At 28.1% G+C, this 57,671-nt stretch carries 47 protein-coding genes and 2 pseudogenes (2 of these 49 cut by a window edge); 5 read left to right on the top strand and 44 right to left on the bottom strand.

Going from position 1 to position 57,671, the window contains the following annotated elements; translation table 11 throughout:
* The 5 genes from CLPUN_RS17685 to CLPUN_RS17665 form a co-directional block, all read right to left on the bottom strand.
* On the bottom strand, positions 1-599 hold the 5' portion of the coding sequence (locus tag CLPUN_RS17685) for a Nif3-like dinuclear metal center hexameric protein (RefSeq protein ID WP_077848563.1). The gene continues 193 nt to the left of window position 1, outside the view; 599 of the gene's 792 nt are visible here — the first part of the coding sequence; it begins with the start codon at positions 597-599; its stop codon lies off the left edge, out of view.
* 12 nt (positions 600-611) lie between these two features.
* Positions 612-1,304 carry a tRNA (adenine(22)-N(1))-methyltransferase gene (locus tag CLPUN_RS17680; RefSeq protein WP_077848562.1) on the bottom strand — a complete coding sequence of 231 codons (693 nt, stop codon included), beginning with the start codon at positions 1,302-1,304 and terminating at the stop codon, positions 612-614.
* A gap of 333 nt (positions 1,305-1,637) precedes the next feature.
* The gene (gene rpoD, locus CLPUN_RS17675) at positions 1,638-2,771 is read right to left on the bottom strand and encodes an RNA polymerase sigma factor RpoD (protein WP_077848561.1); all 1,134 of its coding nucleotides are present in this window, start codon (positions 2,769-2,771) and stop codon (positions 1,638-1,640) included.
* 4 nt (positions 2,772-2,775) lie between these two features.
* A complete protein-coding gene (gene dnaG / locus CLPUN_RS17670) occupies positions 2,776-4,560 on the bottom strand; it encodes a DNA primase (RefSeq protein ID WP_077848560.1) in 1,785 nt (594 codons plus the stop codon).
* Between the two features lie 227 nt (positions 4,561-4,787).
* Entirely contained in the window at positions 4,788-5,813 is a 1,026-nt protein-coding gene (locus tag CLPUN_RS17665; protein WP_077848559.1) for a deoxyguanosinetriphosphate triphosphohydrolase, read from the bottom strand.
* Between the two features lie 265 nt (positions 5,814-6,078).
* Here CLPUN_RS17665 and CLPUN_RS17660 point away from each other — a divergent pair, with 265 nt between their 5' ends.
* On the top strand, positions 6,079-7,146 hold the full coding sequence (locus CLPUN_RS17660; protein WP_077848558.1) for a CotS family spore coat protein: 1,068 nt from the start codon (positions 6,079-6,081) through the stop codon (positions 7,144-7,146).
* Positions 7,147-7,377: 231 nt separating this feature from the next.
* Here the strand turns inward: CLPUN_RS17660 and CLPUN_RS17655 are convergent, their stop codons facing one another.
* From CLPUN_RS17655 to CLPUN_RS17640, 5 genes are all read right to left on the bottom strand, one after another.
* On the bottom strand, positions 7,378-8,616 hold the full coding sequence (locus CLPUN_RS17655) for a GNAT family N-acetyltransferase (protein WP_077848557.1): 1,239 nt from the start codon (positions 8,614-8,616) through the stop codon (positions 7,378-7,380).
* Between the two features lie 1,314 nt (positions 8,617-9,930).
* A complete protein-coding gene (locus CLPUN_RS17650) occupies positions 9,931-10,551 on the bottom strand; it encodes a class D sortase (protein WP_077848556.1) in 621 nt (206 codons plus the stop codon).
* Positions 10,552-10,626: 75 nt separating this feature from the next.
* The gene (locus CLPUN_RS27205) at positions 10,627-10,827 is read right to left on the bottom strand and encodes a hypothetical protein (protein ID WP_143329080.1); all 201 of its coding nucleotides are present in this window, start codon (positions 10,825-10,827) and stop codon (positions 10,627-10,629) included.
* A gap of 60 nt (positions 10,828-10,887) precedes the next feature.
* A complete protein-coding gene (locus CLPUN_RS27200; RefSeq protein WP_143329079.1) occupies positions 10,888-11,154 on the bottom strand; it encodes a hypothetical protein in 267 nt (88 codons plus the stop codon).
* 126 nt (positions 11,155-11,280) lie between these two features.
* Positions 11,281-16,821, bottom strand: a complete 5,541-nt coding sequence (locus CLPUN_RS17640) for a SpaA isopeptide-forming pilin-related protein (protein ID WP_077848555.1) — start codon at positions 16,819-16,821, stop codon at positions 11,281-11,283.
* 455 nt (positions 16,822-17,276) lie between these two features.
* On the opposite strand from CLPUN_RS17640, the gene CLPUN_RS17635 reads away from it, so the two are divergent.
* Both CLPUN_RS17635 and CLPUN_RS17630 read left to right on the top strand, forming a co-directional pair.
* Positions 17,277-18,815 carry a response regulator gene (locus CLPUN_RS17635; protein ID WP_077848554.1) on the top strand — a complete coding sequence of 513 codons (1,539 nt, stop codon included), beginning with the start codon at positions 17,277-17,279 and terminating at the stop codon, positions 18,813-18,815.
* Positions 18,816-18,914: 99 nt separating this feature from the next.
* On the top strand, positions 18,915-19,967 hold the full coding sequence (locus tag CLPUN_RS17630; protein WP_158078794.1) for a sensor domain-containing diguanylate cyclase: 1,053 nt from the start codon (positions 18,915-18,917) through the stop codon (positions 19,965-19,967).
* A gap of 174 nt (positions 19,968-20,141) precedes the next feature.
* On the opposite strand, the pseudogene CLPUN_RS29675 reads toward CLPUN_RS17630, so the two are convergent.
* Positions 20,142-20,395 (bottom strand): annotated as a pseudogene (locus CLPUN_RS29675) (transposase); the annotation flags it as partial.
* Here CLPUN_RS29675 and CLPUN_RS17625 point away from each other — a divergent pair.
* Positions 20,385-20,667, top strand: a pseudogene (locus tag CLPUN_RS17625) (IS3 family transposase); the annotation flags it as partial. The pseudogenes CLPUN_RS29675 and CLPUN_RS17625 sit on opposite strands and share 11 nt — an antisense overlap.
* 191 nt (positions 20,668-20,858) lie before the next feature.
* Here CLPUN_RS17625 and ppdK read toward each other — a convergent pair.
* The 24 genes from ppdK to trmB form a co-directional block, all read right to left on the bottom strand.
* On the bottom strand, positions 20,859-23,492 hold the full coding sequence (gene ppdK / locus CLPUN_RS17620) for a pyruvate, phosphate dikinase (protein ID WP_077848552.1): 2,634 nt from the start codon (positions 23,490-23,492) through the stop codon (positions 20,859-20,861).
* A gap of 81 nt (positions 23,493-23,573) precedes the next feature.
* Positions 23,574-24,212, bottom strand: a complete 639-nt coding sequence (ccpN, locus tag CLPUN_RS17615) for a transcriptional regulator CcpN (RefSeq protein WP_077848551.1) — start codon at positions 24,210-24,212, stop codon at positions 23,574-23,576.
* Positions 24,213-24,397: 185 nt separating this feature from the next.
* The gene (locus CLPUN_RS17610; protein WP_077848550.1) at positions 24,398-25,057 is read right to left on the bottom strand and encodes a DUF4342 domain-containing protein; all 660 of its coding nucleotides are present in this window, start codon (positions 25,055-25,057) and stop codon (positions 24,398-24,400) included.
* A gap of 6 nt (positions 25,058-25,063) precedes the next feature.
* On the bottom strand, positions 25,064-25,813 hold the full coding sequence (gene recO, locus CLPUN_RS17605; protein ID WP_077848549.1) for a DNA repair protein RecO: 750 nt from the start codon (positions 25,811-25,813) through the stop codon (positions 25,064-25,066).
* A 3-nt stretch (positions 25,814-25,816) separates the two neighbouring features.
* Positions 25,817-26,707 (bottom strand): GTPase Era, encoded by an 891-nt coding sequence (gene era / locus CLPUN_RS17600; RefSeq protein WP_077848548.1) that lies wholly within the window; start codon positions 26,705-26,707, stop codon positions 25,817-25,819.
* 160 nt (positions 26,708-26,867) lie between these two features.
* The gene (locus tag CLPUN_RS17595) at positions 26,868-27,569 is read right to left on the bottom strand and encodes a diacylglycerol kinase (RefSeq protein ID WP_077848547.1); all 702 of its coding nucleotides are present in this window, start codon (positions 27,567-27,569) and stop codon (positions 26,868-26,870) included.
* Positions 27,570-27,625: 56 nt separating this feature from the next.
* Positions 27,626-28,129, bottom strand: coding sequence for an rRNA maturation RNase YbeY (gene ybeY, locus CLPUN_RS17590; protein ID WP_077848546.1), 504 nt, complete (start codon positions 28,127-28,129; stop codon positions 27,626-27,628).
* Positions 28,130-28,138: 9 nt separating this feature from the next.
* Positions 28,139-30,247 carry an HD family phosphohydrolase gene (locus CLPUN_RS17585; RefSeq protein ID WP_077848545.1) on the bottom strand — a complete coding sequence of 703 codons (2,109 nt, stop codon included), beginning with the start codon at positions 30,245-30,247 and terminating at the stop codon, positions 28,139-28,141.
* A 63-nt stretch (positions 30,248-30,310) separates the two neighbouring features.
* Positions 30,311-31,438, bottom strand: a complete 1,128-nt coding sequence (gene yqfD, locus CLPUN_RS17580) for a sporulation protein YqfD (RefSeq protein ID WP_077848544.1) — start codon at positions 31,436-31,438, stop codon at positions 30,311-30,313.
* 5 nt (positions 31,439-31,443) lie between these two features.
* Entirely contained in the window at positions 31,444-31,722 is a 279-nt protein-coding gene (gene yqfC / locus CLPUN_RS17575) for a sporulation protein YqfC (protein WP_077848543.1), read from the bottom strand.
* A gap of 254 nt (positions 31,723-31,976) precedes the next feature.
* Entirely contained in the window at positions 31,977-32,429 is a 453-nt protein-coding gene (locus tag CLPUN_RS17570; protein WP_077848542.1) for a GatB/YqeY domain-containing protein, read from the bottom strand.
* A 30-nt stretch (positions 32,430-32,459) separates the two neighbouring features.
* Positions 32,460-32,636 carry a 30S ribosomal protein S21 gene (gene rpsU / locus CLPUN_RS17565; protein WP_003371500.1) on the bottom strand — a complete coding sequence of 59 codons (177 nt, stop codon included), beginning with the start codon at positions 32,634-32,636 and terminating at the stop codon, positions 32,460-32,462.
* Between the two features lie 131 nt (positions 32,637-32,767).
* The gene (locus tag CLPUN_RS17560; RefSeq protein ID WP_077848541.1) at positions 32,768-33,112 is read right to left on the bottom strand and encodes a histidine triad nucleotide-binding protein; all 345 of its coding nucleotides are present in this window, start codon (positions 33,110-33,112) and stop codon (positions 32,768-32,770) included.
* 189 nt (positions 33,113-33,301) lie between these two features.
* Positions 33,302-34,657 carry a tRNA (N(6)-L-threonylcarbamoyladenosine(37)-C(2))-methylthiotransferase MtaB gene (mtaB, locus tag CLPUN_RS17555; RefSeq protein ID WP_242954174.1) on the bottom strand — a complete coding sequence of 452 codons (1,356 nt, stop codon included), beginning with the start codon at positions 34,655-34,657 and terminating at the stop codon, positions 33,302-33,304.
* Between the two features lie 397 nt (positions 34,658-35,054).
* Positions 35,055-35,147, bottom strand: a complete 93-nt coding sequence (locus tag CLPUN_RS29670; RefSeq protein ID WP_423237307.1) for a hypothetical protein — start codon at positions 35,145-35,147, stop codon at positions 35,055-35,057.
* A gap of 453 nt (positions 35,148-35,600) precedes the next feature.
* On the bottom strand, positions 35,601-36,101 hold the full coding sequence (locus tag CLPUN_RS17545; protein WP_077848539.1) for a DUF5673 domain-containing protein: 501 nt from the start codon (positions 36,099-36,101) through the stop codon (positions 35,601-35,603).
* Between the two features lie 177 nt (positions 36,102-36,278).
* Positions 36,279-36,959, bottom strand: coding sequence for an HNH endonuclease (locus CLPUN_RS29410; protein WP_341425752.1), 681 nt, complete (start codon positions 36,957-36,959; stop codon positions 36,279-36,281).
* 86 nt (positions 36,960-37,045) lie between these two features.
* A complete protein-coding gene (gene ltrA, locus CLPUN_RS29405) occupies positions 37,046-38,098 on the bottom strand; it encodes a group II intron reverse transcriptase/maturase (protein ID WP_341425750.1) in 1,053 nt (350 codons plus the stop codon).
* A gap of 1,115 nt (positions 38,099-39,213) precedes the next feature.
* A complete protein-coding gene (locus tag CLPUN_RS17535) occupies positions 39,214-40,479 on the bottom strand; it encodes a DUF2334 domain-containing protein (protein ID WP_242954169.1) in 1,266 nt (421 codons plus the stop codon).
* A gap of 437 nt (positions 40,480-40,916) precedes the next feature.
* Entirely contained in the window at positions 40,917-41,756 is an 840-nt protein-coding gene (locus CLPUN_RS17530; protein WP_077848537.1) for an aminoglycoside 6-adenylyltransferase, read from the bottom strand.
* Positions 41,757-41,887: 131 nt separating this feature from the next.
* Positions 41,888-42,721, bottom strand: coding sequence for an AraC family transcriptional regulator (locus tag CLPUN_RS17525; protein WP_077848536.1), 834 nt, complete (start codon positions 42,719-42,721; stop codon positions 41,888-41,890).
* A gap of 265 nt (positions 42,722-42,986) precedes the next feature.
* Complete coding sequence (locus CLPUN_RS17520) at positions 42,987-43,754, bottom strand: RsmE family RNA methyltransferase (RefSeq protein ID WP_077848535.1); 768 nt, start codon at positions 43,752-43,754, stop codon at positions 42,987-42,989.
* A gap of 124 nt (positions 43,755-43,878) precedes the next feature.
* Complete coding sequence (prmA, locus tag CLPUN_RS17515) at positions 43,879-44,826, bottom strand: 50S ribosomal protein L11 methyltransferase (protein ID WP_077848534.1); 948 nt, start codon at positions 44,824-44,826, stop codon at positions 43,879-43,881.
* 140 nt (positions 44,827-44,966) lie between these two features.
* On the bottom strand, positions 44,967-45,626 hold the full coding sequence (gene trmB, locus CLPUN_RS17510; protein ID WP_077848533.1) for a tRNA (guanosine(46)-N7)-methyltransferase TrmB: 660 nt from the start codon (positions 45,624-45,626) through the stop codon (positions 44,967-44,969).
* Positions 45,627-45,776: 150 nt separating this feature from the next.
* Between trmB and CLPUN_RS27735 the strand changes: the two genes are divergently transcribed.
* Positions 45,777-45,932, top strand: a complete 156-nt coding sequence (locus tag CLPUN_RS27735) for a GntR family transcriptional regulator (RefSeq protein ID WP_158078793.1) — start codon at positions 45,777-45,779, stop codon at positions 45,930-45,932.
* A gap of 301 nt (positions 45,933-46,233) precedes the next feature.
* Here the strand turns inward: CLPUN_RS27735 and CLPUN_RS17505 are convergent, their stop codons facing one another.
* The 9 genes from CLPUN_RS17505 to lepA form a co-directional block, all read right to left on the bottom strand.
* Positions 46,234-47,187 carry an L-lactate dehydrogenase gene (locus CLPUN_RS17505; protein WP_077848532.1) on the bottom strand — a complete coding sequence of 318 codons (954 nt, stop codon included), beginning with the start codon at positions 47,185-47,187 and terminating at the stop codon, positions 46,234-46,236.
* Positions 47,188-47,331: 144 nt separating this feature from the next.
* Complete coding sequence (locus CLPUN_RS17500; protein WP_077848531.1) at positions 47,332-48,882, bottom strand: nitrite/sulfite reductase; 1,551 nt, start codon at positions 48,880-48,882, stop codon at positions 47,332-47,334.
* A 314-nt stretch (positions 48,883-49,196) separates the two neighbouring features.
* Positions 49,197-50,318 (bottom strand): molecular chaperone DnaJ, encoded by a 1,122-nt coding sequence (dnaJ, locus tag CLPUN_RS17495; RefSeq protein WP_077848530.1) that lies wholly within the window; start codon positions 50,316-50,318, stop codon positions 49,197-49,199.
* A 146-nt stretch (positions 50,319-50,464) separates the two neighbouring features.
* A complete protein-coding gene (gene dnaK, locus CLPUN_RS17490) occupies positions 50,465-52,312 on the bottom strand; it encodes a molecular chaperone DnaK (protein ID WP_077848529.1) in 1,848 nt (615 codons plus the stop codon).
* 105 nt (positions 52,313-52,417) lie between these two features.
* On the bottom strand, positions 52,418-53,026 hold the full coding sequence (grpE, locus tag CLPUN_RS17485) for a nucleotide exchange factor GrpE (RefSeq protein ID WP_077848528.1): 609 nt from the start codon (positions 53,024-53,026) through the stop codon (positions 52,418-52,420).
* A 38-nt stretch (positions 53,027-53,064) separates the two neighbouring features.
* Positions 53,065-54,096 carry a heat-inducible transcriptional repressor HrcA gene (gene hrcA / locus CLPUN_RS17480; protein WP_077848527.1) on the bottom strand — a complete coding sequence of 344 codons (1,032 nt, stop codon included), beginning with the start codon at positions 54,094-54,096 and terminating at the stop codon, positions 53,065-53,067.
* A 229-nt stretch (positions 54,097-54,325) separates the two neighbouring features.
* Positions 54,326-55,456: a radical SAM family heme chaperone HemW gene (gene hemW / locus CLPUN_RS17475; RefSeq protein WP_077848526.1), complete on the bottom strand. Its 1,131-nt coding sequence runs from the start codon at positions 55,454-55,456 to the stop codon at positions 54,326-54,328.
* 218 nt (positions 55,457-55,674) lie between these two features.
* Positions 55,675-56,115, bottom strand: coding sequence for a hypothetical protein (locus CLPUN_RS17470; protein ID WP_077848525.1), 441 nt, complete (start codon positions 56,113-56,115; stop codon positions 55,675-55,677).
* 191 nt (positions 56,116-56,306) lie between these two features.
* Positions 56,307-57,671, bottom strand: the 3' portion of a protein-coding gene (gene lepA, locus CLPUN_RS17465) for a translation elongation factor 4 (RefSeq protein WP_077848583.1). The gene runs 441 nt beyond the window's last position; only the last 1,365 of its 1,806 coding nucleotides appear in the window; its start codon lies beyond the right edge, outside the window — the gene reads right to left on this strand; the stop codon is at positions 56,307-56,309.

The following is a 57,671-nucleotide window of genomic DNA, read 5'->3' as shown; positions in this document are numbered from 1 at the left end:
CAATCTGCTCCAAGACTTTTTGCTTTATAAAAGAAATCTTGACCACTGCCATTTATTATTGCTAGCACTTTTATTTTTTCATTCCCTCTAACAATTCTCATATTTTTTATGTTTAATTTTTCTTTCACAAGGTTTACCATATCTAAAAATAACATTTCTTTTTCTAACTTTACTATTCTTCCGATTCCACCATCTTTATAGTTTCCAGATTCATTAGTTTCAATTATTTTACTTGAATTGAAACCAAGCATATTCACTATTGTCTCATTAATACCATTTTTAGCACTATCCAAATTAGTATGACATGAATAAAGAGCTATATCTTCTTTAATTAAAGTAATGATTTTATCTCCAATGAGATCTCCCTTAACTATACTGCTAGGTCTTTTAAATAATAATGGATGATGATTAATAATTAAATCACAATTAAGTTTAACAGCCTCTTTAATTACTTCATTTGTACAATCTAAAGATAATAAAACTTTCTTTACTTCTTTTTGTCCATCTCCAACCATTAACCCAACATTATCATAATCTTCTTTCAAAAATTTGGGAGCAAACTCTTCAATTTTCCTTGATATTTCCATTACTTTAGCCATTTTCTTCACCACCTAAAAATTTTTCAATAATTTATGTAATTTTTGATTTTTTTCTTTTAATTCATTTTTGCGTTCTATTGCATGTTTAGTATTATCTATAATAAATTCCATAACTTTTTCATTCTTTTCTATCTTATTTTCTATATACGCTTTAAATAAAAGAGATTTTTTATTTAAAATTGTTGGACTTATTTCATAAAATATATCTTCTAATGCTATATAATCTCCTGCCTTATATTTTACTTTAAATATCTCATAATATTTACCTTCGTCTAAGCAGATATCTTCATCTAAAATCTCATAATCATTAGTATATAGGTATTTTCTTAAAACTTCTGGATTTTGAGCTGGTTGAAGTATCAAGTAATTTAAATTTTTAACTTTGTATAAATCATTTTCTAATATATCTCTAATTAAATTACCACCCATTCCAGCAATTATTACTGCATTAGCTTCTTTATTTTTTAAAGGAGCTAATCCGCCTCCTAATCTTAAATCTATTTTATCTAAAAACCCATCTAATGATGCATTTATTTTTGCTTTCTTCAAAGGTTCTTTATTTATATCTGAAGCAATAACTTTTTCAGCAATATTATTTTTAACTAAATAAATTGGTATGTAACCATGATCTGTTCCAACATCCATTATAACTTCAGCTTTATCAAGTTTTTCTATTATCCAATTTAATCTTTTACTTAATTCCATTCTTGACCTCTTTTCTAAATTACTAACTTTACTCACAATTGCGTCTTAAGTAAGTTCAATTAACTAAATCATAAATTTCTATATGGGAAGTTCATACTTCTCAATAAATTCATTATGTAAAAGTTCTAAATCAAAGATTTCAACAGAGAAAGTTCTTGTTTTCAAATATAAAATGCTCGAAGGAAAGTTCAAATAACGAAATGCAAAATTCCTATTCTCCTTTTAGTCCTTTCCTTTTAAAATCTCACTTACTCACAGAGTAAGTTTGACTAACAAAATCGTAGATTTTGAGTCTTACTTAAAAGAAAGCACCTAAATATAGGTGCTTAACTCTTAATCTAAATAATCTTTTAATTTTTTACTTCTTGATGGGTGTCTTAACTTTCTTAAAGCTTTCGCTTCAATTTGTCTAATTCTTTCTCTTGTAACATTGAATTCTTTTCCTACTTCTTCAAGCGTTCTAGCTCTTCCATCATCAAGTCCAAATCTTAATCTTAATACTTTTTCTTCTCTAGGCGTTAATGTATCTAATACACTAATCAATTGTTCCTTAAGCATTGTAAATGCAGCTGCTTCTGCTGGAGCTGGTGCTTCATCATCTGGAATGAAGTCTCCTAAATGAGAGTCTTCTTCTTCACCTATTGGTGTTTCTAGTGAAACTGGTTCTTGTGCAATTTTTTGAATTTCACGAACCTTATCTACTGGTAATTCCATAACCTTTGAAATTTCTTCTGGGAATGGATCTCTACCTAATTCTTGTAATAATTGTCTTTGTACTCTTATAAGTTTATTTATGGTTTCTACCATATGAACTGGTATTCTAATTGTCCTAGCTTGATCTGCAATAGCTCTTGTTATTGCTTGCCTAATCCACCAAGTCGCATAAGTTGAAAATTTATATCCTTTTCTGTAATCAAATTTTTCAACAGCTTTAATAAGACCTAAATTTCCCTCTTGAATCAAATCTAAGAATAACATACCTCTTCCAACATATCTTTTAGCTATACTTACAACTAACCTTAAATTTGCTTCAGCTAATTTCTTCTTAGCTTTTTGATTTCCTTCTTCTATTTCTTTCGCATAAGTTATTTCTTGTTCAGAAGACAATAGTGGTACTTTCCCAATTTCTTTTAAATACATTCTAACAGGGTCATCAATAGCGATTCCTTCAGGTACTGATAAATCTATTTCTTCTTGTTCAGTTTCACTTTCACTGACTTCACCTATAATTTCAACACCCGTCATTTCAAAAACTTCATATATCTTTTCTATTTGCTCTGGGCTTAAATCAATATGATCTATTGCCTCCATAATTTCCTTATATGTTAACGAACCATTCTTTTTACCTTTATCTATTAACTCCTTAACCGCCATCATCTTACTGTTCTTATCTTTTTTATCGTCCTTTGGCTTTACTGATTTTCCATTCGCTTTTTGTTCCATATTATTATTGCCTCCTTCCGTCATAACCTTAAACCTCTCTCTCAACCTTTTTCAACATATCTGATAATTTAGTAAGCTCCATTGCAATTCTTATAGATTCTTCAATTTCCCCTTTTTGTTCAAATCTATTTTGCATTTTTCTTAAATCTTCAATTTCTAATTTAAGCTTAAAGCTTCTAATTTCCTTTATATAATCTTTAATCAATCTATCTTTGTCAGTAACAGCTAAAACTTCATGTTCTTTAATTTTAATTAATTCCTTAGAACTTTCTATATCATTGCATCTGTTTTCTACATAAGATATTATATTATTAGTATCTGCTTTTTTTCCTTGCAATATTAATGAATAAATTTTATTATGTGGCTCTATTATGAAATCACCTAAATTTATAACACTTTTAAGTTCCTCATGAAATTCATCCTTAAGCATCAATTTAAGTAAAGCTCTTTCAGCTTTTAAATATCCTGGTTCTACATATAATTTTGTTCCAGTATATTCCTTTTTATTCATAAAATTATCTTCTTTTTGTTTTTTTGCCATTTCTTGTGACAACAAATCGTATAATGCCTGTTCTTTAATAGATGTTTCTTCTGATATTTTTTTTATATAAACATCTTTTTCCACTGGATTCAAATCTACCAAAATATCTGCAAATTTTTCTCCATATTTGACCAAGTCATTTCCATCTTTAAGATTTATTCCATCTGCTACTTTTTTAATTTTGTATTCAATCAGTGGTAATGCTTCTTTTGTTAACCTTAAAAATGCTTCTTTTCCATTATTTCTTACAAATTCATCTGGATCTTTACCTTCTGGTACCGTTAATACTTTTACGTCAAATCCAGCATTTCTTAAAATTTCAAGTCCTCGAAGAGTAGCAGTTTGACCTGCCAAATCTGCATCATAAGAAATCATCACTTTACTTACATATCTTTTGAGAAGCCTTGCTTGATTTACAGTAAGTGCAGTTCCAAGAGATGCTACAGCATTAGTTATTCCATATTGATGAAGTGCTATTAAATCCATATAACCTTCAACTATAATAACATAGTCTTCTTCTAATCCATTCTTAACTGCAAAATTTAATCCGTAAAGATTAATTCCTTTTTGAAAAATCATTGTTTCAGGTGAATTTAAATATTTTGGTTTTGAATCATCTAAAACCCTGCCTCCAAAGCCAATAACTTTTCCTTTAACGTCAAATACCGGAAACATAACTCTATTTCTAAATCTGTCATATATATTTCCAGTTTTTTCATTTTTAGAAATTAATCCAGCTTCTAATAATAAATCGTCTTTATATCCCTTTGTTCTTAAGAAATTTATTATTCCTTTCCAGCTATCATGAGCGTATCCTAGACCAAATCTCTTTATAGTATCTTCTCGCATTCCACGTTTTAAAAAATATCCCTTTGCTGTTTTAAAACTTTGTAAATTAGCAAAATAATATCTGGCTGCATCTACATTTATCTTGTATAGAAGCTCTTTTTTCTTTGAAACTCTACTATTATCCTGACCTTCAATCTGTAATGGAATACTAGCTTTATCAGCTAAATACTTTGCAGCCTCTAAAAACGTAAATTTCTTATATTTCATAATAAATGTAAGTACATTACCTGCTTCTCCGCACGAAAAACATTTATATATTTGCTTTTCACTAGAAACGCTAAATGATGGAGATTTATCATTATGAAATGGACATAATCCCATATAATTTTTTCCTGATTTTTTTAACCTTACATTTTCTGAAATAATATCAACAATGTCATTTTGTTCTTTTATTTTCTCTATTACTTCTTCTGGTATCTGCAAGGAGACATCTCCTCCCTACTGCTTTTTTTCAACAATTATATAATATTCGACATATTAATGAATTTTCCTTCTAAATTTTTAATAAATTTAAAATAGTTTTTATTTTAATTTTCTCGAAATAATATTTAGTTGAATTGCACTATTATTAATAATTCTTTATTTTATTTTGAAATCCTCTTTTTTATTTTAATTTTCTCTTGCTAATTCTTAATGATTTTACCAACTAATTAATCTATTACTACTTTAGGCACAAATATCTTATTAAATAACAATAAGCAATAATCATCACTCATTCCAGCAATGAAATCAGCCACACCTCTTTTTAAGTTTTCCTCTTTGGCTATTCCTAAATAAAATTCTGGCATTTGCTCTGGATTTTCCTCAAAATACTTTATTAATTGTTCTAATATGAACTTTGCTTTATTTCTCTCAGCCTTTAATGTATCTCCCAAATATATATTTTTAAACATAAATTCTCTAAGTTCTCTCATTGCACAATCAATTTCTTTACTTAATCCAATTTCTCTTATGCCATTATTAATATTATTAGTTGAAGTCTTCACGAAATCTTTTATTAAAATATCTAATCTTTGGGTGGAATTATCTCCAAGCATCTTAACAATCTCTATTGGAATTTCTTCTTTACTTAGTAATCCTGCTCTTATAGAATCATCTATATCGTGATTTAAATAAGCCATTTTATCACTAAACTTAACTACAATTCCCTCTAAGGTAATTATATCCTCTGTAGTTCCAAGTCCACTATGATTTAATATTCCATTAATTACCTCTTCGGTTAAATTAAGACCTTCACCGTTATTTTCAAGTTTTGTAACTACTCTTACGCTTTGCTCATTATGACGAAATCCACCATTTAAATATTCATTTAATACTTCTTCTCCATTATGTGCAAAAGCAACATGCCCTAAGTCATGACCAAGTGCAATTGCCTCAATTAAATTTTCATTTAATCCAATTCCAATCCCAATATTTCTAGCAACTTGAGATACTTCTAAAGTATGAGTCAATCTAGTTCTATAATGATCGCCAAAAGTTTTTATATATACCTGTGTTTTATGTTTAAGGCGCCTAAATGATTTGCTTTGAATAATTCTATCTCTATCAAGCATATAGCAGGTTCTAATATCATCCTCTTCTTCTACAACTTTCCTTCCAATAGATTTTTTAGAAAAAGCTGCTTCTTTTATTAATGTCAAGCTTTCAAAATCTTGAATTTTTTCTCTCACATTCATATATTATCACCTCTTTCTATCTATTCTATATTTATCATCATATTCCTCTATTTATTAGCTATCTTTATTATTTGCAAATTATCAAAAAATAATATCCTTTATATATAAAATTTTATATTTTTTATGCAAGTCTTTAGTCTTTAAGTATATTACTAAAATTATTTTAATATTATTTAATAAATAAAGATTTTTTCTCTTCAGGTTTTGTATCTAAAATTAATTTTATCCTGTGATGAAATAATCGTTTAAATAAAGGAGTGTGTTTATGAGCATTGAAGTTTTACCTTTACGCGAATGTAATCTTTCCCCTGAAATTATAAAACTAAACGTTTTGCCATATTATAATCTGCAAAATGCTAAAGTTTCATTAATAAAATTTAAAGATACTAATAAACAAAGAGCTGTATACAAAATAGATTTTAAAGAAAAAAGTTATTGTTTAAAAAAAGTTTATTATTCTATAAACGATTTATTATTTGTATATTCAGCTATTGAATGGCTATATAGAAATAATATTAGGGCACCTAAACTTTTACCAACTATTGATAATAATAGATTTGTATCTTATGAAGATATGCTTTTTATACTAACACCTTGGATTAATGGAGAAAAGTGTAGTTTTGATAATATTAATCATGTTATGCTGTCTGTAAAAAAACTTTCTACTATACATTCAGTATCTCACAGCTTTAAACCTATTTTAGGAAGTTCTATAAAAGAAGGCTTTGATGATTATTACATATTAACTTTAAAACATTTTGAAAATTTGCTTCAATCATCAAATGAAGCTTTTAAATATAAAGATACCTTTTCAAGGCATTTTATTTCAACCTTTGATATCAATTTAAATCTTGCAAAAATATCTTTAGATATATCTAATAAAATTAACAACAATAATTTGAGCAAATCCTTATGCCATGGGGATTTCGTAAATAAAAATTTAATATTTCCAAATGATTTAGATCCTTGGCTAATAGATTTTGATAAATGTAAAATAGATTACTCAGCAAAAGATTTAGGATATTTTATGCGTAGATTGCTTAAGCGTGAAAATACTAAATGGAATATTGATTTAGCTTTATCTTTATTAAAAACTTATGATGAAATATCTCCTTTAACAGAATGTGATTTAAGATATTTAGTTTCATATATTTGTTTCCCACAAAAGTACTGGAAAATCTCAAAAGATTACTATAAGAATATTCACAAATGCAATAAATCTGCTTTTTTATCATTGCTTTTAAAAGCTACTTCTAAAGCAAACCTTCAATATGATTTTGCCTTAAGCATAATAAATGCAGTTGAAAAAAACTTTAAGATAACTTTGCTTTAATTATCACTAACCATTGCATAGCAAAAGATATTATACAAAAAAGACCTCACTGAACTTTAAATTTAATGAGGCCTTTTTCTATATTTTAATTTTACTAGATTTCTTCTGCTGCTATAAAAAATAACGATCTGCTTTTTCCGTTTACGAAGCATTTCTCTTAGCACCCATTTTTTTTACAATCAATCAATATTATTCACAAATCATTTTTTCATATATAGCCCTTCTGTTAAATTAAAAATAATCTGAAAAGTAAGGTTTTTCTACTGGAATTAGTTGTTCTAGAATTCGCAACATATAATATTCTGTTTGTATTCTTCCACATTCATATAAAAATGTTGGGCGCTTGTATCCCATAAGCATAGTAGTTAACGTCTGAATATCCATTTCCACTAAATTAGCAGCATGAGTTTCATCAGTTTTTTCACAAAAAGTTTCATCATCATTCCAGTAAACGTTGAAAACTCCATCGTTCCATTCAGCTATAGAATCATTTATTTTAAAATTAAGATTTAATTTTTGTGATTTTACCAAAAAAGAATACTTTAAAATAAATTCTTGTACATTTATAATTCTTGCCATAAAGTATGGCTCAATGTTCTCAATTATTTCACTATCCTCAAATAAAAAAGCCATCGGCTCTCCAGAGTAATTATTGCCTTTTACTACATTTACCATAGAATAATGCGCACTTATATAATTCCAAATTCCATAACGAGCCTCACTATTTAAATAAATCATTTCTTTAATATAAAATATATCATTCCTAATATTGTAGATTAGATATCCAAGAGGCTTATGATTTTTATTATAATAAATAGCAGCAGTAATATCCTCACTCTCCCAACGCCAATATTCATCCCAAGCCAGTTCATCACGAATCATTGATCCATGGCGTTGCATAGAAAAATAATCATGAACATTTAAAAGATCTTCACAATCCAAGCTTACACGTTCCATCATTCCTGCCACATTCCTCATTTTAGGAAGCTGAGAATCTTTTATTGTAAAAGTAATCTTATCAGAAATTATTTCCCATCCATGTTTTCTATAAAGAGGAATTGAGTAAGGATATAAAAAAGAAATAGATTGTCCTTCTTCGTGCATATGCATAATGACATGCTTGATTAATGAATTGATTAAGCCTTTTCCTGTATACTCTGGATAGGTAGCAACTCCAGTGATTCCACCCATATTACAAATGTTATCATGAATATTTACTTTCATAGAGTATAATACAATCATTGAAGCTAGTTTGCCTTTGTAAAACCATCCCAGTACATAAGCATTTTTAAGAATAGGCATTTTGGCATGCATAATTTGTTCTTCTGTCCAACCAGTATGTAGAAGGTCTTCCATTGTTATTTGAAAAGCATAACGTAAAAGTCCATTAAATTGTTCTAAATCATCTTCTGTTAATTTTCTCATTTTAAAATCACCATATATTTCAATGAACTTTTTTTTCTCTTCCATAAATCCTCCTGCTCATATATACCATGACATAAAAAACATATTAGAAATTATTACTTGCTTTTAAAAATATATCTTAAAATTCTTGATATAATTGGTTTAATAAGTCTCTACTCATATATTCTTTCTATATATCATTATAACTCTTTAGGCTCTTCCTAGTCAATTTTCACCATTTGACAAAAAGTAATAATATTGAATAATTTGCTAACTGTATACATTTACTAGCTACACCTAAAAAAACTATTCTTATCTAAAACTATGTTTTTATACTACACATATGATTAATTAAATTTTAATATATATAAGTTCTAATTAAGAAAGTTCATAATTTAGTTGGTTGTCTTATCCAATCACTCTAATATAGAAATTAAATCTTAATGAACAAAATTTTTTAGAACATATATACATTAGATTTCTATAATGATATAGATCAAATTTTTAAAAAATGCTTAAATTATTCTTAAGTTAAATTAGGCACAAAATATATTTAAACCTTTAAAAAAGTAATGATAAAAAGAATATTATAAGTTAGTTTGGTTCAGGCATATTTGATGAAAATAATAGATTCGTTGCAATTGAAGCTGAATATTCATTGGAAAATTCAGAAAACGCTTATATGACTTCAAGCAGAGATGGAAATAATACTTCTTAGAGTCACCTACAATCAGAAACCAATGTCAGAACAAGATTTGCTAAACATGTTGATAAACCAGAAATTTTGTAGAAAAATCCAGAAGATGCACCTGCAATGTATTATAGAAGTAATATTAATTGTTGAGGAAATTATCATGTTTGGATGTTAATCAAGCATCACAATAATCAATCCGATTCTTGTTACTTGTCCCTTGACGGCAATTTAAGATCTTTATCAGGGCAGTTTGGCAAAAGTAATCTTCATACTTACAATACTGCACAAGTATATTAGTGGTGTTTAATATCTGATTGGGAAACATCACATCAAGTGAACATGCATTTTCAATATTTGCAATAAAGTCATAGCTTAGAATTGACATAATTTATTTGACTATAGGTGATGAAACCATCTGTGGATGCTAAGTGGGAGGACTCTATGATAAATTATATAAACCATCTGCGCGTAGATCTAAATATGAGCTTACTTATGATATAAATTTAATACTAAATGAATTGAATTTATATAAAGATAAAATATGTTCGCTCGCAGATGGTAGCAAATACTTATTATAAGTTTGATTCTAAATGAGGAACCCTATATTGATATAATTATATATATTATTAGCATTAATATTAATTAATATGTCTAAATTAATTTAATATTTCAATGTTGTTTAGTGGTTATTCTAATGCTCCTTTAACTATTAATCTATGAGTTGCTATTCTTATTGGTGTGCATGTTATTAAAGTTATTTCTGAATCATCTGTTTGATTTAATACTGATACTTCTTCTGGCTCTACAACTTTAATATTAGTAACCTTGTATTTATATTCTTTATTATTAGCATTAACTATTATTTCGTCTCCACTACTTATTTGATCTAGTCTATTAAAAAACTGCCCATAATTATAGCTTCTATGACCTATTAAACAAAAATTTCCTTTTTCACCTGGAAGTGCAGTTTCTTGAAAGTGTCCTACTGAATATTTTAAAATTTCATTATCAACACCTTGACCAATTGCAACTTTTAAATCAATTTTAGGTATACTAAGTACTCCAATTGTATTTTCTAATTTACTATCTTTAGGTTCATCTTTAACAGCTTCATTTTGATAAACATTATTAGTTCCTTCACTTTTATTGAATTCTGAATCTTCTTTTTGCATATTCAATATATAATTATTATAATCATCTATTAGCTTTTTTTGTTTATAAACTGTAGTTAATTTTATTGTAATAGCTGACATTATAATAATACATCCAAAGAATATAAATATTTTATCCAAGTTTTTTTTTATCATGTTTATTCTCCTATAGAATATTTAAAGGATTATTAAAATTAATAAACTTAAATTAATAATTGTTAATTATGATTTCTATAACTTCATAATTCTCTCTTCCTCAAGATTTATAATTCCTTCTGGAGTATGAGCGGAAACATATACTGTTGGATTGTTTCTAATAAACTCTCTAACCTTTTCAAGAGACGATTTAGCAGCTTCTTTATCTTCAAATACAACAGATAATTTATTTTCTATAAGTGCAGCATATGTATAAGTACCATCTCCATGTATCATATAGAATAGATTATCTTTTTCTACAATTATAATACTATTTCCAGCAGTATGTCCTGGTGCTCAAATTAAGTATACTCCATCTATAATTTTTTCACTAAGTTCAAAATTATGATATTTACCACTATTAAATTCTACTCGTACTATATTATCTCTACTTAACTTTATGGCGTCAGCTTCTGCTGATGAAAGATAAATTTTTTGTTCCTTTTTAGGTAGTGTATCTGGAGTTTCTTTGGGAACTCCTGTATCAATTAATATTATTTCTGATCCTATATCTATAAGATAATTTTGAAGATTAGATGGATAAGTTTTAGATGAAATTTCCATACCTTATTTCTCCTCCCAATAACACTAATATAATTTTATATTTAAAAAGAGCAATACACTAATAATTGTTTTAGTGTATTTGCTCCAATTTTAGTAATATATACTTATATTACTATCAATTTGCTTTTAAATAAACTTCTTTTTGAATCTTAAAATAACCCCGAATACCATAAATACTAAACCTAAAACTATCAAAACAGAGAAATCTATAAAGCTTCCTGCTTGTGGTAATTTTTCAGCTTGCTTCTTATTATTTAAATTAGAATCTTTAGCTAGAGTTTCTTGGGGTTCTAAAGAACTATTTATATTATTATCTTCAGTTATATTAGAAGCTTCATTTAATACTCCAAAATTATTACCAAATTCATTAGAACTATTTGTATTATCTACATCACCTTTAGTTTGAACATTTGTATTTTGATTATCTACATCATTTTTAGTTCCATCATTAGTATTGTTATTATCTATAGCATTACTACTATCACTATTCTTTGTATTATCTTTACTACTACTTGTATGTCCAGAAGATGATGATTTTTTTATTTTATCCATTTGAATATCATGCTTTATAATTTCTTCTTCTACGGAAATTGTAGGACTTGTATACTTTTTATATCCATCTTTAGTTACTACTATATAGTAATCAGTGTAAGGATATACCATCATTGCATAATCTCCATCTTTATTACTATTTTGAGGATTTTTGTTATCGTTAGGTTCAAAACCTGGTATAATTGGAAGCTCTACAATTGTGTTTGGTTTTTTACCTAAATTCTTGTTTCTTTCTGTATCCGCATAATATACAGTTACTTTAGCTCCTTCAACAGGATCTTCTGTAGACGAATCTGTAATTTTACCATATGGGTCAATTAATTCAATAACTAAATTCACATTTCCATCTTTAGAAACATTTACTTCAACAGTTCCAATAACAACCTTTTCTCCATTTCCAAGATCAAAATATATTTTTGATTTTTCATTATCCCCATCTTTTAAATCTTTAATTATAATGTTTCCATTTTCATCTATCTTTACTTTATCAGAAGAAAATCCTATTTTTGATGTATCAGGTACTGGATTTTTATTTCCATTCTTATCAACAAAAACTATAGAATCTTTTCCCTTTACAGTTACTGTTTTACTTCCATCTTCTTCTACAGTAATAGTAGGTTTTAATTCATTAATTGTTTTTCCATTTTCATCCTTAACTATTCCAGTAGAGGTTGGTGGCTTTGGTGTTGTTTTTTCATCTATAACGACTCCAACATCTATTATAGTTATTTCATTTTCTACAAAATAACCCTTTGGGATGCTTAATGTTTTATCTGATAGTTCATATCCTTCTGGTGCTTTTGTCTCTTTTATTACATAGTTTCCTGGTTGTACTTTTTCAAATCTTACTAATCCATTTTCATTACTTGCTACAGTTTTTAATGGATTTGCAAAGTCTGTATCCTCAGCTTTGTATAAACTAAATTCTGCTCCTTTTAGGAATTTATCATCTGCTGATTTTTTAATCAGTTTTATGTCTTTTTCTACTAATGTTGGTGCTACTGGAGCTACTTCATTTTCAATTTCATAAGGATTAGCTTTTACAATATCAGAAACATTACCTGTATCATCAACAGTAGCTGTTATTTTAGTATTGCTAACAACATATCCTATTGGTGCAACTGTTTCTTTTATTGCATAGTTCCCATAAGGAACATCTGCAAAATTAACAAGACCTTGTATATCACTAATTTGGGTCTGTATTGGATTTTTAAACTCTGTATCACTTTCTTTATACAAACTAAAAGCGGCTCCACTTAATGGCTGATTTAACTTAGATTTTTTATATAATTGAATAGATTTTTTTATTAAATCATCTTTAATTATATCTGGATTTGTTTTTATCGTATCTCCTGATTCTCCTGTTCCATCTACAGTTACATCTATTACTTGGTTAGATAATAAATAACCTTCTGGCGCTGTTGTTTCTTTTATTTTGTAGTCTCCAAGTTCTACTACTTCGAATCTTACTAATCCATTTTCATTACTTACTGCAGTTTTTAATGGATTTGAAAAACTTGTATCTAATGTAGCATATAATTTAAATTCAGCACCTTTTAATGGTTTATTATCTTCACCATTCTTTTGGAATTCAATATTTTTTATATACCTTTCATCTGCAAAAGTATATTGTTTTGCATTTTCAGATACTACATTTGATTTAGTAATAGTAAATTTATATTCCTCATCACTTAATTTGTATCCATAAGGTGATTTTATTTCTTTTACTATATATTCTTTTCCAAATGCTATTTTCTTAAATTTAGCCTTACCATCATTACCTGTAGGTTCTGAAACTTGCATAACTTTTTCATCTTTTAGAAGTTCAAATTGAGCCCCACTTAATGGTTTATTATCATTTTTATCAACCTTTGTTATTACAATACTTCCAGAAGTTAAAGATGCACCTCCACCACTAACATCTTCTTGATAGTAAACCTGACTAGTTGCTTTAGTTGAACTATTAGCAGCCCCACTATTATCAGATTCAAGCTTTACACTATTTGAAAAAGATGTTCCAGATGTTTTAACTGAAGTATCAAAGGTAATTAAATATGATTTATTAGTTGGATTAGGATATTCTAATACAAAATCCCTACTGTCAAAATCATAATTTGCAGTATAACCAGCACTAACTTGTGTTCTTGACTGTTCATTTCCATCAGAATCAAATTGAACTTCATATAACTTTACGGAATCCATGTCAATTTGCAGACCATCTGGCAATGTGTCTGTAACCTTTATTTTATCTAAAAGTACATTGTTTTTATTAACACTTATTTTCCAAGTTATAAAATCATTTCCCCAAGTATAATCATAATCTTTACTAATTAAATAATTTTTAATAGTTACATCTTTTGATACCTTAATTTCATTACTTGTACTAGTTGTTTTTACGAAAGCTTCATTTGCAACAACTTTATCTTTATTTTGATCAAATTCTGAATCTGATGCTACTTTAGTTTTAAAAGTTATTTTATAACTATCACTTATTGTTCCACCAAAATCATAAGTAAGAACTCCACCTTGCCCTTTATCACTAGAAGATGTTTGATCATACGAAAATCCATTTGAAGTAAGTTCTGCATCCGAAGTTCCAGCAGTACGTTCTATCTTAAATGAATCATCTACATATTCTTGTCCTGGTTTTACATTATCTATTACTTTAACAGCATCTATTGGCATCTTAGCTGAATTTACATTAATAGTCCATGTAATTTCACGAGTGTTATAATTATATGAACCATCTTTAGTAATTAATGTAGTATCAAAACCTTGATTTGCTGATGCATCATAAGATTTTATATTATCTCCAACTAATTTACAAAAGTTATTAACAGAACTACGTCCATTATTGTAGATAATATTATTATTTGTCACCTTAGTTTTTAAAGTAATAGTTTGGCTACTATTTATATCTCCTAAACTAATTTCATATTCTTTATGATATTGAGTAATATTTTCTGATGCTACTTCAGCAATTGTTGCACTAGAATTATTACTTACAAATAAAGAGCCATCTACATACTCTTGGTTACTGTCTATAAATTCCTTCACTTTAGCATTATTAATATTTATGCCTATTCCATTTACATTAATATGCCAAGTTACTTCTTTAGTTACTGGATCATAATTTATTGCATTTTTAGTTAACATATCTCCAGTAACACCTACACCTACACCTGATGCATTAAAATTAAAATGTTGTCCATTATTTACATCTAACTGTGCTACATTATTGAATGTATAAGTCTTAGAAAATGTATCTTGTATTATTGAATTGTCTATAGGTGTTGAAAATTTAATTGTGTGCTGTAAGCTATCAGAAGGTAAATTATAAGTGAAGGTTCTTGTGACTTCATCATAAGAATAATCTGCTGTGGTTTTACTTGCACCGTCTAAAGTTACACTATCTTTCTTTAAACTTAATCCTTCTGGAAGTTCATCTTTAACAATTGGATTTTCAAAGTCAATTTTACTTTTATTAGTTTCTATAGTCCAATCTATGCTTTTAGTACTTGAATTATAGGAACCTGATTTGTATAAATAGTCATTCTTTACTTCAACAGTTTTTTGAGATGTAACATCGGATTTATCATCAATTTTCAAGTTTGCTTTATTATTTATATAATTACTTGAACCTTGACTATTTAATATATCATCACTAGGTTTTGTTTTAAATTCAATTACCTTCTTTTCACCTCTTGAAACTACTCCAAAATTGTAATTTAAGTTATTGTCTACAAAATTTGAATCATCTACAGAAGCTCCATCAACCTTTAAAGATCCACTTATATAGGTATGCTTTGTAACATCTAGTCCATCTACAATAGTGAAATTCTCCCTATCTAAATTTCCTGCTGTAGCTTCTATTTTCCAATTAATTGTCTGATCATTAGGAGAATACTCTCCAGTCTTATTAATTTTAGGTTCTTCTTCTTTAAAAGGTTCCTGCTTAAAGTTAAGATTGAAGGTTTTATCCTCAAAATAAGGAGTCTTAAAGGTTATATTAACTGGATTTTCATTTCCTATTTCAGCCTTATTTAAAGCCCTTCCAAACCAAAAGTTTCCTTCTATATCAGAATCATCTGTATTTACCTGACCAGAAAATGTAATTGTTACTTTATTATCTGTAGTAAAGTGAACAGTTCCTATTGTGCTTCCATCTGTTGCTATAATATGTTGAGACATGTCACTTTGTGTTTTAAATTCCTTTGGAAGATCAACAATAAATGTCTGACCTGCTTCTACCTTCTGTCCCTGAGGAATTTTGAAGGTATATCCAATAAACATTTGTGAATCTTTTTCTATTTCCTTCTTTTTTAAGTCTTCTAAATAAGAACCATAATTATCTTTAAAGTCATCTTCCCCAATGTCTATATTTCCTTCAAATCTGTCAGCACTTAAATAAACTCCTGTAATAAAAGGAAAATTAATTTCTTTTTCATCTGCAAAGTTAACATCAAAGGTCTCTATAGTTTTATTATTTTCAGCAAAAGCTATAGTTTTAGATGCTGCATCGCCTATTTTTTCTGAATTAAGCTCTGCATCAACATAAAACTCTCCAGTTACTTCTGAATCTATTTCTTTTGTATTTTCAAATTCAACTATTAATTCATTTAGATTATCACTTTTAGTTATGGTTATTTGGATTTGATTATCTTCTGAAGTTTTATCAGCAGATGCATCACTACTAACATCAAAACCTGAAATCACATTATCAGAATCTTTATTAGCTGCTGGACCTGTAGTTACTTCTCCATTTAGATTTGAAGATTTGTCCTTCGTCTTTATAGATGTGATATTTATTCCTTTTACATTAAACTCCTCTGGAATTTTAATCTTGTACTTTTCTCCACTATTAATTTTCTCTCCATTTGGAATCTTAAATTTAAAATTAATTTTAAGTTCATCATCTTTATTAAATCTCTTTTGACTTAAATCATATGAATTTCCATCTTCACCATTTTGAGATATGTCTATAATAAATGGAAAATCATTTAGTTCATCTGCAAACGCCTTGTTGTTTAATAACAATGATGGCCACATCTGTAAAACGAACAAAAATACAACTAAAAAAGTTCCTATTCTTCTAATTAAATTTTTATTTTTCAATTATTTTCCCCCCATAAAAATTAAAAAATAATATATTTTGTTATTTATATAATTATACATAATCATCTCCTTTCAGCGAAAATATCAATTTATAATTTTGTTATTTTTCATGAAAATAATAATAGCATTAAAAATTAATATATACAACATTATTTTTTACTAAATATCACCAACGTATAGTATAATAATGTAAAACATGATATATACAGAGTAATATTAAGTATTAATGAGAAAATCAAATATAAACCAAAATTAAATGCTTCTAAAGCATAAGATAATTTGTTATATAGTATTTATAAATATTTCAGATAAATTATATAATTAGTATAGTTTATAATGATATAGATAAACACTTATGCTTAAATATCTTTAATACTAAAAAATATCTATGAAAATAGATATTTTTTAAAGACTTTAGTAATTTAATGTTCAGAGGCAGATGGGGGGATTTTGAAATGAAAAGTGTTTTAGTTATTGACGATACCAAATCAAACAGGGTATTTATGGCTAAATGTCTTGAAAGTGAAGGATATGACGTTGTAACAGCTAACAATGGAAAAAATGGAGTAGAATTGTTAAAAACTAAGATTTTTGATTTTATAATCCTTGATATGAAAATGCCCACAATGAGTGGGATGGAAACCCTAAAATGGATTAAGTGGAATTCAATAAATATACCAATAGTTATTGTTACAGCATATGGAACTGTAAAAAATGCAATTGAATGCATGAATAATGATGTTATAGCATATATACAAAAACCATTTACCATAAATAGATTTAAAAAATGTATCTTAGACATAGAAGAAAAAATAAAACTTAAAAATAACAATATTAGAGAAATAATACCTGATAACATAACGGAATTTAATTCAGATACAGAATTTGCATCTGCTGAAAGAATGGCTGATGATGTTATTTTAATTCAAACAGAGCAAATAATTAAAAATAATATGGTTACTAATCTTTTTGATATGATACCATACAGTGTACTTATATTAAATTATGAACGCCAGATTATATATTCAAATAATTATTTCATTCATTTATTGGGAATAAAATCTGATGAAGAATTAATTGGGTTTCGTCAAGGTGAAATTCTAAAATGTATTCATGCTAACGAAAAAATTAGTGGATGCGGAACTACAGAATGTTGTAGTGTTTGTGGCGCTGTTAAAGCAATACTTGAATCACAGACAAAAAAAACAGCTGTAAGAAGAGAATGCTTAATGACTATGGAAAGCAAAAATGGAGTGATTAGTGTTGAACTTTTAATTCATGCTGCACCAGCAGAAATCATAAATAAAGATTATACAATTTTAGTTATAAAAGATATAAGTAATGAAAAAAGAAGAGAAGCAATTGAAAAGATATTTTTTCACGATATATTAAATACTTCCGGTTCTATAAGAGGATTAGTTGATTGTATGAAAGAATCATCAGAAATAGAAGAAACACGTGAATTAATTAACTGTGTCAGCGAAACAACTAATATAATGATTGATGAAATTAAAACTCAAGTGGATCTAATAGAAGCTGAGAAGGGAGAACTTAAATTAAATTTATCAAAATTTTCATTAACAGAACTAATTTTAAAGCTAATTAAATATAACAATACTCATATAGATTATGAAATAAAACTTGAATGCACAAATGACTTTATAATTAAAAGTGATAAAATACTAGTACTTAGAGTAATAAACAATATGATTAAAAATGCTTTAGAAGCTTCAGAAAATGAATCTATAAATATTGGAGTAGAGAAAAAAGAAAATTTTGTGGAGATATATGTGAATAATAAGGAATACATTCCGAGAGAAATTCAACTTCAAATATTTAAACGTTCATTTTCAACAAAAGGAAAAGGTCGAGGATTAGGTACATATAGTATGAAGCTTATAGGCGAAGATTACCTAAAAGGTTACATTAGGTTTATTTCTGAAAAAGATAAAGGAACTAAGTTTACATTTGGGTTGCCATACAAAGCAAATTAGTTGTTATTATATATAAAACAATAATATTAATAAGTAAAGCATATGTTATTACTTTATTTAACTAAATAAATGTATTATAGGTTAAGGCAGGTTATAAAAATGAAATTTCCAAATAAACAAATAAGAAATACAACTAGTTTTAAAGAAAATAACTTAGAATATATTGAAATGCATAAATTACTTCTAGAAAATGCAGTTGAATGTATTTGGCTATACGATTTAGCAAAGAAGTGCTTTAAATATATTAGCCCATCTATAATTAATTTAACAGGATTAACAGTTGAAGAAACAATGAAAGAAAAACTTGAAAATTCATTAACACCACAATCACTAGAAAAAATATCAAAAACTATTCCAAAAAGGTTATTTAGATTTTTAAATGGGGATAGAAGTCAGAAAGTAATATGGGATATCAATGAACTTCAACAATACTGCAAGGATGGAACAATAAAAACAATAGAAACATCTACAAAATTTATATTAAATGAAAATACAAATTATGTCGATATTCTAGGAGTATCAAGAGATATAACTGAAAGAAAAAAAATTGAATTAAATCTAAAAAATGAGATTAATGAAAAAAATGAAGTAATTGAAAATATGAGAAAATCAGAAAAAAGACTTTCTATATTAATGCAAAAATTAATTAAAAAAAACAATAAACTAAGGAATATTGCCATTAAAGATAAGTTAACTGGTTTATATAATCGATATTTTTTCGAGGAAAATATGGTAAAAAAGATAGAAAAAATCGATTTTAGCAATATTCCACTTACCTTAATTATTTTCGATTTAGATAGATTTAAAAATATTAACGATATTTATGGACATTATGAAGGAGATAGAATACTTAAGAAAGTAGCAAATACATGCATTAAATTAATGAGTAAATATGATATATTTACTCGATGGGGTGGCGATGAATTCGTTATATTAGTATTACAAACAGATTTAGATAAAGTAAGTATATTGGCTGAAAAACTACGCTGTTCAATTGAAACAACTTTAAATAAAGATTTAGGACAAGTAACTCTCAGTTTAGGCATAGCTGAAAGATCAGATTCAGAATCTTTTAAATCTTGGTTTAAACGAGCAGATATGGCGCTTTATCAAGCTAAAAATAATGGTGGAAACTGTGTTGTAATAGGCTAATTAAAAATTTAAACTATAAAACTATGGGATTTAGCTAGACTTGTATGAATCAAATCTACTTTGCATTAATATCTTTTTACTTTTAGAAAATTCTAAAAATATCTTGTATATCCACTTATAGTATTAGTAAAAAATCGAATATTATACATAATTTTTAGTATAAAGTACAAGCTATTAAGCTAATTCATCATTTAATTGTTTTTCAAATATTATTGATAATTCAGCTAAAGCCTTGCCCCATTGAGTTCATTTTTTATAATTTCCATAGTCGCTAAATATAAGCACTAACTCAAAGATTCGTCAATTCGAAATACAGTTCTTGCTTTGGTGTATTTTCGCATTCGTTTATTAAAGCCTTCAAGATTATTAGTTGTATAAATCATTTTTCTTATCTCAGGTGAAAATGTAAAAAATCTTGATACAATAGATAAACTAATACAAGCTAACAAAAATACTCTTAGAAAAGATTCATTTATTCATTCAGATTAAGTAGTACATTATACTAGTCCAATTTTTCAAAATAAAGTGAAAAAAATAAGTTAGGACAACGCCCCGAATGAATCATTGTTTGGATATTTAAAGGATGAAGCGAAACATTTGAGTATCTAGTTAAAGAAATAGATTATTATAATAACTTTAGAGGACAATGGAATAAAAAAAGATTACTCCTGTTAAATACAGAAATCATCTTTTAAATTAGTCTACTTGATTTACTTAGATGAACCAATACCATCAAAATCCTCCTTTTTATCTTAAAACAGTACTTCTACTAATAAAATAAGGTATTGTACTTAAATTCAACAATGAAATCAAGTTACAATACCCTATTCTTTTTGTAGCATACTCCCTATTAAACCTTTAGGTTAAAATTATACTCTCAATTTTATTTATTTAATTAGTCCTTGGTTGCTTTACTTGTGCTTGTGCTGCTGCAAGTCTTGCAAGCGGCACTCTAAATGGTGAACACGATACATAGTCAAGACCTATATTATGGCAGAATTCAATTGACGATGCATCACCACCATGTTCTCCGCAAATTCCAAGATGGATATCTGGTCTTGTAGCTTTTCCTTTTTCTACAGCTATTTTGATTAATGCACCAACTCCAGTTTGATCTAATTTACCAAATGGATCTTGTTCATAAATCTTCTTTTCATAGTAAGCAGATAAGAATTTAGCTGCATCATCTCTCGAGAATCCAAATGTCATTTGAGTTAAATCATTTGTACCAAAAGAGAAGAATTCTGCTTCTTTAGCTATGTCATCAGCTGTTAAAGCAGCTCTTGGAATTTCTATCATAGTACCAACTTTATAATTTAAAGTTACACCTTTTTCATCCATAACTTCTTTTACTGTGTTCACAATAACTTCTTTTACATATTTTAATTCCTTAATTTCTCCAACTAGTGGAATCATTATTTCTGGAATAACATCATAGTTATTATTCTTTTTAACTTCTATAGCGGCTTCTATAATTGCCCTCGCTTGCATTTCAGCAATTTCTGGATAAGATACTGCAAGACGACATCCTCTATGACCCATCATTGGATTAAATTCATGCAGCTCTTGAACTGTAGCTTTTAATTCATCAAAAGTTATTCCCATTTCCTTTGCTAATTCTCTAATATCTTCATCTGCTGATGGTAAGAATTCATGTAAAGGTGGATCCAATAATCTTATAGTAACTGGCTTTCCTTCTAATGCTTCATAAATACCTATAAAGTCCGATTTTTGCATTGGCAATATTTTATCTAATGCAACTTTTCTTTGTTCTAAATCTTTAGAAGTAATCATTTGTCTTACAGCCATAATTCTATCTTCAGCAAAGAACATATGCTCTGTTCTACAAAGACCTACACCTTGAGCTCCAAATTCAACTGCTTGCTTTGCATCTTTTGGACTATCCGCATTTGCTCTAACTTTTAATTGTCTTATTTCATCTGCCCAACTCATAAATGTTGCAAAATGTCCTGAAATTTCTGGAGCAACAGTCTTTATTTTTTCTCCATATACATTACCTGAAGTACCGTCAATTGAAATATAATCTTCATCTGTATATACTTTTCCATTAACTTCTACAGTTCTCTTTTTTTCATCAACTTTAATAGTTCCGCATCCTGCTACACAGCAAGTTCCCATTCCTCTTGCAACAACTGCAGCATGAGAAGTCATTCCTCCTCTTACTGTAAGAATTCCTCTTGCAGCTATCATACCTTCTATATCTTCTGGAGAAGTTTCAAGTCTTACAAGAACTACATCTTCACCAAGTGCTGCTCTATCTTTAGCTTCATCTGCCGTAAATGCAATTTTACCGCAAGCAGCTCCTGGAGATGCTGGCAATCCTTTACCAATTGGTTCAGCTTTTTTCAAATCCTCAGTATAAAATGCTGGATGTAATAATGTATCTAATTGCTTAGGTTCAACCTTCAAAATAGCTTGCTCCTTAGTAAGCATTCCTTCTTCAACTAAATCAACAGCAATTTTTAAAGCAGCTTGAGCTGTTCTCTTACCATTTCTAGTTTGTAAGAAGTATAACTTTCCTTCTTCTATTGTTATTTCCATATCTTGCATATCTTTATAATGAGATTCTAGTTTTTCAACTATATCTTCAAATTCTTTATAAATCTTAGGATCTTGTTCTTTTAACTTTAATATTGGAAGTGGTGTTCTAATACCTGCAACAACATCTTCACCTTGTGCATTCATTAAGTATTCCCCATAGATTTCTTTTTCTCCGTTTGCTGGATTTCTAGAGAATACAACTCCTGTTCCAGAAGTTTCTCCTTTATTACCAAATACCATTTCTTGTATATTTACTGCTGTACCCCATTCTCCTGGAATATCATTTAATCTTCTATAAACTATTGCTCTAGGATTATCCCATGATCTAAATACAGCTGTTATAGATTCAATCAATTGCACTTTTGGATCGCTTGGAAACTCTTCACCTTTTTCTTTTTTATATAATTCTTTAAATTCACCAACTAATTCTTTTAAATCTTCAGCAGTTAAATCTGTATCAAATTCAACACCTTTCTTTTCCTTAAGTTCATCGATTTTATTTTCAAATAATCTCTTTTCTATATTCATAACAACATCAGAAAACATTTGAATAAATCTTCTATACGAATCATATGCAAATCTAGGATTTTTAGTTAACTCTGCCATAGCTTCTACAGCTACATCATTTAATCCTAAATTTAAAATAGTATCCATCATACCTGGCATTGAAACTCTAGCACCAGATCTTACTGAAACTAATAAAGGGTTTGAATTGTCTCCAAATTTTTTACCTGTAGATTGTTCAAGTTTTGCTAAACACTCATAAATTTGACCTATTATTTCATCAGAAATCTTTCTACCATCTTCATAATATTTGTTACAAGATTCGGTTGTAACAATAAAACCATCTGGTACTGGAATTCCTATATTAGTCATTTCAGCTAAATTAGCACCTTTCCCCCCAAGTAAATTTTTCATTGAAGCATTTCCTTCACTAAAAAGATATACATACTTATTTGTCATCTCAATACTCCCTCTTTTCTTATAATTTTCTCAATATATTACTATCGATTCCCTCCTAAGGTATCGTAGTTACCCTAATAATTAATTTTCAATTTCTCCAAGTTTAACAAATAATTTAGTTATATTGGTTTTAGAAACCTTACCTATTATTTTCATTTGATCTCTTCCATCGGTCCTTTTTACTGTTTCAACAACTGGAATACTATCAATTTCATGTTCTATTATTTTCTTAGCTAAATCATATGCATTATCATCTTTATTTGCACAAATTATATTTGGCATTCTAGTCATGATTACGCCAACTGGAACCTTATGTATATCTGTTCCCCCTATTGATATTTTAAGAAAATCTTTTCTAGAAACTGCTCCTGTAATTACTCCATTGTTTTCTATAAATAATGTCCCTACATCGTTTAAAAACAAGTATACGATTGCATCATATACCATTGTATCTTCACTTACTGTCACAGGTTTAGACATTATTTCAGCAACTTTAATTTTACTTATATTTTGATAAACCAATCCATTAGATGATTTACCATTATATACATATCCAACCTTAGGCCTAGCATCTAAGCTGCCAATCATTGTAAGTACCGCCAAATCTGCTCTAAGAGCAGCTCTAGTTACTCCTAGTTTTTCTGCAATTGCTTCACTTGTTATTGGTTGATTTTCTTTTACTAAACATATTATTCCTTCTTGCCTAGGTGATAATTTCAATCTTATCCCTCTTTCTACAAAACAAGAAATATTTAGTTTGTTACTACTCTTTTATTATATCATGTAATTATTGTTTGACTAGACTTAATTTTCAGAAAAATCAAACAAATTTTCTAAATATTTCTTGTATAATAATTTTATATCTGTTTTATGTCTATTTTACTCTATATTTCTCTACATATCTTTTAATTCTTTGGTTCTTCCTTTTCTTCAACCTTCTCTTCAACTTTTCCTTTATCCTCTTCAAAGTTCACAGTATAAGTATATACTGTATCAGAACCTGTATATTCTTTTTGCCTTGAATCATTTTTATTATCTTTAATATCATTTTTCATTTCATTAACTTTAGATTTAACAATATCCGCAAAGTCATTGGCCTTATTTTTAACATCATTTGCAACTTTAGATACTTGTGTATTTATAACTTCTACAGATCCATCTTCCTTTGTAACTTCTATTGTGATTTTAGTTGCTATTGCTGCAATAATACCTGCTGCAAGTATCGGTGGAATTACAATTGCGATAACACCTGCTGCAATCCCTGCATTAACAGGAATATCAATTAATTCAGCATCATCTCTTTTAATTTTTATTCTTGTAACGTTTCCTTTTTCTATTATTTGCTTAATGCACTCCTTTAGTTCTTCGATAGAAATTGCAGTTTTACTTTCAGCCTCAGTTTCAAAAGCATCGTTGTTATTTGATATATCTTGCGTCTTTTCAATATATATTAAAGCCTCTAATACATCTCCTTCGCTTGCTTCTAAAGCTTGTTTTGCTTTTTCATAACTTACACCTGTTCTTTCACGGACCATATCAACTTTTTCTAATGTTATTTTTTCCATAAATAATCACTCCTTAATAAAATTTAACATATCTAAACTTTTTGGTTTTCTTGCATAATTATTGCAGATTAAAAATGTAGTTACCTTTTCTATTTCTGCCTTTATATCATTATTTAAATTTAACCTATATAATTTATCTACATTCATGTTCATCAAGAATCTCAACGCATTATATGTACCTTTCGATATAAATAACCCATGTTCTCTAGGGCACTGGTCACATACGCCTCCATAGTAAGATAAGCTTATATAATTTGATGAAGATATTTTTTTTCTACAAATACTGCACCTATCTAACGTCAAATTATATCCTGTAGATTTTAATAATTTCAGCTCAAAAGCTCTTATTAATAATTCATAATCTAATGCATCTGTATTTAATAAGTATAATGTTGTTACTAAATTTCTGAAAAGTTCAACATTAATTTCATTATCAGAACAAGCAATATCTATGAGTTCACATAAATATGATGAAAATGTAAGTTTATGAAGATTATCTAAGAGCCCTTGAAACGAATTAATTATCTTTCCTTCTTGAAGAGTATATAGATTTTTGCCTTTATACACCATATATTCTCCATAACATAATGGGAGTGTCAATGCTAAAAACTTACTCTTGCTTTTTTTTGCACCTCTAACTATAGCTGTAATTTTACCAAGTTTTTCAGTATAAAACCAAACTAATTTGTCATTTTCTTTAAAATCTTGTGTTTTTATAATAACAGCTTTAGTTTCTAAAATTGACAGATTAATCATCTCCTACTTATTTTTCTTATAACCTAATTCCTTTAATAAAAGTTGATTATCTCTCCATTCTTTTCTTACCTTAACCCATATTTTCACATTAACCTTAGCTCTTAAGAATTTTTCTAATTCATATCTAGAAGTTTCTCCTATTCTTTTAAGTGTCTGCCCATTCTTCCCTATTATTATTCCTTTATGCGAATCCTTTTCGCATATTAAGTCTACTTCTATATGATATGTTCCTCTTTCATTTTGTTTCATTTGGATTATATCTACAGCTATACCATGGGGCACTTCATCTCTTAAAGTTCTTAAAGCTTTTTCTCTAATAATTTCAGATACAACAAATTTTTCTTGAACATCTGTTATCATATCATCTGGATAATATTTAGGTCCTTCTGGCATTGCCTTTTTCATAAGCTCTACTAATCTGTCAACATTCTTTCCTTTAATTGCAGCTATAGGTATTATCTCTGCAAACTCAAATTCTTTTGAATACATCTCTAAACTTTTTGCAACTCTCTCTTGGGTGCTTTCATCAATTTTATTTAATACTAGAAATACAGGACATTTTTTTCCTTTTAAAGTTTCTAATATAAATTTATCACCTTTTCCTATTTCTTCATCTGGGTTTGTTAAGAATAATACTAAATCAACATCATTTGTAGACTCTTTTGCTGAATTCACCATATACTCACCTAACTTATGCTTAGGTTTATGTATACCAGGAGTATCAACAAAAACTAATTGATAATCCTCACCGGTTAATATTGTTTGAATATTATTTCTTGTAGTTTGTGGTTTATTTGAAACTATTGATAACTTTTCTCCCATTATGTAATTTAATAAAGTTGACTTTCCTACATTTGGTCTTCCAACTATTGTAACAAATCCTGACTTAAACATCTTTTCCTCCTCAAAATAAGCTTAATTACTAAAAAGCTTAATTAACATTATGCCACTTTACAAATAGTATACTCTATTTATAAGTTAATTGACAATGTGCAATATTATTTAAGACTTTTTCCTAAATAATATTTTTAATGCGACTTATTTTTCTTCAAGCTTAAAGTCTAAACAATGTAAAAATGAATAACGTTAATATTATTCCAAAAATTCCTCCAACTATTACTTCGGAAATACTATGGACTTCAGAATCAACTCTACTTTGTGCAGTTATAAATGCTAATAAAAAGCTTAGTAATATACAAATAGGTTCTTCTGTTATCAACGATATTGCCGTTGCTATAGAAAATCCTAGTGCACTATGCCCACTTGGCATTCCTCCTTTTAAAGGTGTTCCTTCACCAAAGATTGCCTTTGCTATTATCGTTACTATACAAACTATTACTAATACAATAAGCATGGTGTATGGTTCTGAATTTTTAACTTTCCTAATTACATCAAAGGAAAAACTAGATAATTTATCCCAAAATATAACATATCCAACTAACAAGGCACTAATAGCTGCAATTAACACAGCTCCTGCTGCTGCATTTTTAGCTGTTTTAGCCAGTGGATGATAATAATTAGTAGTCATATCTATCGCTGCTTCTATGGCTGTATTTATTAATTCCGCTGCTATAACCATTGTTATAGTAACTACTAAAATAAGAAATTCATATTTGCTTATATCAAAGAAAAAACTTACAGTTAATACACCTAAAGCTGCAATTAAATGTATTTTCATATTTCTTTCTGTTCTAACAGTATCTATAATCCCAGTTATGGCATTATTAAAACTTTCCAATGTTTTTTTAATTTTCATTTAACCACCCACTTTATTCAGTTAAGAATTAACACTTATATAATTCATATCTTATATTAACCTCTAGTTATGCTAAGCTTATTTAATATTTCTTCCTCTCTCCTTCTCATAACATTTTTTTCGTCTTCCTCCATATGATCATATCCCAAAAGATGTAATACTGAATGTACTACTAAATATGCTGCTTCTCTTTCATATGAGTGATTAAATTCTTTACTTTGCTCTAATGCCTTTTCTAAAGAAAGTACTATATCCCCAAGTACAAGCTCTTCTCCATCAAAGTCAACTGGAGAAAGTTTACGCCCCTTATATATTTCTTTAAATACCTTTTTATCTTCATATTCTAACATCGGAAAAGATAATACATCAGTTTCTCTATTTATTCCCCTAGTATCGTTATTAATTCCTTTAATTTCTTCATTATCTACAAATAACAATGAAATTTCACACTTTATATCCACTTCTTCTTCTTTCAATGCAAATTCTATTACTTCATTTAATTTATTTACAAAGTTATCTGTAACTTCTAGTTTATTTTGTCTATTATCTACATAAATCATTAATTTCATTTACTCCCTAGTTTTGATTTCTTTTTCTTCACTATTTAGGTCTTTTATTTTTTCTTTTGGATATTCTACTCTTTGATGATATATACCATTTAGTGCATTTCGGAAACACACCCTAATTTTTTCTATATCCTTTAAAGTCAAATTGCAATTATTTAATTGACCTGATAATAACTTATCAGTAATTATGGAATTCACCATCTCATTTATTTTCTCTTTATTAGGTTCTTTAATTGACCTTACAGAAGCTTCAACACTATCTGCAAGCATAACTATACCCGCCTCTTTTGAACTCGGTATAGGACCTTCGTACATATAATCTTCTTCTTTTATTTTTTCAGGATCTTCTGAATTATTCTTCATTGTATAATAAAAATATTTTACTAATGTTGTTCCATGGTGTTCCACTATAATATCTTGAATTACCTGCGGAAGTTTATATTTTTTTGCTAATTCAAGTCCATCCTTTACATGAGATTTTATTATCATCGCGCTTAAATTAGGTGGTATATTAATATGAGGATTTTCCCCTCCCATTTGGTTTTCACCAAAAAAGTATGGTCTTTCTGTTTTTCCAACATCATGATAATAACATCCTGTTCTTGTAATTACTGAATTAGCACCAACTTCTTCTGCTGCCATTTCAGCAATATTAGCAACAAGCATACTATGATGATATGTCCCTGGTGCTTCCATTAATAATTTTTTTAGAAGCGGATTGTTAGGATTTGATAATTCTAGCAATTTCAAAGTTGTAACTTCATTGAATGTTCCTTCTAGAAATGGCAAAATACCTAACGCAAATATTCCTGATAAAAGACCTCCTACAATGGTTATTACGCTCTTTATTAATACATCAATAAAATTACTTGATATTAATATACCTGTAGATAATGTAAGTACAGTGTTAACAATTGCAATATTTACAGTCGAATATAAAAGTTCATTTCTTTGCTGCATCTTTTTTAATAAGGTAGACCCAAGTATAGAACTCACTATTCCTAATATCATAATTTGAATATCAAATCCGTTTATTGCACCTATCAAAATTATATTTAAACTACTAACCACAAATGCTAATTTATAATTTAAAAGCAGAGTAAGCATCATAGGAGCACAAGCAAAAGGAATTAAAAAAGGTGATATAATACCTATAGTTCTAGCTAATATTAAGGCTATTAAGTTTATAACACTTATTAAAATAAGTTTTTTATTATTCTTAAATATTTCTTTATAATTTAATTTAATGTAACTATATTGAAGAAATAATATCATAGCTAAAAATACTGCAAGAGCTAGATATACATACAAATAACCTGCTTCATTTTGATCACTTAACATTCCAAGTTCTGATAAGATATCTATTTGACTTTGTGTTACTGGCTCCCCTTCTTTTACTATAATTTGATTTTGTTTTATTACTACTTTTGATATATTTTTTTGAACTTCTTGTATTTTTTCTTCTGTTTTTTCTTTATCATAAAAAACATTAGGATTTATTTTAGCTGAAATAATTGTTTTTAATATATTAGATACGCCCACATCTAAGTTCAACTCATCTATTTTGGTTGTTGCAAGGTCTCTTGCACTTTTAACAGCATTTTCATCATTTTCATTTATATTTTTTTCATATGCTTTATCAATTATAGAAATTATTTTAACTTCTAAATCTGTTAATTTTTCTTTTGGAATGCCTATTAACACTTTAGCTTGATCTTCTGTTAACTTAATTTCTGTTAATTTATTTAATTCAGTTATTTTATCACTATCTTTTATTCCAGTTGCTGAATTAGAATTACTTGCTATTTCTATAAGTTTTTCAAACAAGGCTTTGATATCATCTTCTGCACCTTTTTTAACTTCTGTTTTTGATGTATACTGCTCTCCAACCTTTTCTAGCGCTTGTTCTTGCTTTTCTTTAGTAGCTTTTTCATCTACTATGTCTCTTGGAGCTTTAATATCTACTCTAGGTATTTCACCTACTTTTAAATTATATTGCTTTGGAGTTATTGCAGTGATAAGCAATAAATAACCTATAATAAATACAATTATAAATAATGTAATTCTTTGACTTCTGCTATTTCTATTTTCATTATTTTGTTTTATATTCATGTTATTCACCTTTTCATCCCATAATAAATTGTTAGACATATAAATTTATTTTAAAAATATGTCTTATGATATGTTTTGCGCAATATCCTGTTCTACAGTAAATATAACTTTAACCAATATGGTTCCTTCTTTAACCTCTTCTACTGTAACCTTACTATCTATAATATTAGAATCGTTACTCAGTGTCTTCTTCAGTGAAGCTTCCAATTTTTCTTTAGCTTCCTTAACTGTATTATCTTCATCTAAATTTATCGTCTTGCCTTTTTTTTCAAAATATATTATTTTGTTAAAGCATCCATTTCTTTCTTCTATTTTATCATAATAAACAAATCCATTTATAGCTTTTTTTAAGTAAAATTTTTTCCCAAATATGTTTAAATAAACATCACTATTTTGCTTTCCTGTTCTCTCAAGCTTTTCTCCACTTATTTGAATTTCCATAAATTTTTCATAAAATGTATTTGCTATAACTGTTCCACTAGGCTTTACTTCTATTTGGAAACCTTCCCTCCCTTGAATAGGTAATATTAAATTATCACCTTTTTTAACTATATTCCCTGGTACTACTGCTGGATTCCCTGAATTAGTATATACTCTTTTTACCTCTCCATCCATTTTAGCCACAACTTGATTAAATGATACTTTTTCTATAGATGGCGGATTAACTTTCTCCTTTACAATTAATTTTAAAGTTGATCCTTCTATTCTAACTCTAATCCACATTATTTCTGCATTTAAATTCTCCATTTGTTTTTCTAATTCACGCACATTAATTTGAGATTTACTTAATCCTGGTTTAATTCCAATTGTTGAAAGCTGACGCCTTATTTCAAATGGAGATAAATTTTTTTGTGTTTGTATATCTATAGCCCATATATAATTAGATAATATATATATAACTATAAAAAATAATCCTGCTCCAATTACTAACGAAATTTTTCTTTTCATTTTCATAAGTAATACTATTATACCACTTGTATTAACTATTCTTACTTTTCCTTTATATTTTTTTATTAATTCCTCTACTTCTTTATAATCCTCAATGTCTATAGTAAATCTAATTGTTGCTAAATCAACCTTTACAATATTACAAGTATAAATTTCATTATCCCAAAGTACATTTAATATTTTTTCTGGCATCAAAATATTTACTTCTATGGTTACTTGTCCTAATTTTCTTTTATTAAACATGCGTTTTACCCTTCATATGAGATACCTTGAAAAATTCCACTTATAGTAATGCTTGTTTCAGCAATAAAAAGTATCTCAAACTCTTCACCTTTTATTAATATAGCTCCTATTCTAGAATTTATTTTAACCATATTATTTTCAAAAAATATAATGCCTTTATGATTTTCAATTGTAATTTCCCTATTTCCTACAACTATTATCTTTGGTAGCTCCAATGAAATATCTCTTGGAAAATTTAATTTATTAAGTATTTTTTCTTTTCCTTTTTGAATTTTTTCTTCCATCCTTTCCTCCTATATAAACTTCTTCATTTTAATTTATGATAGGATTAGAAAATTAATTCATTAAATCTTCGTAACCAGGGGATATTTAAAAACCAAAATCCCTTTGAATAAAGAATAATTAATTCATTTTTTATTTTCATTAGTGTACTTGATCTAAAAAAATATTCATAGATCAAAATTTATTATGCTTTTTTGTCCAATTTTCTACATCTTAAGATAAAAAAAAGAACTCAAGAAAATCTTGAGTTCTTTTCCTATTTATTATTTAAATATTCTTTAACAATCTCACTTACAAGCTTGCCATCAGCTTTTCCTACTACTTTAGGTCTAACAGCTGACATAACTTTTCCCATATCTTTAATGCTATTTGCACCCACTTCTTCAGCTGATTCTTTTACTATTTGTTTTATTTCTTCTTCACCTAACTGCTGAGGAAGGTATTTTAACAAAATTTCTATTTCAGCATTACACTGATCTACTAAATCTTGTCTATTACCCTTTTCAAATTCAAGCATAGATTCTCTTCTTTGCTTGACTTCTTTAGCTAATATACTAATAACTTCATCCTCTTCAAGCTTTCTATTGTCAGTTTTTTCAACTATCAATAATGCAGCTTTAGCTGTACTAATTACACTAGCCGTGAATTTATCTTTTGCTTTTAAAGCAGCTTTCCAATCATCTTGTAATCTATCTTTAATTGCTGACATATTTGTACCTTCTTTCAAAAGAAAACATCATTATTTGAACTTTCTCTTTCTAGCAGCTTCTGACTTCTTCTTTTTCTTAACGCTTGGCTTTTCATAATGTTCTCTCTTTCTAACTTCCGAAAGAACCCCAGCTCTAGCACATTTTTTCTTAAATCTTCTTAACGCACTTTCAAGTGTTTCGTTTTCTCCAACTTTAATTTCTGACATTTAATATCCCTCCCTCCGCTAGCTTATATTAACTCAGCTATGGGCTTAATAACACATGCTATATTATACAATATTTAATCAAACAATGTCAAGAAATTAAGAAAAAATCTCAACATATTTCTAACTTGCTCTTAGCCTGGTGGCCATTGCAAACTTCTACCTCCAAGTACATGAAAATGAATATGATTTACAGTCTGTCCTCCATCTTCACCACAGTTGTTGATAATTCTATATCCCTTATCAGCCATATTAAGTTCAACTACTAATTTATTAATAACCTTAAATATGTGTGAAATAACATTAATATTATTATCATTAAAATCATTAGCGCTTTGAATATGCTCTTTAGGTATAACTAAAAAATGAATCGGTGCTTCTGGATTTATATCATAAAAAGCATACACCTTATCATCTTCATATACTTTTTTGCTTGGAATTTCTCCCTTTGCAATTTTACAAAATAAACAATCTTCCATAAATTTCACCCCCATTCAAATCAGTTAAGAGTTAACAGTTATATATAATAAACTCCTACCGAGTTTAGTAAGCTTATACACTTAATTATATGTTGCACTATTTTTAATTCTGCTATTATATATTTAGGTGCAAACTTACAAAGTAAATATACTTATTTTTTATTCACTTTTCATTTATTATATCAAAGTTTATAATGCTTTTCCAATAACATAATCACCATTTGCTTCCTTTATGCTACATGGAATTATTTTACCTATCATATTCTCATTCCCATTAGATATTTCTACTTTTACGTAATTTCTAGTATAACCTTCAAATACTCCTGTTTTTTTAGAAACTTCTTGTTCAATTAAAACATCCAAATTTCTTCCAACTAAAGATTTACTAAAATCACCTTCATTTTTTGCATTTAATTCAATTAAAGCCTTACTTCTGTTTTCTTTAACAGTACCATCTAATTGATCAATCATATCTGCTGCTTTAGTGCCTTTTCTTGGACTAAATTTAAATATATGAGTTTTAGTTAACTTAATTCTTTCTAAATATTCATAAGTTTCATTAAATTCTTCATCTGTTTCTCCTGGGAATCCAACAATTACATCCGTTGTTATCGATGCATCCTTTAAATTTTTTCTTATCCTATTAACTGCATCTTCATATTCTTTAGCAGTATATCTTCTATTCATTCTTTTTAAAGTAGCATCGCATCCACTTTGAAGTGATAAATGGAATTGTGGACATAGCTTTTTCATACGCTTCATCTTTTCAATCACTTCATCTGTAAAAAAGCTTGGTTCAATAGAACCTATTCTTACTCTTTCTATCCCATCCATATTTTCAATTTCTTCTAATAAAGTTATTAACGTTATATTTCCCTCTAAATCTACTCCATAAGAAGCTGTATGAATTCCAGATAATATTATTTCTTTAAAACCATGTTCAGATAGTTTATTTATTTCATTCAATACCTTTTCTGGATCTTTAGAACAAGTTGTTCCTCTTGTATATGGAATTAAACAATAAGCACAAAATCTATTACAACCATCTTGTATCTTTAAAAATGCTCTTGTCTTATCTTGATATTCTTCTATATTTAAATCTTCAAATTGTTTATTTTTAAGAACTTCCCCAACCATTAACTGTGGTTTTTGTTCATCCTTAGCCTTGTTTACATAATAAACAATATCTCCCTTATTTCTAGTGCCAAGTACAACATCTACACCTTCTATTTTCGCTACTTCTTCTGGTGATACTTGAGAATAACAGCCAACTGCAGCAATTATTGCATTTTTATTAGTTCTTCGTGCTCTGCTTATTATCTGTCTCGACTTTTTATCGCTCATATTTGTTACTGAACATGTATTTATAACATAAACATCAGCAAAATTTTCAAAATCTGTAACTTCATAACCTTCTCTTATAAACTTTTCCGCCATTGCTTCAGTTTCATAATGATTTACCCTACATCCTAAAGTATAGAAAGATACGGTACTTTTGTTTGTATTTTTATTCATAACCTTATATTTATGCTTATTAAACTTCATTATTATTATTTTATTTTTATCCATAACGGTAGCTTTCCTCCTGAATTGAAATCTTTATACCTACTTTATCTAAATTAACATACAATATCTTGATAAAGTTTAATATATTTTATGAAATAAAACAAGAGCATTATTTCAAAGAAATACTATAAATCAAAACAGTATATAATGAAGCTTAAATTTATACCATTTATAAATCTCTATTTTAGAATAATAAAAGCGACTAGAATTATATTATTTAATGCTAGCTTAAAATATTCTCTCCTATTCTTATCTTTTCTTTCAAATTGAATTTCTTTACTATTTCATTAAATCTATTTTCATGTATTAATGATGGAATTAAACAGTCATTTAGACTTTCTTCTTGTATTTTTATAAAAATCTTATATGTTTCTTCCTACAATAATATATCATCATTATTATTGTTAATTTCATTAAATGCAAGTTTAAAAAACTTTTTAATTTCTTCTGTTGTTAAAAGTGATCTCATATAACTAAGCAATACTAACTGCACTAAATGTATTTTAGTATATCCTCTTTTTTTCCGTCTCCTGGTTTAGTTATAGCTTAACTCTATATATAAATTTGAACTATATTGTTAGTAAATTTTTCATCAACAAATTTATTATTATCTATTTTAGTAAGCTTATATGGCACTTGCTTTTCTAATGCTTCTAATACTGTATTACAATTTTCAATTCTATTATCATAAACTGATGTATTATATGTGGTATTACTATCTTCATTAGCTTTATGAAGCCATCTAATTTAACATAGTTTTCATCTCGAATATTAGTTATATATATTATAGCCTTTTTCTTATATTATCCATGCTCTACCTCCTTTTATATTGGTATTATTCATTAAAAACTGCCACACTTTTACTTCTGAATAATGTGACATTTTAATCTGATATTTATTTTTACTAACTGATATAAGATAATTATAAAACAAGATTTCTTTGTATTACTTCGTCTACTTTTAATTTATATTCTTCATTTATTGTAAATTCAAGAGTTGAATTAGTTTTCAAAAATGTATTAACTTTAAATTCAATTGTATTTGGCAACACCCAACGATAATTCTGAATTTTAGACCATTTATAAAAATATCCAGATTTATATATTCCATTTTCTCTTATTTCTGAACTTCTCAATGCCTTTATTATATTGGAGATTGAAAATTCCATCCAAAATATATTAATAAAAATATTATTAATACCACTATTTTTCTCATATTGAATATAAAGTCTTATGTCAAACCATGATGATAAGCACCAAAATATTAATATCGCCAACCAAAAAATAGTTAAGCCCCTGCTTTCTTTTATTTTTATAATATTTTTCCCATGATTATATGATGTATATAAATCTTTTAATAGCAAGCCCGCTCCAATAATAATAAGTATTATAGCAAGAATTGCAAATCCAGAAAACTTATTCAAGTAATTCCCCCCATTTTAAATTAAACATTATTAATCTATTATAACACACCAATAATATCATATATTGTTAAATAGAATAGGTAAGGCTTTGAAGTAATCTTTACCTTTTCCCCTCCTCCGCACCGTACACGAGAGTTTCCAACTCATACGGCGCTCCATCAATATTTACTTATATATTTATATTATACAATTTCCAACCTTTAATCGAAGTTTATTAAGTCTTTCCAATCTTTTTTTATCTAAGTTCAATATATCTTTGTATTTTTCTATAATTTCTATTTCTACAGCGTGAATTAATTTGTAAACATCCTTTAATACAAAAGTAAGATTCTTGTATTCATCTTTTCCGCCTAGTTCTTTAGGTTTCTTATGATGACATTCCATATTTCCTATTTCTAAAATTTTACCAGTTACACTACACTTCCCATTTTGAGCTATATACAACGATATTCTATTATCATTATATTCTGTGGTTTGCCCTTGCACAGGGTTTTCCATGATATAATGCAAGATTTTATGATTTATCGCTCTTAAATTATCATGGATTCTTTTTCTACCTTCTTCTGTATAGTTGCAAATTTCTTGATTGAGATTCTTAGCGTTTGATGTCTTAATTCCAGCTACTGGAAACAATATCAATCTTGCTATATACCATTTTTTATAGTTATATTTGCCATAGAATTTTTCATATGTTTTGGATATTGCACCAGTGTCACTTCGTATTCGGTATAATCTATTATTTAAGCTCTTGCTGACTAAGAAATATACTTTATGAAAGTCTATATTTACATGTGTTGCTACCGTGTAGTAATTATGCATACCTAATATTGTTGCATTGTATCTATTGACACTATTCACATTAGGATGTTTTTGCATAGTTTTTATCTTTGCTTTGATTTCTTTTACGATGTTCTTAGTAGCTTTATCACTTATATGTGATTTTACTACATGTTTTTGACCTTTTTTTGTAATTTAAGCTTGAATCCTAGAAAATTGGAGTAATTCTTTCTTAGGTTTACTACCATAGATTTCTCTGGACTTATTTCCAAGTTTAATCTTTCTTTTAACCATTGTTTTATTGCAATAAACGCTTTTTTCGCTGTATTATGGTTTCTACAAAATATCTTAAAGTCGTCCGCATAGCGGACTATATACATTTCTTTTAGATTGGACGCCCTTTTTAATGCTATATATTTATTTAATTGTGTATATTGATGTTTAGTTCTAAATATTTCCCATTGACTGTTTATCCACCAATCTAATTCATTAAGAACAACATTTGAAAGTAATGGAGACAAAATGCCACCTTGCGGAGTACCTTTTGTTGGTATCCCTACATCTTCTATTTCAGCTTTTAGGAGTTTTGATATAATACAGAGTAAATTTTTATCTTGTATTCCGATAGACCATAACTGTTTTAATAATTTACTGTGGTCTACATTATCAAAAAATTCCTTAATGTCAATATCAACTACATAATGTAATTTACCTATATTAGCTAGTGTCATTGCTCTCGCTATCGCATGATGCGTGCTTCTATTTGGTCTGAATCCATAGCTATGATTAAAAAATCTAGCTTCGCATATAGGTTCTAAAATTTGTTTAATACATTGTTGGATCAACCTATCTTCTATTGTTGGAATTCCTAAAGGTCTTGTTTTACCATTTTCTTTTGGTATTTCAACTCTTCTCACAGGGTTTGACTTATAATTACTAAGCCTACCAACTACGTATTGTACTAATTTTGTGGGATTATTTTCTCCAATTTCTATAATTGTATTTTCATTAGTTTCTTTTGTTTTACCTCCCTTATTTTTCTTAATGTTTCTGTATGCTAATATTATATTTTGTTCGTTTAGTATTAAACTTAATAAGTTATTAAACCGCTTACCATCTAAGCTTTTTTCATATAGTTCATCAAATATTTTTTGAATATCATAATATTCATTATTCCTTAGCAGTTGTCTCTTTTTAAACTTCTTTTCCTTTGTTTCCATTAGTCGATTACTCAACTCATGATTTTCATCTCTCTTAGTCTTACACGAACCTAATAATTATTGTATTTATAAATTTTAATGTAAATATTAACTTGTGGCTATCCCTCCACTTGCTTTCGCAAGTTTCGGAGGTACTGTGCCACTACTTTCACTGATATTAAAGCAAGTTATAATTTGCATTTTTCCTTGCTAACACTTCACTGGAAACAAGTCCTCAATGTTATCAGCTTACCATGTTCGAATAATCGTATCCTTGCATATACTCTTAGGTAATTCCTTTAAGCCTGTTTGCTTGATACTGCCTGTAACAGTATAAGGACTTTCATAGTAATATATTTTACTCATCCCCACAAACCCTATATTTTAAATAGGCATGATATTTCTACCATGTATAGTTCTAGACTCTTCCATTCGGAATTTCGTCAGTCATTTATTTATCCATGACCATTCTTACCATAAGTATTTTGTGGATTCCCGACCTATCATACACTCGACTACCTCTAGTTCGCATTTTCTCAGCTTGACCAGTTAGGGTGTACTCTCAGTCGACTTCACCGAGCTTATAACATTTTTTATTCTTGTTCATAACAATGCTATTGGGAGTATTAGAATAGCCCTTCAAGACGTTACTCTTTCATTTGACTTCTCAGATTATCAGTTCTACTAATTCAATCGAATTAGTGGCTAATCTTTTCAATTAGCAACATGTCGCACTATCACACCATTCAGTTTTCATAAGAACATAATTTTTATTATCCATTTCAGCAAATCCACAAATAATGTTCTAAAAACTCAATAGTATTTTCATAATAATTTATTGGTTCGGTAAATACCATGCAACTACAATCATTTTGAAAATTAGCAAATTCTACAGCTAGTCGCCTAACACCAGACAACATAGCAACTTTAATAGTAATAAATCACAATGGTATACTGAAACTCTATAAAAGATTTAATACCATAAACCAATCAGTAAACCTAGATACTATTAAATATGAAGACATTGCAATAATAGTCGGAAATGGAGAACTTTCTCTTTTAAACATTAAATTCTCCAACAGTTAATTTATAGAATTCCCATTAATTATTTGTCATATAAGGAGTATAATGTAAAGTTATATTTTTCTATTGTCAACTAAATTTAAAAAACTTATAAAATAATTTAATAAGTGCATTTTTTCATTATTGCAGCCTAATTTCGTGATTTCTACAAAGCTACACCTTTTATCATATAGTGCTTTTACTATTCGGTGAAGCTGCGAATTCTCTGAATAACTACTCACTGGGTATCCACTAATATCATTCTGAAGAGTTATATATTCAAAATCAATATATGGGTGATAAAATAAACTAGCTAAAGCATCTTCACCCAAATTATTTATTCTATCAAGCATTTTCTTCATACCATCTTTCTCTTCTACGTAATCTAAAGGTGTAGGAATATATAAGGTTCTATGATTTCTAGGACTCTTAACTATTTTTTCTCCCCAGATGCCTACATAGCATTCATAAATTATGTCAAAATATTGTTCAAATATACTTTGTTGAAACTCGGTGGCTGCATAATGAGGACTCTCAAAGAACTTAGTAGGTAGTTCCAATTTTTTTGCCGTATTAATAGCTGCTTCAACTCTTTTTCTTACACTTTTTTCATCATTATTCCGTTTTTCATTAAACTCCGTACCATCTGCACTTACCTCATTACCATACTGATGAGTGTAGCCATGTAACCCAATCACCCCATTTCTATTCAATAAATACTCAATTGTGAAAAGAAAATTAGCATTAGGCATGCTATAATCTTTAGATATATCATTGTCAATACCATTTGGAGGATCAACAAACCTTGGTATCCATGCTATATGAAATGGGATGCCAGATGAAAACATATAATCTCCAATTACTCTGAATTTCTCCAGATTGCCAGAATCCAAATATGCATTACCTGCAGTTATATCTTCAAATCGAATTAAAGCAACTCTTCCAGGAGAACTTGTACTTCTCTCATGCTTATCCATATCCCAATAAAGTGAAATAGAGTTTTTATTATAATCCCATCTAGATTTAATATTTAATATTCTGCATATATCAAATAACGATAAATACAATACACTATCAACTATAGTAAATTTATAATCATCAATCCTATAATCAATACATATTAAAGACCTCTCTTTAAATAGTATATTTATTTTACTTCTCCTTATATTAAGCTTACCTCCTAGTTGGTCAATAAACTCCAATATAGGTAGAAAATAACGATTAACATCTCGGTATAAAGGATTGATAAACTTTAATAATTTGCCGTCAAAATTTATTTCTAAATTGACCTTTATTAAAAATAATTGTTTCTCACAAACCATTTTCTCTCTGCTACTCACTTAATATTACTCTATACTTCTAAATTATGTTCATAAATTTGTAATGTTCATCATATATGATATTTTAAATAAGCATATAAAAATTTAATAACTATGAAGTAGAAAACTTTATGATGTTTTAGTATTATAAACTATGATTTTATTGCTTTATAAATTTGATATCCTCCGAAAGAAACTGAAATTCCTATACAAAATCTGTAAATAATATCTATCATAACTTATCACCTCTATTCTTTAATAATAGTATAATGTGTTACTTAAACAATTTAAAATCATAATATTTCTTTCTGCTAGATCTCTATCATGTATTTTTTCAGCCAATATTCATATTACAAAAAAAATACTGTAAATTCACTTTAGCGAATAATACAGCATTCCAAAATAATTCACACTTTTTTATTTTATTTTTAGTAAAGTATAGAAATTGAATTCTATTTTCAATCCTCTTCTTCCATTCTTTTATTAAAATAAAAAATAATCTGCTCTGATATTGAATTAGAATAATCAATTCCCTTTTTTTTACACACTTCTTCAGCATCCTGTTTAAATAAATATATACTGCTTTTTACTGCTTCTTCTAAATCTTTAAATTCAGCATTAACAAAATATGATTTTAAATGATGTTGCTTGTCATTTGGGACACAATGTTTTACTTTACTCTCCCATGCCCCCCAATCTAAAACATCATATTGACTTAACAATAGATCAACATGTGAATGGAACAATATATCAATATTTTTAATTAATTTAAAAATATCCTTTCGTTTAAAATATTTGATTAACATTTCTGTATGGAACCAATATGTATCCATAGCTCGTACAGGATCAGGTATATAGTTATCAGTTCTAAAACCTTTATCAAGAAGCTCAGCAACTTCTCCTGTTCTGTCAAAAATTATATTATTACTGGTACATCCTTTCAAATGCTGCCTACACATCCACTCCTCAGGATAATCAGCATTAATTATAAAGAAATCAAATTGATGAAGGTTATTTCCAACACGAATTACACTGCAATAATTTTTAAAATGTTCATCATTAAAACTTTCACCCCAGAAAATTAATAGTTCATCAGAAGCCTTTGAAAGAATTTGAGGAACATCTTTTGAAAATTGTTCAAAATCCTTATCTGCCACTAAAAAAACAGGATCATAATCAGAATAAATATCTTCAGTACTTCGGCTTATGGATCCGTAGTGCCATCCACCTTTACAACGTTGATCTTCTTTTAATATTTCTACTACTTTATGAAATGCCAATTCTAAATCTTTATGCATAATACATACTTCCTTTCACTTATTATATTGTCATAATATCATCTCTTTTTCTGGAAGTATTGTTTATTCTTGACTTGTTATTGTAAATTATTATCCTTTTAAAGCAACTGCTTAATATTTCAAATTTTTAATTATTTAAGTTGATTCTTATATTTCGCTGGAGTAACTTTATAAATTTTTTTAAAAACTTCTATAAACGCTTTTACATTTGAAAAACCATTATTTAATGCAATTTCAGTAATAGATTCATCACTATTCATCAGTTCTTTATGTGCATAATACAGTCTGATTTTATTTAAATAGCAATAAAAGGTTTCTCCAGTAGTTTTCTTAAAAAATCTAGAAAAGTATGTTGGAGACATTCCAATTTCATCTGCAATATTTTTAAGAGAAATATCATACACATAATTTTTCTCCATATAAGAAATTGCTTTTTTTGTATTAATCAAACTTTTTTGCTCATACCTGCTATATCCTATATTCTGCTTTTTCTTTTTACATTCCTTTAATAAAATACAACATATTTTTCTTAAAACAATTGATATTCCAAGCTCATAAAATTCTTCATTTTTTTCATATAAATCAGCACACTCAAGGATTAAATTCTTCACTTTATTTTGTGCATCTTTATTTTCTACAAAATCAAAATAATATAAATCAATGTCATGGCAATACTCCTTTAATAAATTGTAAGATAATAAAATAGTTATTGAACTCATTTGATTTCTATCATTTGCATCTGTTTCATGTAACTCTCCGCTATTAACAAACAAAAATTCTCCAACACAAACCTCTATTTGCTTACCATTAATCTTTCCTTTTATCATTCCGTCTAAAACAAGATCAAATTCTAAGTTATTATGCCAATGTAGTGGATAATGAAAATTATCCACTTTAGATTTTCCAATATAAATTCGAGCAGGTATTATGGAATCAGTTTCAACTTTTTCTTGATAATAATTCATGATAACCTCCATTGGCTAATGCAACCTTAAAGGAAATTCTGTTGCTATAAGATATTTTTTAAAGGACAAATAGCACTAATTTAATTTTTTCCATCGGCTCTGAACTTGTTATACCAATACTTAGTAGCAATCATATCTTTCTATACTTCCAGATATCCTAAAGTTGCAAAAACCACTAGGCTTTTTCCTTCACTAGCTTTCTTTATTTTTTATCTGAAATATTTTCATTATTTACTCTAACTATTTTTATTTGGTTTTCTCCCATTTATAATAACATTCCGCCTAAGTCTCCCAGCTCATACTGAATTAAAGCAGTTGCTGTAAACCCAGCTGTTTCTGTTCGTAATATTCTATTTCCAAGGGTTACAATATAAAATCCTTGCTCTCTTAAAACTCTAATTTCATCTTCTTCAAATCCACCTTCTGGACCTATTAAAATTCCAACGTCTTTTATATTATTTAAATCTTTATTTTCCTTTTTTAAATGATTTATAAGACTTTTAATACCGAAATCTTCTGCATTTTCATAAGGAATTATAACTAAATCCATTTCTTTTAATTGTTTTAATGCTTCGTTAAAATCAATAACTTCTTTAACTTGTGGCACAATACTTCTTTTTGATTGTTTTGATGCCTCTAATGCAATTCTGTTTAGTCTATCAAGCTTTTTAAATTCTCCCTTAAGCTTTACATCTACTCTAGTTGTAATTATAGGAATAAATTCAAATATACCAAGTTCTGTTCCCTTTTGTACTATTAAATCCATCTTAGGTCCTTTAGGTAAGCCTTGAAAAAGATATACTTTAACTTTACTTTCATTATTTATATCTAGTTTTTTTAGTATAGTAACTATAACTTCACTTTTAGTTATAGTCTTTATTTCTCCTAAATATTCTATGCCCTCACAATTATTTAGTACAACTTCTTCACCTTCTGATAACCTTAAAACTCTATAAATATGTTTCACATCATCACCAAGTATTTTGCCTTCTGTTTCAGTAATATTATAAGGCTCTGTAAAAAATTTATGCACAAAAACCAACTCCATTCAGTTAAGAGTTAACAATTATCTGTTAATAGTTATATTGAAATCTCTGAAAATTTTTTTCTCATGAGCAATTATTAATTCTCACTTTTCAATTATTCACTATTTGTTACTAGCTGTTAACCGATTTTGCAACTATGCAATTCCATTCACCATCTTTATTTATTTCCATAACTTCAAAACCACACTCTTCAAATTTTTCTTTAACCATATTTACCCTATCATGAATTATTCCTGATGTAATAAATAATCCACCATCATTTAATGCCTTTTTAACATCTTCAGTTAAAATACAAATGATTTCTGCTATTATATTAGCAACTACTATGTCAGCTTTTCCTTCTACTACATCTAAAAGATTTCCTTCTAATATTTCAATATTATTTAGATTATTGAAACTTATGTTTTCTTTAGATGAATCAACTGCAACAGGATCTAAATCAACACCCACAACATGTTTAGCACCAAGCTTTGCAGCTGCAATTGCAAGTATTCCTGATCCACATCCAACATCAAATACTGTTGTATTAGGCTTCACATGCTTATCTAAGGCTTGAATACACATTCTAGTAGTTTCATGAGTTCCTGTTCCAAAGGCCATACCTGGATCTAATTCTATTATTAATTCATTTTCTGTCTTTTCATATTCTTCCCAAATAGGTTTAATAACAATTTTATTTGTTATTTTCACTGGTTTATAATATTGTTTCCAATTATTTGCCCAGTCTTCTTCATGCATTGTTTTAAATTCCACTTTCCCTTCACCAATATCAAATCCAAATTCCTTAAGTTCTGAAAGTTTTTCTTTTACATACTTAACAATTTCTTCAACCTTGTCATCTTGTGAAAAATAAGCTTTAACTACAGCTGCAGTTCCTTTATGTTCTAAAATATTTATATCTGCAAAATCCCAAGTTAAAGGTCCTTGTTCTCTTGAAAGTAAATCCTCTGGATCTTCAATTGCAACATTTGGACAATTTAATCCATAAAATATTCCTGATATAGGCTCTAAAGCCTCACTTTTTGTTATCACACTAATCTCAATCCATATTCCATCCATATTTATCTTCCTTCCTTATTTCAGTTAATAGTTGACAATTGGGGCAGAAATCCCATTAAGGATTTCTTATTTCTTTAAATATATTTTTTCAGAAATTCCTACATAATTTCCTCATCATACATTGTCAATTATATATTACTTTAATTTCCTTTAACAGCAATTAAAAATTTAGTTTTTATTCCTTGTTCAGTAAACATCTTTTCATGTTCTGTTTCTACATTACCCTCAAAATCACTTTTATGAAGGTCATAAGTTATATATGTGATTTCAAAAGTGGCTTCTTTAAAATATTTAAGTGATTCCTCAAATAATTCGTCATCATCTGTTTTAAAATAAATTTCACCATTCTCTTTTAAGAATGTCTTATATTGCTCTAGCTGTCTTGTATGAGTTAATCTTCTTTTTTTATGTTTTTCCTTAGGCCAAGGATTACAAAAGTTTATGTATATTCTGCTTATTAAATCTTCTTCACTTAACATTTCATTAATAAGACCTATTTCTTGAGCCATTAACTTTATATTGTCTAATACTGTGTTTTTTTCTTCATATGCTTTTTCAATATTTCTCTTGGCTAATCCTAAAACTTCATCTTTTATATCAATTGCAATGTAATTAATATTAGGATTTTCAGATCCATGTACTGCTATAAAAGTGCCTTTACCACATCCAAGCTCTAAATATATAGGATTATCATTTCCAAAAATTTCTCTCCATTTACCTTTATATCCTTTAGGTTTTATAACAAAAAAGTTACAACTCTCAAGCTCAGGTCTTGCCCATGGCTTTTTTCTCATTCTCATGTTATTCACTCCATCTTTTATCATTCATAATAATTATACATATAAAAATTTATAATGCAATTTTTATATTTCAAAACTTTAATATTTGTCAATTATACAATATTTTGATGATACACACCTGTAATACTTATGTACTAAAGTGATAAAGAAGTGATTACAATTTTTCAAGATAACATTCAAATTTATAATGATATTAAAGAACAAATTATTAGAGGAGATTTAAATGATAGTAACAAACTTTCTTCAATAAGAGAGTATTTTACCATATATGAAATAACTGCTTTAACAAACCAAAAAGCGATGTAGAAATAGAAAAGGATGGAACTATTCAAGTATGTAAAGGCATTAGAAGCTTTATTATAGATAGAAGTGAAAGTATACTTCAGCCTTTTGTTAAAATACTAATAACAAGAATTATCGTTAACATTTTTATTTTTTATATTTTGTCTATAAGCTTTACTTGGTACAAAAATTATGAATCGTTTTTCCATCTCATATAAATTTTGATTGCTATCATTGCTTTTTGTGGTTTTTGTTTATTATATGAAAAATACTATAAACCTAAACAATTAAAAATGCAGGAGAGATTAGTTCCTGCATTTTTATATTAAAGTGTTTTTGCCTTATTTATATATTCTTTTAATACTGCACACGAAGTATTAAATTTCTTTTGCTCATCATCCGTTAACTTTATTTCAATTATTTCTTCTATACCATCTTTCCCCATTACTACAGGTACACTTGCAAATAAATTATTTTGATTATATTGTCCTTCTAACAATGTAGATGCTGGCAATATCTTCTTTTCATCATGATATATAGCTTTAACTATTTCTGTTAAACCAACACTTATTCCAAATTCTGTACATCTTTTTCCTACTATTATCTCATTTGCTGCATTGGCAGTTCTATAATTCAACTCTTCTAAATTAAGTTTTCCATAAGTATCTGCTTTTTCTTTCATTAAATCAAATAGTGGTTTTCCTCCAAAATATACATGGGACCAAGGAACCATTTGTGAATCACCATGTTCACCCATGGAATATGCTTGTATAGATTTTTGATCTATTCCTGTTTCATAAGATAATATTCTCCTAAGCCTCGATGAATCCAAAGTAGTTCCAGTTCCAAATACTTTATTTTTAGGAAATCTAGTCTTCTTCCATATATAATATGCTATTATATCTACTGGATTTGATATAACTATAAATATACCATTAAATCCCGATTCTAATATTGGATTTATTATAGTATCTATTTCCCTTATTGTTTCCTTTAAGAATTCTAAACGTGATTTATTGACTTCTGGTGGAACGCCAAGACTCACTACTATAATATCTGCATCTTTACAATCTTTAAAAGTTCCTTTTTTACTTTTAACATAATGAGGTAAATATGAAACTGTATCACTTAAATCAATAGCTTCAGCATTTGCCTTCTCTTCTAGCTTATCAATCATTACAATTTCATCACATACACCTTGTATTGCTAATGAAAATGCACAATGTGAACCGACATTCCCGCTACCTACTATTACTATTTTTCTAGTTTTTATCCCCACTTTTAAGCCCCCTGTTTTTAGATAATTACCTTCTATATTTTAAAACTATCCTTTATTATAACACTTAACAAAATAATATTAACTGCTATATATAATTGTACCTAAAAAACAAGTATATGTTAACATCTAAAATAAGAATTAAATTTATTTATTGTACTTTTCTACTAATTCTATCAATTCGTTCTCATTATTTTTAACAAATTCATAAAAATTAATATTTTTTTTCTCTATAAGCAATGATAATTCATATAAGAATTCTGGTATCTCTGAAGCAAGTATATCTCCATAAACTTTTCCAAGCCTTGTATTTCCTATTTCAAAGGATCCATTGATATGAAGCTCAAATACATCTTCTATATTATCATTTACTTTTTTACGCTTTCCTGTAAATCCAATTCCAACTACTTCATGAACAGCACATGAATTTCCACATCCTGACACGTGAACTCTTGGTAATACATCTTTCTTATATTTCTTTTCTTTAAAATAAGTAATAATATTATTTAATGTTTTTTGGCTTTCTAAAATCCCTACTTGACATATTGGTACTCCAATGCATGAAACACTTTGCTCTATAGCTGTTTCTCCACCAAGGTCTTGTGTAAAATCTAAAACCTTCTTTGCTTCTTCACCATTTAAATTTCTAAAATAAATTCCTTCTGTCATAGTAAGCCTTATTTCTAAGCATTCTATTCCTTTTAGGTTATCTAAAAGGTTCCTTAATTCTTTAACATATATTTGCCCGCCTATTGGATGAAAATACACACTATATAAGCCTTTTTGTTTTTGTTCATATAATCTTGAGTGTTTTATATTTATTTCATTCCCTTGCTTAGCGCATTCTTTTAAAGTCACTTCTAGATCTAGTTCTTCTGTATCCTTAACTGATTTTAAATATTCTTTATATACTTCTACAAATTTTTCTTCTCCCAATCTTTCTACTATGTATCTTATACGAGCTTTATTTCTATTTTCATAGTCACCTTCATTTATAAATAAATTGGTTATAGCTTCCACATGATATAAAACTTCACTTGGTTCTATAAATTCATCATATTCAATCCCTACTTTAGGGTTTCTGCCAAGCCCCCCTCCCATATAAACCTTAAAATATTTTTTATCATCTTTAACAACAGCTAAAAAGCCTAAATCTGCAACACTTGAGTGGCCTAAATCATCATTACTACTTGAAAAAGATACTTTAAGCTTTCTAGGTAATTTATATGTTGTTATCTTACTTAAAAAATGATTATTTACAGCTAAAGCATATGGTGTCACATCAAAAGCTTCTGATCTATCAACTCCAGACAATGGAGACATAGCAACATTTCTAGGATAGTTTCCTCCTCCACCTCTAGAATATATGTCATTATCTATTCCATCTTTCATTATATTGAAAACTTTATCTATTGATAAATTATGATATTGAACGGCTTCCCTTGTAGTTAAATGAAATTTTTCCAGTTCATATTTTTCTGCTATATCACACAACCAGTTCATTTGTTCTATATTAGTTATTCCTGAAGGTATTCTAAGTCTTATCATAAATTCTTTTTTGCTACGTTCTGAATATACTCCCATTCCACCAGAAACTTTTTTAAAATCTGCAACAGAAACTTCTCCTTTTAAAAACTTATCACCTAACTCTTTAAAATCTTCTATTTCACCCAACAATTTTTCCTTTAAATTCTTCAAGACTATTCCTCCTAATTTCTATTTAATATTTTTATTTTAATAATCCTAATTAAAACTTTGCATTATAATGATTAGCTTGTTAACAAACTAAAAAACTTTTTCTATCAAAACATTATATTGAATATTATTAATTAGAATATAAACATTATAACTCAATTTTATAAATTTTACTATAGTTATAGGGATTGTCGGCTTTACATTAAATTGTAATTCTTTTAAATAAAGTATAGATGTGTTCTAATTGATTCCCTAGTACAAAAAGAAGCTATTTAAAGATTCTCCTAATCTCTAAATAGCTTCACTTATACTCTTAATTATTTATTCTTGCCAAATAATTTTTTCTTAGGAGCATTGGCTTCATCAAATTCTTCACCTGAAGCTCTCATTAAATCATATAATGCTTCCTTTTGTTCCTTATTCAATGTCTTTGGAATATCAACTATAACTTTTACGTATTGATCTCCTTTTCCACTTGAATTGACTCTTTGTATCCCCTTACCTTTCAATCTGAACATTGTTCCAGATTGAGTTCCCGCTGGTACAGAATATTTAACATTTCCATCTACTGTAGCCACTGTTATTTCGGTACCTAAAGCAGCCTTAGCCATAGAAACATGAGTATCTATATATACATCATTACCTTTTCTTGTAAATACCTTTGATGGTGCCACATTGATTCTTACATATAAATCTCCAGGATTTCCTCCCCTTTGTCCATGTTCTCCTTGTCCTCGAAGTGGCATTACATTTCCTGTATCAACACCTGCTGGTATGTTAACTTTTATATTTCTTGTTTTTCTAACATTACCTTTTCCTCTACAATGTGAACATGGTTTTTCAATTATTTTACCAGAACCTCTACATGTATCACATGTTGAAGTTGAAACAAAGCTTCCAAGAGGAGTTTGTCTTTGTACTCTCACTTGACCTGCGCCTCCACAAGTTGGACAAGTTTTTGAGTTAGTACCTGGTTCAGCACCACTTCCATGACAATGTTCACAATTTTCACTTCTAGTAACTGATATTTCTTTTTCAACACCAAAAATAGCTTCTTCAAAAGTTAATGTTATTGTATATTCAAGGTCACTTCCTCGTGCAGGACCATTCTTTCTTCTAGAACCGCCACCGCCTCCAAAGAATGATTCAAAAATATCTCCAAAACCACCCATATCGAAGCCGTCAAAGCCTCCGCCTCCAAAGCCACCACTACCATCAAAAGCAGCTGATCCAAATTGATCATATTTAGCTCTCTTTTCTGGATCTGATAAAATTTGATAAGCTTCATTTATTTCTTTAAACTTTGCTTCTGCTTCTTCATTTCCTTGATTTTTATCTGGATGATATTTTACTGCTAATTTTCTAAAGGCTCTTTTTATTTCATCGTCACTTGCACCTTTTTGAAGTCCAAGTAATTCATAATAGTCTTTGCTTGCCATTTATTTATATTCACCACCTGGTTTTATTTTTACTTAGTATATTCTAAATATTATTTTCTTTGATATACCTTAGAAAAGGGAAGACGAGTTTGCCTTCCCTCTCCTATTATATTAGATAATTAGTATTTAGTACAACCTATTTTATCTTATTTGTCTTCATCTACTTTAAAGTCTGCATCTACAACATTTTCATCATGTGGTGCACTTTCTGCTCCTCCAGCTGCTGCATTTGGATCAAAACCTGCTCCTTCAGGACCTCCAGCTTGTTGATACATCTTTGTAGCTATTGGATAGAACGCTTGGTTTACTGCTTCAATTGCAGCTTTAATTGCTTCTATATCGTCGCTATCTTTAATCTTCTTAAGATCTTCAATCTTAGCTTGAACTCCAGATTTTTCTTCTTCTGTAGCTTTATCTCCAACTTCACTTAATGTCTTTTCTATTTGATATATTGTTTGATCTGCAGTATTTGCAGTTTCAACTTTTTCTTTTCTCTTTTTATCTTCTTCAGCAAATTTTTCTGCTTCTTTTACAGCCTTATCTACATCTTCATCGCTTAAATTAGTTGAAGCTGTAATTGTTATATTTGCTTCTTTTCCAGTTCCCTTATCTAAAGCTGATACCTTAACAATACCATTAGCATCTATATCGAAGGTTACTTCGATTTGAGGAATTCCTCTTGGAGCTGGAGCTATTCCTGAAAGTGTGAATTGTCCTAATGACTTATTATCCATAGCCATTTGTCTTTCACCTTGAACTACATTGATTTCAACTGATGTTTGGCTATCAGCAGCAGTTGAGAATACTTGACTCTTCTTTGTTGGAATAGTTGTATTTCTTTCAATTAATGGAGTAGCTATTCCACCTGCTGTTTCAATTCCAAGTGTTAATGGAGTAACATCAAGTAATACTATATCCTTAACTTCTCCTGTAAGCACTCCTGCTTGAATAGCTGCACCAACTGCAACACATTCATCTGGATTAACTCCCTTAGATGGTTCTTTTCCTGTAAAGTTTTTAACAGCTTCTTGTACTGCTGGAATTCTTGTTGATCCACCAACTAAAATTATTTTATCAATATCACTTAATGAAAGTTTTGCATCAGCTAATGCTTTTTTCATTGGTTCAATACTTCTTTGAACTAAGTCATGAGTAATTTCATTGAATTTAGCTCTAGTTAATGTTAAATCAATATGCTTTGGACCTGTTGCATCAGCAGTAATGAATGGTAAGTTAATATTTGTTTGCATTGAAGATGATAATTCAATTTTTGCTTTTTCAGCAGCTTCTTTTAATCTTTGAAGTGCCATTTTATCTTGCATTAAATCAATTCCATTTTCAGCTTTGAATGTATCTGCAATATAATGCATGATTTTTTCATCAAAGTCATCTCCACCTAGCTTTGTATCTCCATTAGTTGACAATACTTCGAATACCCCATCTCCAAGATCTAGGATAGATACGTCGAAAGTACCACCACCTAAGTCATAAACTAAAATCTTATGAGCTGAATCTGTTTTGTCTAAACCATAAGCTAGTGATGCTGCTGTTGGTTCATTTATTATTCTTAAAACTTCAAGTCCTGCAATCTTTCCAGCATCCTTAGTTGCTTGTCTTTGGCTATCATTAAAGTAAGCCGGTACAGTAATAACTGCTTGAGTTACTGTTTCACCTAAATAACTTTCCGCATCTGCTTTAATTTTTTGAAGTATCATAGCTGAAATTTCTTGTGGTGAATATTGTTTTCCATCTATATCAACTTTATGTCCAGTCCCCATATGTCTTTTTATTGAAATAATTGTTTTATCTGGGTTTGTTATTGATTGTCTCTTTGCAACTTGACCAACTAACCTTTCTCCACTTGCTTGGAACGATACTACTGATGGAGTAGTTCTAGCCCCTTCTGCATTAGCAATAACAGTTGGTTCTCCACCTTCCATAACTGCTACGCATGAATTTGTAGTTCCTAAGTCAATTCCTATAATTTTTGCCATTTTATATTCCTCCTAAAACTTTATTAGTTTATTCTAATTTTGAATTTAAATAATTTTATATATTTTAAATTTACATTTTAGCTATAACGTCTAAAATCAAATTTCTTAATTAGCTACTTTAACCATTGTATGTCTTATTATTTTTTCATCCTTTTTATATCCTTTTTGGAAAACCTCTGCTATTACATTTTTGCCCAGATTTTCATCTTCTATATGCATTACAGCATTATGAACATTAGGATCAAATTCTCCTGATGTATCTATTTCTTCAACTCCAAGCTTTGCAAATGAATCTTGACAGCCTTTTATTGTCATTTCAATTCCTTTTTTCAAGTCTTCGATACTTCCATCAGCTACAACAGCTCTTTCTAAATTGTCAATAATTGGAATGATTTCTTTTAATACATCTACATATGCATCACTATATATTCCTTCTTTTTCTTTAATAGTTCTTTTTCTATAATTATCATATTCAGCTGTCAATCTTAAAAGCCTATCTTTAGCAATATCTAATTCTTCTTGCAATTTTTTATTTTCTTCTTTTTGTTTTTTTACCATATTTAGCTCATCATCTTCTGTATTTTCATCACTTTTTTGAGCTTCAGTTGATACTTCACTAACTTCTTCATTTTCTAATTGAGAATTATCTACAGTTTCTTCAACTACTGTTTCATTTTTAATTTCTTCACTATTCATCTCTTTCTTTTCTTCCATATCTTTAAAAATACACCTCTTCTCTTTAAATCTAACATCTATATTTTTTGATTGCTTAATATGTTATTAAGCTCTTTTATGACTTCAGACATAATTGCTATTACTTTTGAATAATTAATTCTTCTAGGTCCAATTAATCCAATTTTACCTATTGGTCTATCGTCAAAAGAATATTCAGCAGATATTATGCTGCAATCCTTAGCTTGCTCTTTATAATTTTCATCACCTATACTAATTGTAATATTATCACTAGGATTAAATAAATCCATTATAGATTCTTTATCATTGAAAAGTGATAATATTTCTTTTGCTTTATCAATATCATTATATTCTGCATAATTAAATATATTGGTTGTTCCCTCCAAAAACACTTCTGATGAATTAGATACATTTAATGTTTCATACAAAACAGGTAAAATTGCATTAAATATTTCTTCATATTCACCTAAATCTTTTTTTAAATTATTAATTACTTCTAGATTTATTTCTTCTATAGATAGATTTACTAATCTATTATTAATAACTTGATTTATTCTCATTAAAGTTTCAATTGGTGGAACTCCACTATTTAATTTCATTATATGATTTTTTATTAATCCAGTATCTGTTAAAAAAACTGATACTAAATTATAATCATCAATTTTAATAAGTTGTATTGATTTGACAAAACTTTTTTTAACTGATGGAGATTCAATTACACAGGTCAATTTAGTAAGCTCTGATAATAATGCACTAGTTTGTTTTACTATTTTATCTACTTCAAGCATTGCAGAATCAATTATATATTGCTTAATTCTCAAATCCTCTTCAACTGTCAACCTTTGATTATCCATAAGTTTATCAACATATAATCTATATCCCTTACTTGAAGGAATTCTGCCTGCCGAAGCATGAGGTTGTTCTAAGTATCCCATATCTTCAAGATCAGCCATTTCATTTCTTATAGTTGCAGAACCTATACCTAAATTATAGTTTTTAGCAATTGTTCTTGATCCTACAGGATCTCCCGTACGAATATAGTCATTGATAATAGCTTGAAGTATTCTTATTTTTCTTTCATCAATACTCATAACTTCACCTCTTTTTGTTAGCACTCATTAACATCGAGTGCTAATGACTATGTCTTTAATATATTATTTATGATGTTTTTTGTCAATTCTATTTATATTTATTTTAGATAGATATAGTTAATAATAAATGAATCTTATTAATTTATCTCTTTATACCTGCCATTTACTCCATTTTTCTATATGGTCTTGTTTTTAATTTTTAGTTTCAATTCTGTTATCTATAAATTGGTTATGGCAATATAATAAAATCACTCATTACATAATTAGAAATTTCGATTCCTTTTTGGCTTAAGAATAGTTTTTCCGAATTATAAATTAATAATTCTTTTTTTATATTTTTTTCAATTATATCTCCATAAACTTCATTTATGTCTTTATTAAATCTTTTCTTAAATTCATTTATATTTATTCCTTTAATCATTCTAAGTCCCATAAAAACAAATTCTTCCATATCATCCTTCACATCATTTACATGAGTTTCTTCTATTATGCTTTCATAATTATTTATTTTTTCTATATATTCTTGAATATCATCTAAATTTTTAGTTCTCTTTTTATCTATAAATGAACTCGCAGACACTCCCAATCCTAAATATTCATTACAGTTCCAATAAACTTTATTATGAAAACATTCATTTCCTAGCTTTGCAAAATTAGATATTTCATATTGATGATAACCTCGCTTCTCCAGAATCTGTTTTGTGGATAAATACATTAATCTTTCATTATCTTCTTCTGGCAAATTCAACTTATTTTGTTCATGTAAATTATAAAAATGTGTACCTTCTTCAATTATCAAACTATATGCTGATATATGCTCTGGTTCTAGCTTTGCTATTTCCACTAAAGATTCTTTCCAATCCTCAAGTTTTTGATTTGGAAGTCCGAACATTAAATCTATATTTATATTATCAAAACCTATCTCTCTAGCTAAAAAATAATTATTTTTGAATTCTTCATAAGTATGTATTCTTCCAATTTCTTTTAAAATTGAATTTTTTGTAGTTTGTAATCCCAAACTAATTCTATTAACATTATATTTTTTCATAATTTCTAATTTATCTCTATTTAAAGTTCCAGGATTACATTCCATGGTAAATTCTATATTTTCTTTTAAATTTAATTTATTTAGTGTTATTAACAAGTTTTTTAAACTTAAATCCTGTAAATATGAAGGTGTTCCCCCCCCAATAAATATACTGCTTATACTGTATTTTTCAGCTTTTTCTAATATTTCTTTATTTAATGCGTCTATATATTCATCCATAAACTTCTCTTTACCTGAATAAGATGGAAAATCACAGTAAAGACATTTTTGTTTACAAAATGGAATATGTATATATAAAGAAATTTCTTTCATTTCTAATCCTCCTATAAGGCATATTATATAAAACAACAAATCAGATGCTAGTATATTTATATTCATAAATCAAGCAAGCTTCCTGTCTAGCACGAAATATACGTAACAAGTGACTTATTATTTTCTTTCATATACCTAAAATTTAAAATATAGCAAAAAATACTTGTAGTAAATTTAATCCTTAAATATTACTACAAGTATTTTTGCATATTAATTTATTATGCTAGCAATTTCTCTGCTTGCTCTTTTAATAAAGCAATTTTACTTTCTGCCTCTACTACAGAAAAACTATATACATCTACAAAATTATAAAAATAGTTAGCAAAAGATATTCTCTTATCACGTTTTATTTCTAACTTTTTGCCTACTTCTTCTAAAAATGCTACTTCTTTTTCATCATATTCTCCATCAATAAGTGCAAGACCTATTAATTCAAAATAAATAATATTTTTGCATCTTTCAGAAGAGTTTTTTAAATGTTCATATATAGACTCTAAGTTTATTTTTGGTATTTCGCTTTCGTTTAAGTTTAATTCTTCAAGATAATCAGCATAAAGGTTTTTTTCTTCTTTTGCAAAAAATTCATCTGAGTTTGCAAGCTCTGTAACTAATTGCATAAATGCAATTCCTTCATGTTTATTTAATTCATTTAAAAACATCTAAACCCCTCCAAAACTTCTTATTATAATTATTTGTATAATATTAATAACATTATACAAATAATTCCTTAAAAATAATATACTTTTATTTCATACATTTAATAGTTTTTATTCAAAAATAAATTTATTTCATATCTATTGTCATGACTATTCCAGATTAATATATTGAAACTTTCCAAAAATATATTATTTTAATCAACCTTTAAGACTGCCATAAATGCTTCTTGTGGAACTTCAACAGATCCAACCTGTCTCATTCTCTTCTTTCCTTCTTTTTGCTTTTCAAGTAACTTCTTCTTTCTTGAAATATCTCCACCATAACATTTAGCTAATACGTCTTTTCTCATAGCCTTCACAGTTTCTCTTGCAATAATCTTAGATCCAATAGCCGCTTGAATAGGAACTTCAAACATCTGTCTTGGAATTATTTCTTTTAATTTTTCTGCTATTCCTCTACCCTTATGGTATGATCTTTCCTCTGGTACTATCATTGATAATGCATCAACTATATCTCCATTTAATAATATATCTAACTTAACTAGCTTAGTTCTAATATATCCTTTAAATTCATAGTCTAAAGAGGCATATCCTCTAGTCCTAGATTTTAATGTATCAAAGAAATCATATATTATTTCATTTAGAGGAATGTCATAGTTTACAACAGCTCTAGTTTCTTCTATATATTGCATATCAATATATACCCCTCTTCTATCTTGACATAACTCCATAACGGCTCCTACATAATCTTTTGGCGTAATTATAGATGCTTTAACCACAGGTTCTTCCATATAATCTACTTCCGTTAAAGGAGGTAGATTAGTTGGGTTTGTTATTTCTAATACTTCACCATTTGTTTTTATTACTTTATATATAACTGATGGTGCAGTTGTAATTATATCTAAATTAAATTCTCGCTCAACTCTTTCTTGAATTATTTCCATATGCAATAATCCTAAGAAACCACATCTAAATCCAAAACCTAATGCAATAGAGGTTTCTGGTTCAAAACTTAATGCTGCATCATTAATTTGTAATTTTTCTAAAGCTTCCTTTAACTCATCATATTTAGCTCCATCAACAGGATATATTCCTGAATAAACCATTGGTATAGCTGGTTTATAACCTTTAAGCGCTTTATCAGTTGGTCTATTAGCTTCTGTTATAGTATCTCCAACTCTGGCATCTCTAACATTTTTAATTGATGCAGTTACATATCCAACATCACCCGCACTTAATTCTCCAATCGGAAGAACTCCAGGAGTAAATACGCCTACTTCAGTTACATCATAAACTTTATTAGTTGCCATAAGTTTAATCTTACTTCCAATTTTTATTCTTCCATCTATTACTCTTACTATACATACAACACCCTTATAGCTATCGTAATATGAATCAAAAATTAATGCTTTTAAGGGTGCTTCTTCATCTCCATCTGGTGCTGGTATATTATTAACAACACACTCTAGTACATCTTCAATATTAAGTCCTGTTTTCGCAGATACCATAGGTGCTTCTTCTGCGTCTATTCCTATTACATCTTCAATTTCCTTCTTTAC

Origin of the sequence: Clostridium puniceum, assembly GCF_002006345.1 — a bacterium.
GTDB classification, from domain to species: domain Bacteria; phylum Bacillota; class Clostridia; order Clostridiales; family Clostridiaceae; genus Clostridium; species Clostridium puniceum.
Note: the sequence above shows the minus strand (reverse complement) of the source record. Positions and strands in the feature narration are given on the sequence as shown.

Bases quoted from the DNA above. Each gene is read 5' to 3' on its own strand.
- dnaJ (WP_077848530.1), bottom strand. From the start codon at position 50,318: ATGGCAAGCAAAGACTATTATGAATTACTTGGACTTCAAAAAGGTGCA.
- yqfD (WP_077848544.1), bottom strand. From the start codon at position 31,438: ATGTTTAATAAAAGAAAATTAGGACAAGTAACCATAGAAGTAAATATT.
- rpoD (WP_077848561.1), bottom strand. From the start codon at position 2,771: ATGACGGAAGGAGGCAATAATAATATGGAACAAAAAGCGAATGGAAAA.
- ybeY (WP_077848546.1), bottom strand. From the start codon at position 28,129: ATGATTTATGTAGATAATAGACAAAATAAACTAGAAGTTACAGATAAC.
- CLPUN_RS17560 (WP_077848541.1), bottom strand. From the start codon at position 33,112: ATGGAAGATTGTTTATTTTGTAAAATTGCAAAGGGAGAAATTCCAAGC.
- CLPUN_RS17585 (WP_077848545.1), bottom strand. From the start codon at position 30,247: ATGAATATAAAACAAAATAATGAAAATAGAAATAGCAGAAGTCAAAGA.
- CLPUN_RS27205 (WP_143329080.1), bottom strand. From the start codon at position 10,827: ATGATACATGGAGATGGTACTTATACATATGCTGCACTTATAGAAAAT.
- CLPUN_RS17530 (WP_077848537.1), bottom strand. From the start codon at position 41,756: ATGCATAAAGATTTAGAATTGGCATTTCATAAAGTAGTAGAAATATTA.
- CLPUN_RS17525 (WP_077848536.1), bottom strand. From the start codon at position 42,721: ATGAATTATTATCAAGAAAAAGTTGAAACTGATTCCATAATACCTGCT.
- trmB (WP_077848533.1), bottom strand. From the start codon at position 45,626: ATGAGAATGAGAAAAAAGCCATGGGCAAGACCTGAGCTTGAGAGTTGT.
- ppdK (WP_077848552.1), bottom strand. From the start codon at position 23,492: ATGACAAATAAGTATGTATATCTTTTTAGTGAAGGAAATGCTTCAATG.
- CLPUN_RS17660 (WP_077848558.1), top strand. From the start codon at position 6,079: ATGAGCATTGAAGTTTTACCTTTACGCGAATGTAATCTTTCCCCTGAA.
- CLPUN_RS27200 (WP_143329079.1), bottom strand. From the start codon at position 11,154: ATGGAAATTTCATCTAAAACTTATCCATCTAATCTTCAAAATTATCTT.
- hrcA (WP_077848527.1), bottom strand. From the start codon at position 54,096: ATGAGTATTGATGAAAGAAAAATAAGAATACTTCAAGCTATTATCAAT.
- CLPUN_RS17680 (WP_077848562.1), bottom strand. From the start codon at position 1,304: ATGGAATTAAGTAAAAGATTAAATTGGATAATAGAAAAACTTGATAAA.
- mtaB (WP_242954174.1), bottom strand. From the start codon at position 34,657: ATGAAGTTTAATAAGCATAAATATAAGGTTATGAATAAAAATACAAAC.
- dnaK (WP_077848529.1), bottom strand. From the start codon at position 52,312: ATGGCAAAAATTATAGGAATTGACTTAGGAACTACAAATTCATGCGTA.
- grpE (WP_077848528.1), bottom strand. From the start codon at position 53,026: ATGGAAGAAAAGAAAGAGATGAATAGTGAAGAAATTAAAAATGAAACA.
- prmA (WP_077848534.1), bottom strand. From the start codon at position 44,826: ATGGATGGAATATGGATTGAGATTAGTGTGATAACAAAAAGTGAGGCT.
- CLPUN_RS17630 (WP_158078794.1), top strand. From the start codon at position 18,915: ATGAAATTTCCAAATAAACAAATAAGAAATACAACTAGTTTTAAAGAA.
- recO (WP_077848549.1), bottom strand. From the start codon at position 25,813: ATGATTAATCTGTCAATTTTAGAAACTAAAGCTGTTATTATAAAAACA.
- ltrA (WP_341425750.1), bottom strand. From the start codon at position 38,098: ATGGAAACAAAGGAAAAGAAGTTTAAAAAGAGACAACTGCTAAGGAAT.
- CLPUN_RS17570 (WP_077848542.1), bottom strand. From the start codon at position 32,429: ATGTCAGCAATTAAAGATAGATTACAAGATGATTGGAAAGCTGCTTTA.
- hemW (WP_077848526.1), bottom strand. From the start codon at position 55,456: ATGAAAGAAATTTCTTTATATATACATATTCCATTTTGTAAACAAAAA.
- yqfC (WP_077848543.1), bottom strand. From the start codon at position 31,722: ATGGAAGAAAAAATTCAAAAAGGAAAAGAAAAAATACTTAATAAATTA.
- CLPUN_RS17595 (WP_077848547.1), bottom strand. From the start codon at position 27,569: ATGAAAATTAAAAAAACATTGGAAAGTTTTAATAATGCCATAACTGGG.
- CLPUN_RS17650 (WP_077848556.1), bottom strand. From the start codon at position 10,551: ATGATAAAAAAAAACTTGGATAAAATATTTATATTCTTTGGATGTATT.
- CLPUN_RS17655 (WP_077848557.1), bottom strand. From the start codon at position 8,616: ATGGAAGAGAAAAAAAAGTTCATTGAAATATATGGTGATTTTAAAATG.
- rpsU (WP_003371500.1), bottom strand. From the start codon at position 32,636: ATGTCAGAAATTAAAGTTGGAGAAAACGAAACACTTGAAAGTGCGTTA.
- era (WP_077848548.1), bottom strand. From the start codon at position 26,707: ATGTTTAAGTCAGGATTTGTTACAATAGTTGGAAGACCAAATGTAGGA.
- CLPUN_RS17610 (WP_077848550.1), bottom strand. From the start codon at position 25,057: ATGGAAAAAATAACATTAGAAAAAGTTGATATGGTCCGTGAAAGAACA.
- CLPUN_RS29670 (WP_423237307.1), bottom strand. From the start codon at position 35,147: ATGAGATCACTTTTAACAACAGAAGAAATTAAAAAGTTTTTTAAACTT.
- CLPUN_RS17665 (WP_077848559.1), bottom strand. From the start codon at position 5,813: ATGAATGTGAGAGAAAAAATTCAAGATTTTGAAAGCTTGACATTAATA.
- CLPUN_RS17470 (WP_077848525.1), bottom strand. From the start codon at position 56,115: ATGTTTTTAAATGAATTAAATAAACATGAAGGAATTGCATTTATGCAA.
- CLPUN_RS17635 (WP_077848554.1), top strand. From the start codon at position 17,277: ATGAAAAGTGTTTTAGTTATTGACGATACCAAATCAAACAGGGTATTT.